The sequence below is a fragment of the Bradyrhizobium aeschynomenes genome, from assembly GCF_013178945.1.
GTDB lineage: Bacteria > Pseudomonadota > Alphaproteobacteria > Rhizobiales > Xanthobacteraceae > Bradyrhizobium > Bradyrhizobium aeschynomenes.
The window spans coordinates 1-55,951 of sequence record NZ_JABFDM010000019.1 but is presented as its reverse complement, the minus strand read 5'-3'; the positions used below and the strand labels follow the sequence as shown (position 1 = coordinate 55,951).

At 66.4% G+C, this 55,951-nt stretch carries 55 protein-coding genes (1 of these 55 cut by a window edge); 23 read left to right on the top strand and 32 right to left on the bottom strand.

Annotated features, from left to right (window positions below):
* A protein-coding gene (locus HL666_RS32545; protein WP_172110230.1) for a hypothetical protein crosses the window boundary here: on the bottom strand, positions 1-333 show its 5' portion. It extends 234 nt beyond the left edge of the window; only the first 333 of its 567 coding nucleotides appear in the window; its start codon is at positions 331-333; the stop codon falls past the left edge of the window.
* 506 nt (positions 334-839) lie between these two features.
* On the opposite strand from HL666_RS32545, the gene HL666_RS32540 reads away from it, so the two are divergent.
* The 5 genes from HL666_RS32540 (at position 840) to HL666_RS32520 (ending at position 3,410) form a co-directional block, all read left to right on the top strand.
* Positions 840-1,217, top strand: a complete 378-nt coding sequence (locus HL666_RS32540) for an AtpZ/AtpI family protein (protein WP_172110574.1) — start codon at positions 840-842, stop codon at positions 1,215-1,217.
* 88 nt (positions 1,218-1,305) lie between these two features.
* Positions 1,306-2,049 (top strand): F0F1 ATP synthase subunit A, encoded by a 744-nt coding sequence (locus HL666_RS32535; RefSeq protein ID WP_172110231.1) that lies wholly within the window; start codon positions 1,306-1,308, stop codon positions 2,047-2,049.
* Positions 2,050-2,087: 38 nt separating this feature from the next.
* Positions 2,088-2,315 carry a F0F1 ATP synthase subunit C gene (locus tag HL666_RS32530; protein ID WP_006615622.1) on the top strand — a complete coding sequence of 76 codons (228 nt, stop codon included), beginning with the start codon at positions 2,088-2,090 and terminating at the stop codon, positions 2,313-2,315.
* A gap of 28 nt (positions 2,316-2,343) precedes the next feature.
* Positions 2,344-2,919, top strand: coding sequence for a F0F1 ATP synthase subunit B family protein (locus HL666_RS32525; protein ID WP_172110232.1), 576 nt, complete (start codon positions 2,344-2,346; stop codon positions 2,917-2,919).
* Entirely contained in the window at positions 2,919-3,410 is a 492-nt protein-coding gene (locus HL666_RS32520; protein ID WP_172110233.1) for a F0F1 ATP synthase subunit B family protein, read from the top strand. The genes HL666_RS32525 and HL666_RS32520 overlap by 1 nt, the downstream gene beginning before the upstream one ends.
* Before the next feature lie 146 nt (positions 3,411-3,556).
* Here HL666_RS32520 and HL666_RS32515 read toward each other — a convergent pair whose 3' ends face one another.
* From HL666_RS32515 to HL666_RS32495, 5 genes are all read right to left on the bottom strand, one after another.
* Positions 3,557-4,168 carry a hypothetical protein gene (locus tag HL666_RS32515; protein WP_172110575.1) on the bottom strand — a complete coding sequence of 204 codons (612 nt, stop codon included), beginning with the start codon at positions 4,166-4,168 and terminating at the stop codon, positions 3,557-3,559.
* Between the two features lie 196 nt (positions 4,169-4,364).
* Positions 4,365-4,952, bottom strand: a complete 588-nt coding sequence (locus HL666_RS32510; protein WP_172185620.1) for a GNAT family N-acetyltransferase — start codon at positions 4,950-4,952, stop codon at positions 4,365-4,367.
* A 93-nt stretch (positions 4,953-5,045) separates the two neighbouring features.
* A complete protein-coding gene (locus tag HL666_RS32505; RefSeq protein WP_172110576.1) occupies positions 5,046-6,335 on the bottom strand; it encodes a M16 family metallopeptidase in 1,290 nt (429 codons plus the stop codon).
* Positions 6,335-7,750 (bottom strand): threonine synthase, encoded by a 1,416-nt coding sequence (thrC, locus tag HL666_RS32500; protein ID WP_172185618.1) that lies wholly within the window; start codon positions 7,748-7,750, stop codon positions 6,335-6,337. Before thrC ends, HL666_RS32505 begins: the two co-directional genes overlap by 1 nt.
* Positions 7,751-8,998: 1,248 nt before the next feature.
* Complete coding sequence (locus HL666_RS32495; RefSeq protein ID WP_210262416.1) at positions 8,999-9,331, bottom strand: hypothetical protein; 333 nt, start codon at positions 9,329-9,331, stop codon at positions 8,999-9,001.
* A 474-nt stretch (positions 9,332-9,805) separates the two neighbouring features.
* Here HL666_RS32495 and HL666_RS32490 point away from each other — a divergent pair, with 474 nt between their 5' ends.
* Positions 9,806-10,645, top strand: coding sequence for a PhzF family protein (locus tag HL666_RS32490; protein ID WP_172133812.1), 840 nt, complete (start codon positions 9,806-9,808; stop codon positions 10,643-10,645).
* Positions 10,646-10,655: 10 nt separating this feature from the next.
* Here HL666_RS32490 and HL666_RS32485 read toward each other — a convergent pair whose 3' ends face one another.
* From HL666_RS32485 to coxB, 11 genes are all read right to left on the bottom strand, one after another.
* Entirely contained in the window at positions 10,656-11,117 is a 462-nt protein-coding gene (locus HL666_RS32485; protein WP_246739099.1) for a carboxymuconolactone decarboxylase family protein, read from the bottom strand.
* The gene (locus tag HL666_RS32480) at positions 11,014-11,481 is read right to left on the bottom strand and encodes a MerR family transcriptional regulator (RefSeq protein WP_172185614.1); all 468 of its coding nucleotides are present in this window, start codon (positions 11,479-11,481) and stop codon (positions 11,014-11,016) included. The genes HL666_RS32485 and HL666_RS32480 overlap by 104 nt, the downstream gene beginning before the upstream one ends.
* 167 nt (positions 11,482-11,648) lie before the next feature.
* Positions 11,649-12,407, bottom strand: coding sequence for an SURF1 family protein (locus tag HL666_RS32475; protein WP_172185612.1), 759 nt, complete (start codon positions 12,405-12,407; stop codon positions 11,649-11,651).
* Complete coding sequence (locus tag HL666_RS32470) at positions 12,404-12,616, bottom strand: hypothetical protein (protein ID WP_172185579.1); 213 nt, start codon at positions 12,614-12,616, stop codon at positions 12,404-12,406. The genes HL666_RS32475 and HL666_RS32470 overlap by 4 nt, the downstream gene beginning before the upstream one ends.
* Before the next feature lie 37 nt (positions 12,617-12,653).
* Positions 12,654-13,043 (bottom strand): DUF983 domain-containing protein, encoded by a 390-nt coding sequence (locus tag HL666_RS32465; RefSeq protein ID WP_172110242.1) that lies wholly within the window; start codon positions 13,041-13,043, stop codon positions 12,654-12,656.
* A 159-nt stretch (positions 13,044-13,202) separates the two neighbouring features.
* On the bottom strand, positions 13,203-14,060 hold the full coding sequence (locus HL666_RS32460; protein ID WP_172133814.1) for a cytochrome c oxidase subunit 3: 858 nt from the start codon (positions 14,058-14,060) through the stop codon (positions 13,203-13,205).
* Positions 14,061-14,144: 84 nt separating this feature from the next.
* On the bottom strand, positions 14,145-14,816 hold the full coding sequence (locus HL666_RS32455) for a cytochrome c oxidase assembly protein (protein WP_172185610.1): 672 nt from the start codon (positions 14,814-14,816) through the stop codon (positions 14,145-14,147).
* A 7-nt stretch (positions 14,817-14,823) separates the two neighbouring features.
* The gene (locus tag HL666_RS32450) at positions 14,824-15,000 is read right to left on the bottom strand and encodes a cytochrome c oxidase system small membrane protein (protein WP_172133816.1); all 177 of its coding nucleotides are present in this window, start codon (positions 14,998-15,000) and stop codon (positions 14,824-14,826) included.
* Between the two features lie 7 nt (positions 15,001-15,007).
* The gene (locus tag HL666_RS32445; RefSeq protein ID WP_172185608.1) at positions 15,008-15,946 is read right to left on the bottom strand and encodes a heme o synthase; all 939 of its coding nucleotides are present in this window, start codon (positions 15,944-15,946) and stop codon (positions 15,008-15,010) included.
* A gap of 141 nt (positions 15,947-16,087) precedes the next feature.
* A complete protein-coding gene (ctaD, locus tag HL666_RS32440) occupies positions 16,088-17,701 on the bottom strand; it encodes a cytochrome c oxidase subunit I (RefSeq protein ID WP_172110247.1) in 1,614 nt (537 codons plus the stop codon).
* 67 nt (positions 17,702-17,768) lie between these two features.
* Positions 17,769-18,608, bottom strand: coding sequence for a cytochrome c oxidase subunit II (coxB, locus tag HL666_RS32435; protein ID WP_172110248.1), 840 nt, complete (start codon positions 18,606-18,608; stop codon positions 17,769-17,771).
* A 476-nt stretch (positions 18,609-19,084) separates the two neighbouring features.
* Between coxB and HL666_RS32430 the strand changes: the two genes are divergently transcribed.
* Entirely contained in the window at positions 19,085-19,714 is a 630-nt protein-coding gene (locus tag HL666_RS32430) for an invasion associated locus B family protein (RefSeq protein WP_172110249.1), read from the top strand.
* 79 nt (positions 19,715-19,793) lie between these two features.
* Here HL666_RS32430 and HL666_RS32425 read toward each other — a convergent pair whose 3' ends face one another.
* On the bottom strand, positions 19,794-20,294 hold the full coding sequence (locus tag HL666_RS32425; protein ID WP_172110250.1) for a GNAT family N-acetyltransferase: 501 nt from the start codon (positions 20,292-20,294) through the stop codon (positions 19,794-19,796).
* Positions 20,295-20,378: 84 nt separating this feature from the next.
* Between HL666_RS32425 and tldD the strand changes: the two genes are divergently transcribed.
* The 4 genes from tldD to HL666_RS32405 are packed head-to-tail and all read left to right on the top strand — an operon-like array spanning position 20,379 to position 23,463.
* Positions 20,379-21,803, top strand: a complete 1,425-nt coding sequence (gene tldD / locus HL666_RS32420; protein WP_172110251.1) for a metalloprotease TldD — start codon at positions 20,379-20,381, stop codon at positions 21,801-21,803.
* Positions 21,800-22,591, top strand: coding sequence for a signal peptidase I (lepB, locus tag HL666_RS32415; protein ID WP_172110252.1), 792 nt, complete (start codon positions 21,800-21,802; stop codon positions 22,589-22,591). The genes tldD and lepB overlap by 4 nt, the downstream gene beginning before the upstream one ends.
* 12 nt (positions 22,592-22,603) lie before the next feature.
* Positions 22,604-22,897, top strand: coding sequence for a hypothetical protein (locus HL666_RS32410; protein WP_376698644.1), 294 nt, complete (start codon positions 22,604-22,606; stop codon positions 22,895-22,897).
* Complete coding sequence (locus HL666_RS32405) at positions 22,894-23,463, top strand: nucleotidyltransferase family protein (RefSeq protein ID WP_172185606.1); 570 nt, start codon at positions 22,894-22,896, stop codon at positions 23,461-23,463. The genes HL666_RS32410 and HL666_RS32405 overlap by 4 nt, the downstream gene beginning before the upstream one ends.
* Positions 23,464-23,636: 173 nt before the next feature.
* On the opposite strand, the gene HL666_RS32400 is transcribed toward HL666_RS32405, so the two are convergent.
* The 5 genes from HL666_RS32400 to HL666_RS32380 form a co-directional block, all read right to left on the bottom strand.
* Positions 23,637-24,353 (bottom strand): cytochrome c biogenesis CcdA family protein, encoded by a 717-nt coding sequence (locus HL666_RS32400; protein ID WP_172185604.1) that lies wholly within the window; start codon positions 24,351-24,353, stop codon positions 23,637-23,639.
* 6 nt (positions 24,354-24,359) lie between these two features.
* On the bottom strand, positions 24,360-24,761 hold the full coding sequence (locus HL666_RS32395) for a thioredoxin family protein (RefSeq protein WP_172185602.1): 402 nt from the start codon (positions 24,759-24,761) through the stop codon (positions 24,360-24,362).
* A gap of 136 nt (positions 24,762-24,897) precedes the next feature.
* Complete coding sequence (locus HL666_RS32390) at positions 24,898-25,560, bottom strand: PAN domain-containing protein (RefSeq protein WP_172185656.1); 663 nt, start codon at positions 25,558-25,560, stop codon at positions 24,898-24,900.
* Positions 25,561-25,800: 240 nt separating this feature from the next.
* Positions 25,801-27,171, bottom strand: a complete 1,371-nt coding sequence (locus HL666_RS32385) for a glutamate--cysteine ligase (protein ID WP_172110257.1) — start codon at positions 27,169-27,171, stop codon at positions 25,801-25,803.
* 96 nt (positions 27,172-27,267) lie between these two features.
* A complete protein-coding gene (locus tag HL666_RS32380; RefSeq protein WP_172110258.1) occupies positions 27,268-27,756 on the bottom strand; it encodes a MarR family winged helix-turn-helix transcriptional regulator in 489 nt (162 codons plus the stop codon).
* 143 nt (positions 27,757-27,899) lie between these two features.
* Between HL666_RS32380 and gstA the strand changes: the two genes are divergently transcribed.
* Complete coding sequence (gene gstA / locus HL666_RS32375) at positions 27,900-28,514, top strand: glutathione transferase GstA (protein WP_172110259.1); 615 nt, start codon at positions 27,900-27,902, stop codon at positions 28,512-28,514.
* Between the two features lie 217 nt (positions 28,515-28,731).
* Here gstA and HL666_RS32370 read toward each other — a convergent pair whose 3' ends face one another.
* The 4 genes from HL666_RS32370 to HL666_RS32355 form a co-directional block, all read right to left on the bottom strand.
* The gene (locus HL666_RS32370) at positions 28,732-30,945 is read right to left on the bottom strand and encodes a 3-hydroxyacyl-CoA dehydrogenase NAD-binding domain-containing protein (RefSeq protein ID WP_172133823.1); all 2,214 of its coding nucleotides are present in this window, start codon (positions 30,943-30,945) and stop codon (positions 28,732-28,734) included.
* A 183-nt stretch (positions 30,946-31,128) separates the two neighbouring features.
* On the bottom strand, positions 31,129-32,337 hold the full coding sequence (locus tag HL666_RS32365; RefSeq protein WP_172185600.1) for an acetyl-CoA C-acetyltransferase: 1,209 nt from the start codon (positions 32,335-32,337) through the stop codon (positions 31,129-31,131).
* A gap of 83 nt (positions 32,338-32,420) precedes the next feature.
* On the bottom strand, positions 32,421-34,211 hold the full coding sequence (locus HL666_RS32360) for an acyl-CoA dehydrogenase C-terminal domain-containing protein (RefSeq protein WP_172185599.1): 1,791 nt from the start codon (positions 34,209-34,211) through the stop codon (positions 32,421-32,423).
* A 129-nt stretch (positions 34,212-34,340) separates the two neighbouring features.
* A complete protein-coding gene (locus tag HL666_RS32355; RefSeq protein ID WP_172110263.1) occupies positions 34,341-34,739 on the bottom strand; it encodes a nuclear transport factor 2 family protein in 399 nt (132 codons plus the stop codon).
* 137 nt (positions 34,740-34,876) lie between these two features.
* On the opposite strand from HL666_RS32355, the gene HL666_RS32350 reads away from it, so the two are divergent.
* From HL666_RS32350 to HL666_RS32330, 5 genes are all read left to right on the top strand, one after another.
* Positions 34,877-35,464: a PadR family transcriptional regulator gene (locus tag HL666_RS32350; RefSeq protein WP_172110264.1), complete on the top strand. Its 588-nt coding sequence runs from the start codon at positions 34,877-34,879 to the stop codon at positions 35,462-35,464.
* A 189-nt stretch (positions 35,465-35,653) separates the two neighbouring features.
* A complete protein-coding gene (locus HL666_RS32345) occupies positions 35,654-39,187 on the top strand; it encodes a tetratricopeptide repeat protein (protein ID WP_172185597.1) in 3,534 nt (1,177 codons plus the stop codon).
* Between the two features lie 193 nt (positions 39,188-39,380).
* Entirely contained in the window at positions 39,381-40,214 is an 834-nt protein-coding gene (locus HL666_RS32340) for a COG3904 family protein (RefSeq protein ID WP_311976806.1), read from the top strand.
* A gap of 156 nt (positions 40,215-40,370) precedes the next feature.
* Entirely contained in the window at positions 40,371-41,297 is a 927-nt protein-coding gene (locus HL666_RS32335) for a sulfite exporter TauE/SafE family protein (RefSeq protein ID WP_172110579.1), read from the top strand.
* Positions 41,294-42,079: a TIGR02186 family protein gene (locus HL666_RS32330; protein WP_172185595.1), complete on the top strand. Its 786-nt coding sequence runs from the start codon at positions 41,294-41,296 to the stop codon at positions 42,077-42,079. Before HL666_RS32335 ends, HL666_RS32330 begins: the two co-directional genes overlap by 4 nt.
* Here the strand turns inward: HL666_RS32330 and HL666_RS32325 are convergent.
* Entirely contained in the window at positions 42,076-42,996 is a 921-nt protein-coding gene (locus HL666_RS32325) for a DMT family transporter (RefSeq protein ID WP_172185593.1), read from the bottom strand. The two genes, HL666_RS32330 and HL666_RS32325, sit on opposite strands and share 4 nt — an antisense overlap.
* A 96-nt stretch (positions 42,997-43,092) precedes the next feature.
* Here HL666_RS32325 and HL666_RS32320 point away from each other — a divergent pair, with 96 nt between their 5' ends.
* On the top strand, positions 43,093-43,959 hold the full coding sequence (locus HL666_RS32320) for a LysR family transcriptional regulator (RefSeq protein ID WP_172185652.1): 867 nt from the start codon (positions 43,093-43,095) through the stop codon (positions 43,957-43,959).
* A 141-nt stretch (positions 43,960-44,100) separates the two neighbouring features.
* Here HL666_RS32320 and pdeM read toward each other — a convergent pair whose 3' ends face one another.
* The 4 genes from pdeM to HL666_RS32300 form a co-directional block, all read right to left on the bottom strand.
* Complete coding sequence (pdeM, locus tag HL666_RS32315) at positions 44,101-44,754, bottom strand: ligase-associated DNA damage response endonuclease PdeM (protein ID WP_172110581.1); 654 nt, start codon at positions 44,752-44,754, stop codon at positions 44,101-44,103.
* A 48-nt stretch (positions 44,755-44,802) separates the two neighbouring features.
* Positions 44,803-47,343 carry a ligase-associated DNA damage response DEXH box helicase gene (locus HL666_RS32310; RefSeq protein ID WP_172185591.1) on the bottom strand — a complete coding sequence of 847 codons (2,541 nt, stop codon included), beginning with the start codon at positions 47,341-47,343 and terminating at the stop codon, positions 44,803-44,805.
* A gap of 331 nt (positions 47,344-47,674) precedes the next feature.
* Complete coding sequence (locus HL666_RS32305; protein ID WP_172185589.1) at positions 47,675-48,904, bottom strand: ABC transporter substrate-binding protein; 1,230 nt, start codon at positions 48,902-48,904, stop codon at positions 47,675-47,677.
* Positions 48,905-49,021: 117 nt separating this feature from the next.
* A complete protein-coding gene (locus tag HL666_RS32300) occupies positions 49,022-49,948 on the bottom strand; it encodes a methyltransferase domain-containing protein (protein WP_172185587.1) in 927 nt (308 codons plus the stop codon).
* A gap of 113 nt (positions 49,949-50,061) precedes the next feature.
* Between HL666_RS32300 and HL666_RS32295 the strand changes: the two genes are divergently transcribed.
* The 5 genes from HL666_RS32295 to HL666_RS32275 all read left to right on the top strand — a co-directional run bounded on the left by HL666_RS32295 (position 50,062) and on the right by HL666_RS32275 (position 55,759).
* Positions 50,062-51,108: a ligase-associated DNA damage response exonuclease gene (locus HL666_RS32295; protein WP_172185585.1), complete on the top strand. Its 1,047-nt coding sequence runs from the start codon at positions 50,062-50,064 to the stop codon at positions 51,106-51,108.
* Positions 51,105-52,979 (top strand): ATP-dependent DNA ligase, encoded by a 1,875-nt coding sequence (locus tag HL666_RS32290; protein WP_172185583.1) that lies wholly within the window; start codon positions 51,105-51,107, stop codon positions 52,977-52,979. Before HL666_RS32295 ends, HL666_RS32290 begins: the two co-directional genes overlap by 4 nt.
* A gap of 275 nt (positions 52,980-53,254) precedes the next feature.
* Complete coding sequence (locus HL666_RS32285) at positions 53,255-53,563, top strand: DUF6460 domain-containing protein (protein ID WP_172110273.1); 309 nt, start codon at positions 53,255-53,257, stop codon at positions 53,561-53,563.
* Positions 53,564-53,576: 13 nt separating this feature from the next.
* Complete coding sequence (locus tag HL666_RS32280; RefSeq protein ID WP_172185581.1) at positions 53,577-54,311, top strand: MBL fold metallo-hydrolase; 735 nt, start codon at positions 53,577-53,579, stop codon at positions 54,309-54,311.
* A 143-nt stretch (positions 54,312-54,454) separates the two neighbouring features.
* Positions 54,455-55,759 (top strand): MATE family efflux transporter, encoded by a 1,305-nt coding sequence (locus HL666_RS32275; RefSeq protein ID WP_172185650.1) that lies wholly within the window; start codon positions 54,455-54,457, stop codon positions 55,757-55,759.
* Positions 55,760-55,951: the final 192 nt, after the last annotated feature.

Sequence of the window (55,951 nt, the reverse complement as noted above, 5' to 3'; positions counted from 1 at the left end):
CTCGTCGATCTTGCCGGTGACGCTGTGATCGCGCGAGGCGAGCTGGACCTTGAGCTTCTCATTCTCGTCCTGCAGGCGCCCGATCTCGGCATCCAGCGCGGCCCGCTCGTCGGGGATCGCATAGCAGGCCCAGCCGGAGCCGGCACTATTGCTGCAGGTCGAGACCGAACCGGTGCGGGTGTCGAGCCGGATCACACCGTCAGGCGTCGTCGTCATCGTGTAGCGGCCCTTGTCGGCATCGGACGCGGTGTCCTCCGCCAGGACCGGCCCGCCCAGGCAGCCAAAGGCGAGAAGCGCAATGAGGGGCGGCCCGTACGACTGCATGGGATTCATGGCTGGCTCAGCCTCCAAGGCGCCGCGAAGCGCATCCGAAAACCGCCGTCATGCACGCCTCCATTGTGTCGTCGCCATGACGTTCCGTCCGGTGCGATGACCTGCCACAGCGAACACCGGCATTCTCGACGTAGGAGCGACGCCGCCGGATTTCAACGCGACGGCCGCCCGATCACCGTCGGACCGCCGCCTAGCCGTCTTCCGCCGCGACGTCCCGGCGGGCGCATGGTGCCCGCTGGAACCGCTGGCGCGGGATCCATCCCGGCGCGGCGAGACAACAGATCGCAGCTGCACAGAACACTGTTGATGCGGCGCGGTGACACGCGTGACCGATCTGACGAAAAAGCCGAGAAAACGAGCAGAATCAGGCATCTAACAGTTCAACACGCAATCTTGACTTGGGGGGATGCGGTCAGTATGGTCCGCGCGGCTTTAAAGGGCGATGGGGCGCTATTTCCTGACACTCGCGGCAACGGATCGGGTCTCCACACATGGCGGACAAGCACATGGCGGATGGCACGAACGGGAGCAGCGGACACGGGGATCGCGACAAGTCGCCTGATGAGGCCGCGCTTTCCGCAAGGCTCGGAAGTCTCGACCAACGGTTGTCCGAATTTCGCGACGGCCGAAAGATCGGGGCTGATCAACCTGGAAACGGCGGCGGTGACACTGCAGCCCGGGCTTCGGCCATGGCGCGTGGCCTGCGACTGTCCTCCGAGTTGATCGCCGGTGTTCTCGTCGGTGCGTTGCTTGGCTGGGGCTTCGACCGCTTGCTGTCGACATCGCCCTTTGGATTCATCGTGTTTTTCTTGCTCGGCTTCGCAGCCGGCGTGTTGAACGTGGTGAGATCTGCAGGCATAGCTCCCGACAGGCCCCGCCAGTGAGATCTGCGCGAGAGACCCCGACTCTGAAGGCCCACGAGTGAATTGCAAAGCGCCGGCGTGGCCGGTGAACAACTGAGACGCCACGCGGATGATCGATCCGATCCATCAATTCCAGCTCAACAAGATCTTCACGATCGGCCACATCGGCAATCAGGAGATCGTCTTCACCAATTCGTCCGCGTACATGCTGCTCGCGGTCGTGCTGATCGCCGTGATGATGATGGCCGCCGGGCGCGCGCTCGTGCCGGGCCGGTTCCAGTCGGTCGTCGAGCTGTCCTACGAGTTCGTCGCAAACACCATCAGAACCAGCGCCGGCTCGCACGGCATGACGTTCTTCCCGCTGGTGTTCTCGCTGTTCATGTTCATCTTCGTCTCGAACATCGTCGGCATCATTCCCTACACCTTCACCGTCGCCAGCCACATCATCGTCACCTTCGCGTTGGCGCTGCTGGTGTTTCTGACGGTCATCATCTACGGCTTCTATAAGAACGGCCTGAAGTTCTTTAAGCTGTTCGTGCCGTCCGGCATTCCCGTGGTGATCCTGCCGCTGGTCGTCGTGATCGAAATCATCTCCTTCTTCTCCCGCCCGATCTCGCACAGCGTCCGTCTGTTCGCCAACATGCTGGCCGGCCACGTGACGCTGAAGGTGTTCGCGAGCTTCGTGACCATGCTCGGCGCGCTCGGTTTCGTCGGCAAGGTCGGCGCGTTGCTGCCGCTCGGTCTCACGGTCGCCCTGACCGGCCTCGAGCTGATGGTCGCGTTCCTTCAGGCCTACGTCTTCACGATCCTCACCTGCATCTATCTCAACGATGCTATCCATCCGGGCCACTGATCCGGCCCTCTCTACCAAACCCCTCAAAGGAGTTCGTCATGGATCCGGTCGCAGCGAAGTACATTGGCGCGGGCATTGCCTGCATCGGCATGGGTGGCGCGGGTGCCGGCATCGGCATCATCTTCGGCAACTACCTGTCGGCCGCTCTGCGCAATCCGTCGGCCGCCCAGGGCCAGTTCGGCAACCTGATTTTCGGCTTCGCGGTGACCGAAGCGCTCGGCATCTTCTCGCTGCTGATCGCCCTGCTCCTGCTGTACGCCGTCTAAGACGGCCTGAGCCGGACAGGAGAAGCCCGTGGCTGAAAGTCATGGCGAAGCCAAGGGCGGCGAGGCCAAGGGCACCGCAAGCGCCCATACGGAGGCCGATGGCGGGCATGGTTTCCCTCCCTTCTCGAAGGAAACCTTTCCCTCCCAGATCGTCTCTCTGGTGATCGCCTTCGTGGCGCTGTACGTGATCGTCTCGCGTGTGGCGCTGCCGAAGGTGGGGGCCGTCATCGATGCCCGCCAGAAGTCGATCGACGGCGATCTGGCCGAAGCGCAGCGGCTGAAGGACGAGTCCGAAGCCGCGATGAAGGCGTATGAAAGCGAGCTGGCAACGGCCCGTGCCCGCGCCCAGGCGATCGGCGCCGAGACCCGCGAGAAGCTCGCGGCCTCTTCGGATGCCGAGCGCAAGGCGCTGGAAGACAGCCTCGCAGCCAAGCTCGCGGCGGCTGAGACCTCCATCGCCACCACGCGTGCGACCGCAATGAGCAATGTCCGCGGCATCGCCGCTGACGCGGCCAGCGCGATCGTGCAGCAACTGACCGGAAAGGCCCCAGCGGCCAAGACGGTCGAGGCTGCGGTCGATGCATCGTTGAAGGGAACAGCCTGATGCATTTGCTTGCTGATCCGGAAACCTGGGTTGCGATTGCCTTCGTAATCCTGATGGGCCTGTTCGCCTATCTCGGTGTCCATCGCATGGTCCTGAAGGCGCTCGATAATCGCTCCGAGCGCATCAGGAGCGAGCTGGCGGAGGCCAAGCGGCTCAAGGAAGAGGCGGCCAAGGTGCTCGCCGATTACAAGACCCGCCGCGCCAGCGCTGAACGCGAGGCCGAGGAGATCGTCACCAGCGCCAAGGCGGAAGCCGAGCGCATCGCGGCGGAGGCCAAGGCCAAGATGGAAGACTTCGTCGCCCGTCGCACCAAGGCCGCCGAGAGCAAGATCGCCCTCGCCGAAGCCCAGGCCCTCGCAGACGTGCGGGCCGCCGCGGCGGAAGCCGCCGTCCAGGCCGCCGCGACCGTGCTGTCGAAGTCGGTCAAGGGCGCTCTCGGCGAGGATCTCGTCGCCAAGGGCATCGAGGAAGTCGGCCGCAAGCTGAACTGAGCCGCGGCCCATCACTCGTCCAACGTCATCAAAAGGCCGGGGCGATCCAATCGCCCCGGCCTTTTGCTTTTGCAGAGCTCGTCGCGGCGATTGGGCGGCACAGGCCGTCATCCAATGACTCTTGCCCACCTACCCAAGCCGCGGTCTCACCTCCGCTTCTTGCCGCGCTCGGGTGTGAGGGCCTGCGGATCGAAGCCGATGTAGAACACGTAATTGTCGGCGTTGGCGCCCGGCGGCGGCACCGGATAGACCATGTCCTCGGCGACGATCGTAAACGGCACGCTGCCATCTCCCGTCATCTGCACCGTGGTCCGATAGGCCTTGGTGGCGATCACCTTCTCGCCGATCCCGCCCTGCACCACCGCGATGCGCATCGGGATGTCGACGGTCGCCGGCGCACCTGCGGGCCCCGCGACGACGCGTCCCTGGATGCCGATCTTGCCGATGATCTCGGCACCGTTGAGGTTGCACTCGCGCGCCGTCTTGGTGATCGAAGCCTGGAACCGGACGTCATTACCGACCGCCTGCTTTCCGGGCGCGGCGACCGCATAGGTCGAAGCGCCCGAGCGGATGCTGACGGGCGGGCAGGTCAGGCCGTCGGTCGGATCGACCGGCGGGCCGCCACCGGCGGGCAGGTTCTGCTGTCCCTTGTCGTCGGAACCGCCACCGAACAGGCTCTTGAAGCGGTCGGTCAGGGATTGGGCACCAGCCGGCGCCGCCGCCGATGCGGCTCCCAAAGCCAGCAGCACGGCTGTCAACGTCCCAACCCGAATCATAGGCGTCTGTCGCATCTCGAAGTCCCCGGCATCTCGGCCGCCTGGCCGCACCAAGCTCCACCCCCGCAAGGACGGCAAAACCGGGACGACGGCGGCTGTACAAAGGCGTCTATACCCATTTCAGAGACCGGAACCAGCCCCGAACGGCCTCGCTCGTCGGCCTGCCTGATCACAAATGCTAACCCCGGAAATCCTCATGCAGCAGGCCGTAGAGATAATGGTCCTGCCAGACGCCGTTGATGCAGAGGTAGCGGCGCGCGAGCCCCTCGCGCGTGAAGCCGCACTTTTCCAGGACACGAATCGACGGCGTATTGGTCGGGATGCAGGCCGCCTCGACGCGGTGCAGATTGAGCTCGCCGAACAGCGTCGGCAGCAACAGCCTGAGTGCGGCCGTCATGTAGCCGCGATGGGCGTGCGGCTGACCCATCCAATAGCCGATCGTGCCGGCCTGAACGATGCCGCGGCGGACATTGGCGAGCGTGATGCCGCCGAGCATGACGCCATCCTGCTCGCGGAAGACGATGAACGGATAGGACCGGTCGGCCGAGATGTCCTCGGCATAACGGCGCAGCCTGCGCCGGAAGCCGGAGCGCGTCAGGTCGTCCGACGGCCAGATCGGCTCCCATGGGGTGAGATAGTCGCGGCTGACCTCGCGCAACTGCGCCCATTGCGCATAGTCCGCCATCTGCGGCGCGCGCAAATACAGGCCCAGCCCACGCGGGGCGAGCGCGGCCGGTCCGCTGGACGGCAAGCGAAACAGGGCCATCGGTGATGCTCCCCCCTGCTCTTCAGTCCGCTGGCTTGCGGCCGGCACACCTGACGGCGAACCAGGCAATGCCCCGGGCTTCCGGACTCGTGCTCAATGCAGCTGAGCCTTCGACTTCGGCCCGGTCAGACCTTCGGCGAAAGTCACCGCCGTGTCCAGACCCCTGCCGCTGCCGAGCGCGACCACCGCGGGCTTGCTGCGCGCGAGCAGCGCACGCGCCGCATCGCGGGTGCTCTCGACGCTGACGGCCTCGATCTTGGCGACCATCTCCTGCAGAGTCTGCGGCCGGCCGTAAGCCAGGATGTGACGCGCCAATTGCTCGGCGCGGGCGCTGCAGCTCTCCAGCGCCATCAGCAGCCCGGCCTTCATCTGCGCCTTGGCGCGGGCGACCTCGGCCTCGCTCAAAGTCTCCACCGCATTGCCGATGATGTCGACCACGACCTCCATCATCTCCGGCGCATCGGCCGGATCGGTGCCGGTGTAGAGGCCGAAGAAGCCGGTGTCGCTATAGGGTGCGTGGAACGTGTACACCGAGTAGCAGAGCCCCCTGTTCTCGCGCACCTCCTGGAACAGCCGGGACGACATGCCGCCGCCGAGGATGTTGGTGAACACCTGCAGCGAGAACAGCGACGGGTCGGCCTGCGGCACGCCCTCGAGCGCAAGCGTCAGATGCGCCTGCTCGAGGTCGCGATGCACCACCCGCGAGCCGCCCTTGCCGAATGCCGCCGGCAGCGGCTTCGGTGCCGGGCCGCCATTGAAGCTGGCAAAACGCTTCGTCACGTCCTCGACCACCCGCTGATGATCGACGGCGCCGGCGGCCGCGACCACCATGTCCGGCCCGCGATAATGCGTCGACAGATAGCCGTGCAGCTTGTCGCGGTCGAATGCCTCCAGCGTCTTGGCCGTGCCGAGCAAGGAGCGGCCCATCGGCTGGTCGGGGAAGCACAGCTCGTTGAGATGCTCGAACACGACGTCGTCGGGCGTGTCCTGCGCCGCGCCGATCTCCTGCACGATGACGTTCTTCTCGCGCTCCAGCTCCTCCGGCACGAAGGAGGGATTGGCGAGGATGTCGGAGAGCACGTCGAGCGCCAGCGGCACATCGGCCTTCAGCACGCGGGCATAATAAGCGGTGGTCTCGGTCGAAGTGCCGGCATTGAGATCGCCGCCGACCGCCTCGATCGACTCGACGATCTCGCGCGCGCTGCGCGTCGTCGTGCCCTTGAACGCCATGTGCTCGAGGAGATGCGAGATGCCGTGCTCGTCCGGCTTCTCGTCGCGGCCGCCGACCCCGGCCCAGACGCCGAGCGCCGCCGTCTCCAGATGCGGCATCGTGTCGGTGACCACCGTCAGTCCGGTCGGCAGCTTGGTGACTTCCACACCCATCATGCAATTCCCTGCTTGGCGGCCCGGCTGACCGAGCGGATGAACTTTTCCACCTCGGCCTGGTCGTTCCGCATGACCCTCGCGTCCTCGCGCTTGCTCATCAGCCCTTCGAGCCAGACCGGCAGATGCGGACGCTGTCCGCAGGCGGCCTCGACCGCGTCGGGGAATTTGGCGGGATGTGCGGTCGACAGCACGATGTTCGGCACCGAGGTGTCGGTGCCGTCGCGGTCGGCGACGGCGAGCGCCACCGCCGTATGCGGATCGACGAGATCGCCGGCCTCGCGGAAGGCAGCGCGAATGGCGGCCGCCGTCTCGGTCTCGTCGGCGCGGCCCGCATCGAACTCGGCGCGGATCGCCGCCAGCATCGCGTCCGGCAGCACGAAGCGGCCGGATTGCTTCAGGCTCTCCATCAGCCGCCGCACCACCGCCGCGTCGCGACCGCCGGCCTCGAACAACAGCCGCTCGAAATTCGACGATACCTGGATGTCCATCGACGGCGAAACCGTCGCATGCACCTCGCGCACCTCGTAGATGCCGGTCGCCAGCGTGCGGGCGAGGATGTCGTTGACGTTGGTGGCGACGCGCAGCGTCCGCACCGGCAAGCCCATGCGCTTGGCCACATAGCCCGCGAAGACGTCGCCGAAATTGCCGGTCGGCACGGTGAAGTCGACCGCGCGGTGCGGCGCGCCGACCGCGACCGCCGAGGTGAAGTAGTAGACGACCTGAGCGACGACGCGCGCCCAGTTGATGGAATTGACGCCGGACAGCGCCACGGAATCACGGAAGCCGTGATTGTTGAACAGGCCCTTCACGAGCGCCTGGCAGTCGTCGAAATGCCCTTCGATCGCCAGCGCATGGACGTTGGCCGCGCCCGATGTCGTCATCATCCGCCGCTGCACCTCGGAGATGCGGCCATGCGGGAACAGCACGATCAGATCGGCATTATCGCGGCCGGCAAAGGCGTCCACGGCCGCGCCGCCGGTATCGCCCGATGTCGCGACCACGATGGTGGTGCGCTCGCCGCGCTTGGCGAGCACATGGTCCATCAGCCGCGAGATCAGCTGCATGGCGACGTCCTTGAACGCCAAGGTCGGGCCGTGGAACAGCTCCAGCACGAACTGGTGCGGGGCGGTCTGGTCGAGCGGCACCACCGCGGGATGGCGGAAGGTGGCGTAGGCCTCGTTCGCCATCCGGCCGAGTTCGGCATCGGAGATTTCGCCGGCCACGAAAGGCTTGATGACCTCGACCGCGACCTCCCAATAGGGCCGGCCGAAGAACGAGGCGATGGTCGCGGGCGTGAGCTGCGGCCAGGTCTCGGGCACGTACAGGCCGCCGTCACGGGCGAGCCCGGTCAGCATCACATCGCAGAAGGTGAGCGCGGGGGCTTCCCCGCGGGTCGAAACATAGCGCGTCAAACCGCTCTCCTGACCTGCGTCACCAGGCCATAACCCGTTGATTGAACTCGAAATCGGAACCGCCCGGCGGCAACATGGTCCGGCACCATAATGGTTTTGGGCGGGGTGCGAAACCGGTTGTTGGGCCAGCAATGGTCATGACGGCGGGTTACGGCGGAGTTACGCGGGTGGGCATCAGCCCCGGGGGTAGGGCAACGCCAAGTCGCCGCCTCCCGCTCTCGTCTCTGTCTCCCGTCACCCATCACCCGTGTCGGTGCCCGAGCTCGCCTTCCCCACCGCTGTCATCGCCGGCTTGACCGGGCGACCGCCGCGGCGGCTGTGATCGACCGCGCCGCCGCGGCGTACTGGATCCCCGCCTTCGTGGGGATGACGGCGGTGGTGGTGGTCACCGGCCGGGCAGTTCGAACGAACGAACCTTGAAACATGGCGCATCTCTCCCCATCGTCATTCCGGGGCGCGCGGAGCGCGAGCCCGGAATCCATAGCCACGACCAGGAGTATGGATTCCGGGCTGGTGCCGCTGCGCGGCCCGCCCCGGAATGACGGCGGAGCGTAGAGCAGCCTCCTCGCGACGCCATAGGCGCCCGAGCTTTGCTGATAGTTCTCCCTCCATGAAGCAGAGGGCGCAGGGAAGACCGGGAGGCCGGCTGGCACCCGCGGCCCCCGTGCGAACAAGAATGCACGGGGCAGGAACCACAGGTTCAGCCAGAGCGACCCGGCCTTCCCTGCGCGATGGGTTACGTCTTATACGCGATCTCCTCGGTGCACCGGGCTTGTTGGCCACCGTAGCGCATGATGCTTGCGCATCAGCGCGTGATACCAGCGTCGGGGTATCAGGACCACGCGACTTCGCCGTCCGTGCCGGCCGCACTCGTCAGTTGCAGCCTGCCCGTCCATCGCATCCCACCTCACGTCCGTGACGACGCGTACGCCCCTCGCAACGAGGCGGGACGGAGAGAGACAACCATGATTTCGTAAAAAGCGCAATGAAAGACTTGCAGTCGGTCGATGCTGCAGGCCGCAGCGCGTTGAGCATGCTCACGAATTGAATTTTTCGGCGCAACCGGATTCTTGCTCTCCGACTCGCTCACGGGCCACGGCGGACCGCCCGTCGGACGACTCGGGCCCGTATCGCAATCGCCACGATGAGACCCAGTGTGTAGCCCGCATGAGCGCAGCGACATGCGGGCCATGCCCTGCGGTCGAGATGAACCCGCATATCGCTGCGCTCATGCGGGCTACGCGCTGATCAATCATCCGGACCCTGGTCCAGATAGAAAGTGTAACCGCGAGGCGGATTGAAGCGGCGATAGAACCAACCGACCTGCTCTAGTTTCGCGACCGTCACCGTTCCGGCTCGACCGGGCTTACGCCAGCGATCGTCGGCAAGAACACGACTCACAGCTCGATCTACGGCGACATCGGCAGTCGGCGCATCCAGAATACAGGTGGTGAAGAACCGGCACGAGGTCGGTTCTCCGGCGATGATGGTTACGAAGTCCTGGCCATTGAGCAAGATGCAGAAGCGCATGATGTCACCTGACGGTTCGACATGTCTGTCGGCGAAGCGTGCGATGGCCAACCCATCGTTATGGTCGCCCAATTCTTGGAAACCCCCAGTGAAAATCGTTGAGGGCGTTTGGTGGCATGAGGCTGTTTGCCGATACCCTGCCCTGTCGCTTTGAACCTCGCGAAGTCTCACGCGACGAAATGGAACCGCCGCGGGAGCTTTCCATGATCGCGTAGATAGCGGTCTAGCGCTGGATAAGATCGCACTCGACGTCATCACCGCGATCGTGGCTCTCGACGATGATGTGGACCGAACGAGTCGCGTCACAGTCCGCTGTCGTCTCTGCGAAGGGACCCAAAACCACCGAGTTCGTCGGGTGTTCGCAGGGGCGACACCGGGCGTGCAGCGACATATCACACCACATCGTCATCGCAAGGCAGCAAGTGACGACGGAAACGTAGCCGCGCGTCGACTAATCAGCTTGCGCCGTCTTCACTCGCGGGCGCTTAACGCCTAGCATTGCCACAGAGAACAAGCGAGACCCTCATGATCATCCAACGCATCGCGGCCTTCACCGACGGATCACGCGGCGGCAATCCGGCAGGTGTCGTCATCTGCGAGGCCCTGCCCGATCCAACAGCGATGCAGGCCATTGCCGCGGAGATCGGCTATTCCGAGACGGCGTTCGCGGCGCCCGACGGGGACACATGGCGGGTGCGCTATTTCGCGCCCGAGGCCGAGGTGGATTTCTGCGGGCATGCGACCATTGCGCTGGGCGCGGCGCTGGCCCGGCAGCAGGGCTCGGGCCGCTTTGCGTTGCGGCTCAATCATGCCGACATCACCGTCGAAGGGGGGCATTCAGCGACGGAATGGAGCGCGGCGTTCAGCTCGCCGCCGACACGGACGCGCGCGCTCTCGGCTGCGGCGGCCGAGGAAATCCTGGCGCTGTTCGGCCTGACGCATGACGATCTCGACGAACGGATTCCGCCCGTCATTGCCCATGCCGGGATGGATCATCCGGTGATCGCCCTGCGTGAGCGCAGCCGGCTTGCCGCCATCGCTTACGATTTCGGCCGCGGCCAGGAACTGGCGCAGCGCGAGCGGTTCTGCACTTTCGCGCTCGTGCACGCCGAGACGTCGGAGCTGTTTCACGCACGCAATCCGTTTCCCTTCGGCGGCGTCTACGAGGATCCGGCGACCGGCGCTGCGGCCGCCGCGCTGGCCGGCTATCTGCGCGAGCTGTCGTGGACCGCCGCTGTCCCGATCGTGATCCGCCAGGGCGAGGACATGGGTGTGCCGTGCAGCCTGCAGGTCGATCTCGATGGACCGCGTGGAGCGCCGGTCCGGGTGTCGGGCAGCGTGCGATCGATCCAGCCCGGCGCGTAGAGCCGGCCACTCAGACCGATGCGGCCTCATTCGCCTTCGCGTCGGCCTCGGCGAACACCGCCTTGGCTGCGAACAGGCCATTGAGCGCGGCGGGGAAGCCGGCATAGACCGCCATCTGCATGATCACCTCGGTGATCTCGTCGCGGCTGAGGCCGACATTGAGACCCGCATGAATGTGGACCTTCAACTGCGGGCTGGCATTGCCGAGCGCGGTCAGGGCCGCAATGGTCGCGATCTCGCGGCTGCGCAGATCGAGGCCGGGCCGCGAATAGATGTCGCCGAACGGAAACTCGATGATGTAGGTGGCGAAATCCGGCGCGATGTCGGCGAGCGCCGCGATCACATTATGGCCGGCCTCCCCGTCGATGCTATCGAGCGCGCGCCGGCCGCGCGACAGGCGATCCTGATCTTTGCTGGCGCTGGACTGCGTGCCGCTCGTCGTCGTGGATTGGCCGGGGGTTGATTGCGTCATCGTCGTTCGTCCTCTCGCTGCTGCCGGCATAGCCGGCGATCTTGCCGTCGAGAACGAGAAGGCAATCCTGCAACGTGGCGACGCGCGCCCGGACCGCTTCGCGATGCCGCTCCAGCAGCCGGCGTCGTTCCGGCTCGGTGGCAGCGCCGCCCGCGCGCAACTCCGCATAACGGAGCATGTCCCGGATCGGCATTCCCGTGGCCTTGAGGCGGCCGAGGAATTCGATCCAGGTCAGGATCGATGCGTCGTAGTCCCGCCGGCGGGCATGATCGCGATCGGCCCTGGGCAGCAGTCCGATCCGCTCGTAGTAGCGGATCGTATGGGCCGTCAACCCCGACTGCCTTGCCAGCTCGCCGATCTTCATGCGCGCTTGATCTCCATTCACGACGCCAGGCAGGCTAAGGGTTCGAGCGCGCTCTAAGTCAAGCGGCGTTTTGCCGGCCGCGTGGCCGCGTAGCCCACATGAGCGCAAGCGACATGCGGGGTCAGCACCGCTCCCGCATGTCGCTTGCGCTCATGCGGGCGCGGGGGTCATCGATTCGGCGCGCGCCGTCCCCTGGCCCAGACCGCGAAGGCTGCGATCAGCGCGGCGGCGAGCGAGAACCAGGTCAACGCGTATTGCATGTGTTCGTCGCGCAGATGCGGCGACAGCGGCCCGGGCTTTGGAATGCCGTTGGCCGGCACCGGCGATTCCAGATCGACGTAGAACGGCGCGACCTCGCCCCAGCCGAGCGCCTTGGCCATGGCAAGGTGGTCCCGGGTGAACCAGAGACGCTTGTCGTGGTTCTCCGCCGCGGTGAGCAGGCCGGCCGCTTCCGGGAAGCGCAGGTAGCCGGTCAGCGTCACCGGCTCGCCGGTGACGAGCTTGCCGACCTGGCGATCCTGGATGCTGCGCTCCTGCATGGTGTTGGCGACGAAGCCGGCGTCGATCACCACCGCCTCGCCCGAGGCGAGGCGCGCCGGCAGAAACGCCCAGGTGCCGGGGCCCGAGACGTCCTCGCGCACGGCCGAGCCTGCGCTGTAGACCATGGCATCGGGGAGCTTTGCGTAAGCAGCTGTGAAGCTGACGCGGCGGAATTCGTCGCGCTCGGGCGTCAGCGTACGCCATTCGCTTTGCGGCGGCAGTTGCACGGGGGCCGCGGCGACGCGATCGGTGAGCGCGGCGATCAGCGCATGCTTGGCGGCGCGGCGCTGCAGCTGCCAGACGCCGAGGCCGATGAACAGCGCGACCATCACCAGGGTGAAGGCGGCGAAGGCGCGGGAGGAGGTTTTGGGAAGAGCGGAGGTCATGTGCTGGTCTGGTTGGAGAACGATCGCGGGGCGAGCCTGGCCTCTCTCTTCCCGCTTGCAGCCGAGACATCGCGTTTGCCAATCAGGATTTTGTGCCCGCCAGTCTCCACGCCGTCATGGCCGGGCTTGTCCCGGCCATCCACGTCTTTCGGCGTGCTGAGCACGACGTGGATGCCCGGGACAAGCCCGGGCATGACGGAGTCACTCATTGGCAGGATCGTTCGGCTCGAAAGCGCAGGTCCCGTCTCATTGCGGCGTCTTGTCCACCAGACGTCCGGGGGCGGCCTTGTGGTGGAATTGCAGGGCGATCAGCAGCGACTTCATCGCGCGCAGCGGCAGCAACGTCGTGATCAGGATCAGCGGCCCCCACAGCGCGGCGTGGACCCAGAACGGCGGCTGGTACTTGACCTCGACGATCAGCGCCGCGCCGACCACGATGGCGCCGGCGAGCATCATGATGAAGATCGCCGGGCCGTCGCCGGTGTCGATGAAGGCGTAGTCGAGGTCGCAGGCCTCGCAGCGCTTGCGCAAATTGAGGAAGCCCTCGAACAGCTTGCCCTGGCCGCAGCGCGGGCAGCGGCAGGCGAGGCCGCGCAGGACGGTCTGGGTCAGGGTGACGGGCGGATGCGTGGTCATGGTGTCTTGCCCCTGGACCGCCGGGCGACGCCTCGAAGATACAACCGAAGACGACGACAGCGGATCACATCTGGATCAGCCGCCACGTGCCGCCCCATGAAAAAGGGCGGCCCGGCGGCCGCCCTTTCTTATCACGTTCGTCGGAGCCGGCGCGCGGCTTTAGTGCGCGCCGTGCGCCATGGACTCCGCGCCGTGGCCCCAGACGTAGATGCAGATGAACAGGAACAACCACACCACGTCGACGAAGTGCCAGTACCAGGCAGCGAACTCGAAGCCGAGATGCTGCTTCGGTGTGAAGTGGCCGGCATAGGCGCGCGCCAGGCAGACGATCAGGAAGATCGTGCCGACCAGGACGTGGAAGCCGTGGAAGCCGGTCGCCATGAAGAAGGTCGAGCCGTAGATGTGGCCGGCGAACGAGAACGTCGCGTGGCCGTATTCATAGGCCTGCACGCAGGTGAAGGTCGCACCGAGCAGGATGGTCAGGATCAGGCCGTATTTGAGACCCTTGCGGTCGCCCTCGAGCAGCGCGTGGTGCGCCCAGGTCACCGTCGTGCCCGAGGTCAGCAGGATCAGCGTGTTGAGCAGCGGCAGGTGCCAGGGATCGAAGGTCTCGATGCCCTTGGGCGGCCAGACGCCGCCGATCAGCGCGTCGCGGGTGGTCTGCACCTCGAAGTTCGGGAACAGCGCGACGTTGAAATAGGCCCAGAACCAGGCCACGAAGAACATCACCTCGGAGGCGATGAACAGGATCATGCCGTAGCGGTGATGCAGCTGCACCACGCGGGTGTGGTCGCCCTTGTACTGGGCTTCCTTGATGACGTCGCCCCACCAGCTCGCCATCGTGTAGAGCACGCCGATGGTGCCGATGCCGAACACGATCGGCGCGGCGCCAAACATCTTGTGCATCCAGCCGATCGCGCCGAACGCCATGATGAAGGCCGAGACCGAGCCGACGAACGGCCACGGGCTCGGATCAACGAGATGGTAGTCGTGATGCTTGGCGTGCGCCTCAGCCATGTCTAGTCTCTCCCCAGATCGATGCCGGTCGCGCCGGCACGGTATCGTTCAGCAATGGTCCCCAGCAATCGGACGTCGATGCGGTCACAGGCTGCCCCGCGGCTTGTCCGGCTCGCTCGCGGCAACCGGCTTCGGCGCCACGTCGCGGACGGGATAGAACGTGTAGGACAGCGTGATCGTCTTCAGACCGTCGTTCTCATGGTCGGCCGTGATCGCCGGATCGACATAGAACACGACCGGCATCTCGCGGGTCTCGCCCGGGGCCATGGTCTGCTCGGTGAAGCAGAAGCAGTTGATCTTCTGGAAATAGGCGCCCGAGGTCAGCGGCGTCACGTTGTAGGCGGCCTGCGCCATGGTGGTGCGCGCCGACTGGTTGGTGACCTTGTAGTAGACGGTGACGACCTCGCCGATCGCGACCTCGATCTCGGTCTGCTCCGGCTCGAACTTCCAGGGCAGCCCGCCGGCGACGTTGGCGTCGAAGCGGACGCCGATGCGGCGCGCCAGAGGCGCCGCCGACGGCGCCGAGGTTGCGACCTGCGTGGTGCCGTTGAAGCCGGTGGCGCGGCAGAACCAGTTGTAGAACGGAACGGCGGCATAGGAGGCGCCGACCATCAGCGCGACGACGGCGCCGCAGATGCCGCCGACCAGCGCGTCGCGGCCGATGCCGCGCCGCGGCGCGGACGGCGCCTGCGCTGTCGGGGTGGGGGTCTGGTCGTCGGTCGCCATCGCCTGTGTCTGCTTCACACCGTCCTGCATCGATCTCTTACATCGGCCGCTTCAGCACGACCGGCCCCTTGACCATGGTGACCGCGAAGAACAGCACCACGAGCACGCCGAGCGCCAGCGCGATCGCGATCGAGCGCCGGCGGCGGCTGCGCAGCTGCGCGTCGGTGAGGACGATGCCCTCGGGCTCATTCGGATCGGCCATTGCGGTTGCCATGCGTCCTTTACCAGATCAGCGGCGCGATCATGCGCGCGACGGCCTCCAGGCCGAGCGTCGCGAACAGCGCGAACAGATACAGGATCGAAAAGGCGAACAGCTTGCGGTTGGCGCGCAGCGACTGGCTGCGCTCGCGCTTGCGGAACACCTCGATGGCCAGCCACAGCATGCCGGCGCCGAGCGCCAGCGAGACGACGCCGTAGACGGCGTCGAAATAGCCGAGCGGCCAGGGAGCCAGCGCGATCCCGACCAGGACGATGGTATAGAGCAGGATCTGCAGCCGCGTCGCGTCGGGGCCGGCGACGACGGGCAGCATGGGCACGCCGGCGCGGGCGTAGTCGTCGCTGCGGAACAGCGCCAGCGCCCAGAAATGCGGCGGGGTCCAGAAGAAGATGATCAGGAACAGCCAGAGCGGCTCCGGCGCGATTCCGCCGGTGGCGGCGACCCAGGCGACGACCGGAGGCAGCGCGCCGGCGGCGCCGCCGATGACGATGTTCTGCGCGGTCCAGCGCTTCAGCCAGAGCGTGTAGATCACGACATAGAAGAAGATGGTGAAGGCGAGCAGCGCGCCGGCGAACCAGTTGACCAGGATGCCGAGCGTCAGCACCGAGAAGAACGACAGGGTGATGCCGAAGGCCAGCGCCTCCTGGCGGGTCACCCGTCCCCGCGGGATCGGCCGGTTGGCGGTGCGCGACATCAGCGAGTCGATATCGCCTTCCAACGCCATGTTCAGCGCGCCCGACGCGCCGGCGCCGACGGCGATGCACAGCAGCGAGGTGACGGCGAGCACGGGGTGGAAATGGCCGGGAGCGATCAGCAGGCCGATCAGCGCCGTGAAGATCACGAGCGACATCACCCGCGGCTTGAGCAGCGCGAGATAGTCGCCGACATCGGCCTCGGAAATCCGCGGGCCGACGGCAATGGCGTTCTGATCAATGACCGACACGACGTATCCAGACTTGAATTCAAAGGGTCCTGAAGCACGGCGCTTCGAGGCTTCGCTTGGCGGATCCGGACGGCGCACCGCGATGCACCGCCCGCAGATGTCGACGCGGCGCCGGAGCGGCGCCGCGTCGTTGATGAGGGATCACTGCACCTTCGGCAGCACCTCGAACTGGTGGAACGGCGGCGGCGACGAAAGCGTCCATTCCAGCGTCGTCGCGCCCGGTCCCCACGGATTGGCGGCCGCCTGCTGCTTGCGCATGAAGGCATCGACCACGCCGTAGATGAAGATCAGGACACCGAAGGCCGAGATGTACGAGCCGAACGAGGAGACCAGGTTCCAGCCGGCATAGGCATCGGGATAGTCGATGTAGCGGCGCGGCATGCCCGACAGGCCGAGGAAGTGCTGCGGGAAGAACACCAGGTTCACGCCGACGAAGGTGACCCAGAAGTGCGCCTTGGCGATCGCCTCCGAGTACATGTAGCCGAACATCTTCGGGAACCAGTAGTACCAGCCGGCGAAGATCGCGAACACGGCGCCGAGCGACAACACGTAGTGGAAGTGCGCGACGACGTAGTAGGTGTCCTGCAGCACGCGGTCGACGCCGGCATTCGCCAGCACGACGCCGGTGACGCCGCCGACCGTGAACAGGAAGATGAAGCCCACGGCCCACAGCATCGGTGCGCGGAACTCGATCGAGCCGCCCCACATCGTGGCGATCCAGGAGAAGATCTTCACGCCGGTCGGCACCGCGATCACCATGGTGGCGGCGACGAAATAGGCCTGCGTCGCCGACGACATGCCGACCGTGTACATGTGGTGCGCCCACACCACGAAGCCGATGCCGCCGATCGCGACCATGGCGTAGGCCATGCCGAGATAGCCGAACACGGGCTTGCGCGAGAAGGTCGACACGATCTGGCTGATCATGCCGAAGCCGGGCAGGATCAGGATGTACACTTCGGGGTGACCGAAGAACCAGAACAGATGCTGGAACAGCAGCGGGTCGCCGCCGCCCTCGGGCGCGAAGAAGGTGGTGCCGAAATTGCGGTCCGTCAGCATCATGGTGATGGCGCCGGCGAGCACAGGCAGCGACAGCAGCAGCAGGAACACCGTCACCAGGATCGACCACACGAACAGCGGCATCTTGTGCAGGGTCATGCCCGGCGCGCGCATGTTGAAGATCGTCGTGATGAAGTTGATCGAGCCGAGGATCGACGACGCACCGGCCAGATGCAGCGACAGGATCGCGAAATCCACCGCCGGCCCCGGATGGCCCGAGGTCGACAGCGGCACATACATCGTCCAGCCGGCGCCGACGCCGTTGGCGCCGGGCTCGCCCTCGACGAAGGTCGAGGTCAGGAGCAGCGCGAAGGAGGCCGGCAGCAGCCAGAACGAGATGTTGTTCATGCGCGGGAACGCCATGTCCGGCGCGCCGATCATCAGCGGCACCATCCAGTTGCCGAAGCCGCCGATCATCGCCGGCATGACCATGAAGAAGATCATGATCAGGCCGTGCGAGGTCACGAACACGTTGTAGGTGTGGTTCTCGTGGAAGAGCTGCACGCCCGGATACATCAGCTCGATGCGGATCGCGACCGACATCGCGAGGCCGATGATGCCGGCGCACACCGCGAAGATCAGGTACATCGTGCCGATGTCTTTGTGGTTGGTCGAATAGACCCAGCGCCGCCATCCGGTCGGATGGTCGTGCGCGTGATCGTCATGGCCGGTATGGGTCGCTACGTTCGTCGCCATTGTCCAATCCTCAGTGTCCCCGTGGACCGCCGAGGCGGCCCTCAATTCTCTCGCGTTGGTCCCCGCGCTACTGCTGCACGCCCGCAGCCGACGCGTAGGTGGTCGTGGGCGCGCTGGCGTACTTCTTCTTGGCGTCCTCGACCCAGGCGGTGAATTCCTGGTCGCTCACGACGCGCACCGCGATCGGCATGTAGGCGTGGTCCTTGCCGCAGAGCTCGGAGCACTGGCCGTAGTACATGCCAACCTTGGTCGCCTTGAACCAGGTCTCGTTGAGACGGCCGGGAATGGCGTCGATCTTGATGCCGAAGGACGGCACGGCGAAGGAGTGGATGACGTCGGCGCCGGTGGTCTGGACGCGAATCACCTTGTTCACCGGCACGACCATCTCGTTGTCGACGGCCAGCAAGCGCGGCTTCTTGTCCTGCGCCATCAGCGAGTCGAACTCGAACTTGCCGTTATCGGGATAGGCGTAGCTCCAATACCACTGCTTGCCGGTGGCCTTGATGGTGAGATCGGCCTTCGGAATGTCGAGCTCGAGGAACAGCAGGCGGAACGACGGCACCGCGATGACGACGAGGATCAGCACCGGGATCAGCGTCCACGCCACTTCGAGCAGCGTGTTGTGCGTGGTGCGCGACGGCACCGGATTGGCGCGCGCATTGAACTTGACCACCACGGCGACCAGCAGCGCCAGCACGAACAGGGTGATGATGGTGATGATCGCCAGCAGCAGCCCGTGGAACCAGGTGATGTTCTCCATCACCGGCGTCGCGGCTTCCTGCAGCTTGTATTCCCATGGCGCCGGCTGCCCCATTTCAGCAAACGCCGATCCACCCGACACCAGCGTCACGCCCGCTACGGCCAACCCCAGCAAGCAGGCGCTCAATTGGCCTTTCGACATCTTCATGCCGTCGCGCTCCCTTCAGAACTTTCCCCCTCAGCACGCCGCGAGATTGACGCCGCGCACCGTTCGATCCGCTCTCCTGACAAATGGCCTTCGGGCGGACGCTTAGAAAAGCACCTGGGCCAGTTCACTGGAATGACGAAATCTTTCTTCTCAAACCATAATTCTTGACCTATCGCAATGCAGTCTTAAGCCGGATATCGCGTGCGGCGCTCTCCGTCGCGGCGCATCGACTTTTCCGAGAAATTGCCGCATGCCGTGGTTTCGCGGACAACGGGCGCTTGACAGGCGTGCGGCGCGATGTAGGCAACGGAATATGGCGGTTTGCGAGGCTGATTCGGCGAGGCGCAGCGGCAGTGCACCTGTGACCCGGCCTTATTTCGCGTCGTTTCGTGCCTTACGCTTGTGACGCTGTCCTCATGACGCCATCATTGCCGTATCATGGCGTCGGATGCGCAGATCACCCACAGGAAATTGTCATGGCACCGACCCGGACCAGGGTTTCAACGGACAGGACAGCTGACATGTCGACCCCAACTGCGAATGACTCGCGCGGTTTGTGCCGATTCAGCGCGGTGCGTGCGCGACTCACGACGAGCGTGGCTGTCATCCGCAGCGTCGCGGCTGCCGTCGCAGTGACGCTGACGGCTGCGATCGGCCTGCCGCAGTCGGCGCTGGCGCAGGGCGCCGTGCGCTCGGTGCATGGCGATTGGCAGATCCGCTGCGATACGCCGCCTGGCGCGCAGGCCGAGCAGTGCGCGCTGATTCAGAGCGTGGTCGCCGAGGACCGCTCCAATGCCGGCCTGACCGTGATCATGCTCAAGACCGCCGACCAGAAGAGTCGGCTGATGCGCGTGGTGGCGCCGCTCGGCGTGCTGCTGCCGTCCGGCCTCGGTCTCAAGCTCGACAACCAGGATGTCGGCCGCGCCGGCTTCGTGCGCTGCCTGCCGAATGGCTGCGTCGCCGAGGTGGTGCTCGAGGACAAGCTGCTCGGCCAGCTCAAGACGGCAAAGACCGCGACCTTCATCATCTTCGAGACCCCGGAGGAAGGCATCGGCTTCCCGCTGAGCCTGAACGGCCTCGCCGACGGATTCGACAAGCTACCCTGACGTCGCAGAGAATTGACAACCGCACCGCGCACGTTGACGTGATCGGCGGTGATCGTGCTGCGTCCCAGACGCTTGCCGCTCAGCCCCGCGCATCCAGCGCCAGCGCCATCACCAGCAGCGTCTTGTCAAAGCCGTCATCGCCGGCCTCGCGCGGCTGCACGGCCTTCAGGAGAAAGCCGGCCTTCTGGTACAGCCTGATCGCATTGGTGTTGCCGCGATAGACCGTGAGCTCGGCGCGCGAGAAGCCGGCGGCCCGTGCGGCCTCCAGCGCCGCGGTCATCAGGCGGCCGCCGATGCCCTGGTGCCGAAACTGCGGCAAAAGGCCCATGCCGAGCACCCCGATCCGGGCATCGATCGGCCCCGATTTCGGCGTCACATCACACCAGCCGACCACCTCACCGGCCGAGAGAGCGACGAATTGCGGATACCCTTCGTGAATGTTGTTCAGAATGAAGGCGCGCGTCGAGTCCAGCGGCGGCGCCTGGACGAAGGACAGGTACCGCCGTTCACGCGCGACGTAATCGAGCGTGCGGTGGAAGCTCTCGATGTGAGCGGCCGTAATGGGAACGATCTCAACCATGTCAGTTCGGTAATCATCCTGCCCCTCGCGCCCCGGCGTCAAAACAACTATCTTGGAATGACCGCTCCGACAACGGATTGACCCATGACCGCTCCCACCACGTCCCTGCTCGAACGCGCCAATCTGGATCGCGATGCGGTCCGAAGCGAGGTCGCGCGTGGCCTTTCCGGCGCCGATGACGGCGAATTGTTCTTCGAGTACAGCCAGACCGAGGCGCTGACCTTCGACAATGGCCGGCTGAAGCAGGCGACCTATGACACCAGCCAGGGATTCGGCCTGCGCGCGGTGAAGGACGATGCGGTGGGCTATGCGCATTCCTCCGACGTCTCGCTGCCGGCATTGATGCGCGCAGCCGATGCCGTCAGCGCCGTGCGCGGCGGCTATTCCGGGACGTTCGCGAGCGCGCCGCCGCACACCAACGTGCGGCTCTATGGCGACGACAATCCGCTCGACGCCCCCGGCTTCGAAAGCAAGGTCAAGCTGCTCGGCGAGATCGACGCCTATCTGCGCGACAAGGATCCGCGCGTGCGCCAGGTGACGGTGTCGCTCGGCGCGACGTGGCAGGTCGTGGAGATCCTGCGGCCCGACGGCGAGAGCTATCGCGACATCCGCCCGCTGGTACGGGTCAACGTCTCCGTGGTCGCCGGCCAGGGCGATCGCCAGGAGAGCGGCAGCAAGGGCTATGGCGGCCGCGAGGCCTATGCGCGCTTCATCGAGACCAAGGCATGGCGCGAGGCGGCCGACGGCGCGTTGCGCGAGGCGCTGGTCAATCTCGAATCCGTCCCCGCGCCCGCCGGCGAGATGGACGTGGTGTTAGGGGCCGGCTGGCCCGGCGTGATGCTGCACGAGGCCGTCGGCCACGGGCTCGAGGGCGACTTCAACCGCAAGAAGACCTCGGCCTTCGCCGGGCTGATGGGCAAGCCGGTGGCCGCCAAGGGTGTCACCGTGGTCGACGACGGCACCATGGCCTCGCGCCGCGGCTCGCTGTCGATCGACGACGAGGGCACGCCGACCAGCCGCACCGTGCTGATCGAGGACGGCATTCTCGTCGGCTACATGCAGGACCGCCAGAACGCGCGGCTGATGAACATGGCGCCGACCGGCAACGGGCGCCGCCAGGGCTATGCGCATGTGCCGATGCCGCGCATGACCAACACCTACATGCTGGCCGGCGAGCGCGATCCGGCCGAGATCATCGCCTCGGTCAAGAACGGCATCTATGCCGTCAATTTCGGCGGCGGCCAGGTCGACATCACCTCGGGCAAGTACGTCTTCCAGTGCACCGAGGCCTACAAGATCGAGAACGGCAAGGTCGGCGCGCCGGTCAAGGGCGCGATGCTGATCGGCAACGGCCCGACCGACCTCAACCGCATCAGCATGATCGGCAACGACCTCGCGCTCGACACTGGCATCGGCACCTGCGGCAAGAACGGCCAGGGCGTGCCGGTCGGCGTGGGACAGCCGACGCTTCGCATGGATCGCATCACGGTGGGAGGCACGGGCCGATGAGCCTCGACAAGATGTCCACGGGCAAGGTCAGCACCAAGGCTCCGCGCAAGGAAACGACGTGGGGCGGGCAGATCGCCCAGCTCGCCGCCGTCGTCGCGGTCGTCTTCCTCGCCAAGGGTGCGATCGCCGAGCCGTTCTACGTCCCCTCGGGCTCGATGGAGCCGACGCTCCTGATCGGCGATGCGTTGCTGGCGTCGAAATTCCCCTATGGCTACGGCACCTCGTCGCTGCCGATGCAGATCACCTTGCCGGAGACGGGACGCCTGTTCGGCGAGACGCCGAAGCGCGGCGACGTCGTCGTATTCCGCTGGCCGGGCGACACCTCGCAGGCCTGGGTCAAGCGCGTGGTCGGCCTGCCCGGCGATCGCATCCAGATGCGCCAGGGCCAGCTCTACATCAACGGCGAGGCCGCTGCGCTCAAGCCGGACGGCATCGGCGATGCGGAGGACGACAGCGGCCGCAACGAGCCGGCCTATCGCTACGTCGAGACGCTGCCGAACGGCGTGTCGCACCTGATCTTCAAGATGCGCGACAATGGCCGCCTGGACAACACGCCGGAAGTGACCGTGCCGCCCGGCAAGCTGTTCGTGCTCGGCGACAACCGGGACAATTCCGCGGACAGCCGCGTCTCGTTGCGCGACGGCGGCGTCGGGATGCTCCCGATCGACAATCTGGTCGGCCGCGCCGACGCGGTGGTCGGCTCATGGGATCTCGGCTTCAAGAACCAGCCGGTCTGGGCGTGGCTGTCTGGCTTCCGGCTCGATCGCTTCTTCACCGCGGTCCGCTGAGCGGACCGCGGCGTGACCTTCGACGATGTCAGGGCACTTGCGCTGGCATGGCCGGAGGTCGAGGACGGAACGTCCTACGGGACGCCGGCGCTGAAGGTGCGCAAGAAGCTGCTGACGCGGCTGAAGGAAGACGGCGACAGCCTCGCGCCGATGTCGAGCCGCTGTTGCAGCGGCAGTGGCCGGCGCTGGCGTCGAGGAAGGCGCGCGCGGCGGTCGATGCCGGCTGAGCGTCTGGCGTTGTTCCCAGAGCCGTACGCGTCGGAGGCGCGTGATCGGGCCGACATTCCCTGCTATCGACGGCCATGACCGAGGATGACTTCGTCACGTCAGCGCTACGCAATCCCGTCAATGCGGCGATCATGGATGTGCTGCGTGCGACTGCGTTGCCGGATGCGTGGCTCGTCTCGGGATGCCTCGTGCAGACGGTCTGGAACGTGCGGACGGGACGTGCGGTCGACCACGGCATTCTGGACTACGATGTGTTCTATTTCGATCCCGACACATCATGGGAGGCGGAGGACGCGGTGATCCGCCGGATGGCCGCCTGTCTCAACGGCATCGATGCCAAGGTCGAAGTCCGCAACCAGGCGCGCGTCCATCTCTGGTATCCGGCCAAGCATGGCCGGCCCTACCCGCCCCTTGCCCGTTCAACCGACGGCATCGACCGCTTTCTCACGGCCAACACGCAGGTCGGGATTCGTCCTGTCGACGGCGGATATGAGGTCTATGCGCCGAGGGGCTTCGACGACATCGATCGGATGATCGTGCGGCCGAACTACACGGCCAATTTCACGGCGGCGAACTACGCAGCGAAGGCGGCACGTTGGAAGGCGCTGTGGCCTGAGATCACGGTCATCGCCGCCGAGGAATGATCCGGCGGGGTCGCAACAGCTCGATCCACGCGTCATTCCGGGGCGCGCGCAGCGCGAGCCCGGAATCCATTTCTCGTCAGTGCGCGCGGCCCGATGGATTCCGGGCTCGTGCCGCTGCGCGGCCCGCCCCGGAATGACAGCGAGTGTGCGGCGCTGCCGGCGTATCCCACTTGCTAGATCGACGTCGTCAGCTCCGTCAGCCACGCCGGCGAGTTCTCGACCAGCCACGCCTCGAGCTGCTTGTCGGCGCCGCTGAGAATCGCAACAGCCACGATCAAAAACGCCGCGCCCATCAGCATCTTGCCGAGCTTGCCTGCCGACAGCAGCCGCGCCCGCAGGCGCATCATGGTGGTGCGCGACAGCAGTCCGAGCACGACCAGCGGCAGGCCGGCGCCGAGCCCGAACGCCAGCATCGTCAGCGTCACGCGGACGAGGTCCCGCCCTTGCGACGCCAGCAGCGACGCCGCTCCGAGAGTCGGCCCGACGCAGGGCGACCAGACCGCACCCAGCAGCAGCCCGATCACGAACTGGCCGCCTGCGCCTGAGGCCGCGAAGCCCTGGGAATGCCGGTCGGCCCAGCGCTGCACCGGGCCGCCGGCGACCGCGAGCTGCGCCTGCCAGGACGGCACCAGCAGGACGAAGCCGATCACCAACATGATCACCGCCGCGACGAGGCGGAACGCACCGGCATCGAGGCCGAGGCCATTGCCTGCAAGCGCGATGAACAGGCCGATGCCGGTAAACGATAATGCGAGACCTGCCGCGAGCGCTAGTGCGCCGCGTGGATGTGCCGCCGCAGCAGCGCCGAGCACGATCGGCACCAGCGGCAGCACGCAGGGCGACAGGACCGAGAGCAGGCCGGCCACGAAGGCCAGCGCCAGCGCGATCATGGCGCGTTACAGGCTCTTGTCGAGCAGCGCCGCGATCGATGCTTCCTTGGTGTCACCGACGGAGCGGCCGGCCTCGGTCGCGCCCTTGAAGACGATCAGGGTCGACTGCATCTGCGCGCCGAACCCCTTCACGACCGGCTTCTGGTCGTCGAAATCGACGCGGAAGATCTTGAGATCCTTGAATTTCGGCGCGGCCGCGAGCTTGTCGATGATCGGCTTCTGCGCCTTGCAGGTCGGACACCAGCCGGCATGGATCTCGATCAGGATCGGCTGGCCGGCGGTCTGCGCCGCCTTGAACGCCGCATCCGAATAGGGCGTGGCATCGACGGCAAATGCCGTCCCGAGCCCTGCGACGGCGAAAGTGGCCGCAACGACTGCGGTGGCGAAGAACCTGCGCGAAAACGTCATGGCAAACCCCGATCTCGGTGTTGCGACAGGCAGCCGGCGGCGAGAGCCGCGATGCCGTCGATCAATTCGAGCCGGAGAGATGAAATGTTACGCGACCGCAGCCAAAAATTCTTCTGGCGCCTCGGACGGCAAGGCGTCAGCGGACGACACCCGACGTGAAACCCGCCCGCCGGCGCGGCGGCTTGATTTCCTTCTTCAGGAAGCAGTGCGCCTCCTTGCCGGCGTAGCCGGGCCGCGCAAACGTCCAGGCGCGGCATTTGTTGTCACCGGTGCAAGCGGCCTTGCAGATGTCTTCGGCGTCGGAAGCCTTTTCTTCCTTCTTGTCGACCGCCTTGTCGCCGCTGCTCTTGTCGCCCTTGTCGGCAGCCTTCTCGGCCTTGTCGCCACTCTTCAGATCCGTGGTCTTGATGTCGAAGCTGCGATAGTCGCCGCCGGGACGATCGATCGAGGTTTCGACGGCGTCGTTGCGGATCTCGACGACGCCAGCGCCGCGCACGCCGGACACGCAGCAATTGTCGGGCACCCGCGCCGGCACGCTGTTCTTCAACCAGCACACCGCGCCCGCTTCCATCACGGTCGGATAGTTGAAGCTCCAGGCGCGGCAGCGGCGGTCGTGCTCGCACAGCAGCGCACAATCGGCCGGGTCGCCCGAGGCGATCGGCGCGCTCATGTAGTCGCCACCCGGGCGATCGGAATAGGTCTGGGCATGGGCGGGCGGCAGGCGCAGAGCCGCGAGCAGGCACGCCAATGCCCACAGCCAAGCCCCGATGAAGCGCCCCGCGCGCCGCCGCTGAAACATCAGACCCATTGTAAACGTTCGAGTTTTCTTCAGTGTTCTTGAGCGGTCATTTGATCGCCACGAACCTGTATGGCGGATGAACGGTTCGGACCAGCCGACATGACTGGAGGCAAAGCGGCGGCACGCAGGCGCCAAACCGGCCCCGCAGACATGAATCGCAACAAAAAACAGGAGCCGCCGGCTCCTTCACATGGAACAGGCGATGCGCCGAACCTGCGACGAGCGCAGGCTCAGCCGCGGTCAGAACGCATATTCGTCATAGGCCGGCTCGACCGAGCCGTGCCAGGCGCCGTTGAACTTCTCCAGCATCTCCTCTGCCGGCGAGCGGCCGCAATCGACGATGTGGTCGAGCGGCTCGAGATAGCGGCTCTCGTCCCGGCCGGTCTGGTCGACGCGATTGCGCCGGCGCAGGCCGTGATGGGCGAGGGTCAGGCATTCCTTGGCGACCTCGAACACGTAGCGATTACGGATACGCGCCTTGAAGCCGAGGCGCGGAACGTCGTCGCGCAGGCTCTGCCGCTCGAACGCGGTCCAGTTCTTGACCAGCTCCCAGGCGGCGTCGAGGCTGGCATCGTCATAGAGCAGGCCGACCCAGAACGCCGGCAGTGCCGGCAGCCGGCCCCACGGCACGCCATCGGCGCCGCGCATTTCGAGATAGCGCTTCAGCCGTACCTCCGGGAAGATCGTCGAGAGATGATTGGCCCAGTCCGACAGTGTCGGCCGCTCACCCGGCATGGCCGGATTCTTGCCCTCGAAGAAGGCGCGGAACGAGGTGCCGGAGACGTCGATATAGCTCTCCTCGCGCTTGACGAAGTACATGGGCACGTCGAGCGCGTAGTCGACCCAGCGCTCGAAACCCATGCCGTCCTCGAACGCCCAGGGGATCATGCCCGCGCGCTGGTTGTCGGTGTCGCGCCAGATCTCGGAGCGAAACGAGAGGAAGCCGTTCGGCTTGCCTTCGGTGAACGGCGAATTGGCGAACAAGGCGGTCGCGATCGGCTGCAGCGCCACCGACACCCTGAGCTTCTTGACCATGTCGGCTTCGGAGGAGAAGTCGAGATTGGTCTGCACCGTGCAGGTCCGGTACATCATGTCCAACCCGTAGCGGCCGACCTTCGGCATGTAGTTGGTCATGATCTTGTAGCGGCCCTTGGGCATCACCGGGATTTCGGCGCGCGTCCAGGACGGTGTCATGCCGAGCCCGAGGAAGCCGATGCCGAGCGGGGCCGCGATCTCCCGTACCTGCGCCAGGTGCGCCATCAGCTCGGAATGCGTCTGGTGAACGGTCTCGACCGGCGCACCGGACAATTCGAACTGGCCGCCGGGCTCGAGCGAGATCGCGCCGCCGCCGGTCACGTCATAGAGCCCGATGATGTTGCCGCGCTCCATGATCGGTTCCCAGCCGAGCAGGAGCTTCATGCCCTCGAGCAGCGCCCCGATGCCGCGCGCACCCTCGTAAGGCACGGGGCGATGGCCCTCGAGCGTGAACGGCGTCTTCTCGTGCTCGGTGCCGATGCGGAACGCAGACGGCGGCTTCACGCCGGCCTCGAGCCACGCCACGAGTTCGTCGCGCGACTGCAGCGGGGTCATATCGATCTGGTCACGCGCCATGGGAGTCTCGGTTCAGAAGCGCTTCGAGGGTCGCGCGTGGTGACAGGAAGGGCCGCGGACCCCTGGGGACCGCGGATGTGAATGAGATCGGATGGCTCATCGGGGTGACGCGCCTTCTGCGGCAGAGAGTTGCGCGGCCTGACCGCAGGAGCAGCCCAACCGGTCGAGCAGCGTGCACAGCTTGGCGGCGTCGGCATCCGACAGCTTGGAACCGACGTGCTTCTCGATCGCGGCCGAATAGGCCGACCACATCCGCTTCTGCAGATCGCGGCCAGCCTCGGTGATCTCAACGAACTGGCCGCGCTTGTCCATCTTGCACTCGCGCCTGACCACCAGACCTTCGTCGACCAGACGGTCGATCAGGCGCGAGGTCGAATATTGCGGAATCAGCATCTGCCGCTCGAGCTCCACCGGGCGCAACTCGCCCGAGGGGGCGCGGGACAGCTCGAGGAGCGCATCATACCAGGCGAGTGGCGGGAAACCGGCCTTCTTCAGCTCCTGCTCGACACAGTCGAGCACCCGGCTCTGGACCCGCATCAGGCGGATCCAGGCGGCGGTCGCCTCGGTCGATGGTTTGCGTTTCATGGGCCGGCTCGTATCCTCTGGGTCCCGTTCTAGCGCATTCGATGCAGCTGCATCAATCTTGACGATTGGATGCAAATGCATTTAGGGGCGGCGTGTCACGTCCGGTTCCACCAAAAACAACGGTCTCACGGAGGGAATACAAGATGAAGCTTTATTATTCACCCGGCGCCTGCTCGCTCTCGCCCCATATCGCCCTGCTCGAGGCCGGCCTGCCCTACGACCTCGTGAAGGTCGATCTGCGCGCCAAGACCCTGGAAAATGGCGACGATTATCTCAAGATCAATCCGAAGGGCCAGGTGCCGGCTTTGGGGCTGCCGAGCGGCGAAATCGTGACCGAGGGACCGGTCATCGTCCAGATGATCGCCGACCAGGCGAGGGACAAGGGCCTGGCGCCGGCCCGCGACAGCGGCGAGCGCTACAAGCTCCTGGAGTGGCTGAACTTCATCACCTCGGAGCTGCACAAGAATTTCGGTCCGATGTTCTCGCCGGTGCTAGCCGACGACGCCAAGGCGTTCTTCAAGGACCGGGTGATGGGCAAGTTCAAATATATCGACAGCCAGCTCGCCGGCCGCGACTACCTGATGGGCAGCCAGTTCACCGTCGCCGACGGCTACCTGTTCACGATCCTGACCTGGGCGGAGCGGATGAAGTTCGATCTGTCGGGGATGCCGAACCTGGTGGCCTACAAGACCCGCGTCGCCGCGCGTCCGAAGGTGCAGGAGGCGCTGACGAAGGAAGGGCTGATGAAGGCGGGGTGAGCAAAAGCTCGCCGACTTTCGAGACGGCGAGGTTCGCAGCCTCAAACAACAGTGTCATCCCCGCGAACGCGGGGATCCATAACCACAGGGAGCGGTCGTGACGCGAGATGCTCGTGACAGCTAGCCTCGCCCCAAACATCTGCTGCGGCGTATGGGTCCCGGGTCGGCGCCCGGCAACGCTATCGCGTTGCCGGGCTTGCCCGGGACGACAGCAGGGCTAAGCCGCCGCCTTCTTCGGCGGGAAGCGGCCGTAGAAGGTTTCGCCCTTGGCGGCCATCTCCTCCAGCAGCTTCGGCGGGGCGAAGCGGGAGCCGTATTTCGCCGTGTATTTGTGGCACAGCTCGACGAACTTTTTCGTCCCCATGAAGTCGATGTAGGACAGCGTGCCGCCGGTGAACGGGGCGAAGCCGAAGCCGAGGATCGAGCCGACATCGGCCTCGCGCACGTCGGTGATGACGTGGTCCTCGACGGTGCGCGCGGCTTCCACCGCTTGCACCACCAGGAAGCGCTGTTTCAGCTCCTCGACATCGAGCGTATCGGGATCGAGATGCTTCGGCTGCAGCTTGGCGAGATCGGGCCACAGGCTCTTCTGGCCCTTGCCCTTCTCGGGATAGTCGTAGAAGCCCTTGGCGTTCTTGCGGCCGAAGCGGCCCTGCTTCTCGACCAGCTCGACCATCAGCTTCTTGTGGTCCTGGTTGATGGCGTTGGCGCCGAGATCATGCTCGGTCGCCTTCATGATCTTGAGGCCGAGATCGAGCGCGACTTCGTCCGACAGTGACAGCGGGCCGACCGGCATGCCGGCCATCTTGGCGGCGTTCTCGATCATCGCCGGCGGCACGCCTTCGAGGAACATCTCGTTGCCCTCGGCGATGTAGCGCATCACGCAACGGTTGGCGAAGAAGCCGCGGGAGTCGTTGACCACGATCGGCGTCTTGCCGATGGTGCGGACATAGTCCAGCGCCGTCGCCAGCGCGACGTCGCCGGTGGCCTTGCCCATGATGATCTCGACCAGCATCATCTTCTCGACCGGCGAGAAGAAGTGGATGCCGATGAAGCGGCCCTGGTCCTTGAACTCCTCGGCCAGCGAGGTGATCGGCAGGGTCGAGGTGTTGGAGGCGAAGATCGCGCCGTCCTTCAGATGCTGCTGCGCCTTGGCATAGGTCTCGGCCTTGACCTTGCGGTCCTCGAACACGGCCTCGATCACGAGGTCGCAATCCTTGAGGACGGCGTAGTCGGCCGTCGCGGTGATGCGGCCCATGATCGCCTCGGCCTCGCCCGGCTTGGCGCGGCCCTTCTTGACCAGGCCGTCGATCACGCTCTGCGCATGCGCGCGGCCCTTGTCGGCGCTCTCCTGGTCGCGGTCGATCAGCACCACCTCGAGGCCGCCACGCGCCGAGACGTAGCCGACGGAAGCGCCCATGAAGCCGGCGCCGATGACGGCGATCTTCTTGATCTTGGTCGCCGGCACGTCGGCCGGGCGGCGCGCGCCCTTGTTCAATTCCTGCATCGACAGGAACAGGCTGCGGATCATCGCGGCCGCTTCCTTCGAGCGCAGGATCTTGGTGAAGTAGCGCGATTCGACGCGCAGCGCGGCGTCGATCGGCAACTGCAGGCCCTCATACACGCAGCTCATGATGGCGCGGGCGGCCGGATAGTTGTCGTAGGTCTCGCGGCGATAGATGGCGTTGCCCGCCGGGAACATCATCATGCCGTTCTTGGAGAACACCGGGCCGCCGGGCAGCTTGAAGCCCTTCTCGTCCCACGGCTGCACGGCCTTGCCGCCGCCCTTGATCCAGTCCTTCGCGGCCTTGATGAGGTCCGCGGCCGGCACGATCGCATCGACCAGCTTGAGCGCCTTGGCCTTGTCGAGCGTGAGCGCCTCGCCCTTCAGGAGCAGGTTCATCGCGTCCTGCGGCTGCACGATGCGCGGCACGCGCTGGGTGCCGCCGGCGCCGGGAAACAGGCCGACCTTGATCTCGGGCAGGCCGAGCCGCGTCTTCGGGTTCTCGGCCGCGACACGGTAGTGGCACGACAGGGTGATCTCGAAGCCGCCGCCGAGCGCGAGACCGTTGATCGCGGCGACCCACGGCTTGCCCGAGGTCTCCATCGACCGATTGATCTGCGAGAAGCGCCGGCTGGTGTCGAACAGCATCTGGTTGGCGGCTTCCTCGCCCTTGCTCTTCAGCACATCCGCATAAATGCGGTTCATGCCCTCGAGCATCGACAGATCGGCGCCGGCGCAGAACGCCTCCTTGGCCGAGGTGATGACGACACCCTTGATCGCGGCGTCAGCGGTGGTCTCCTTGACGAGCGCCTCGAGCTCGTTGGTCGAGGTCTCGTCGAGCACGTTCATCGAACGGCCGGGAATGTCCCAGGTGATCAGCGCAATGCCATCGGCATCGGTTTCGAGTTTGAAGTTCTTGAAGGCCATGTGGTGCTCCCTCGTGCCTGCAGCCGGTCGGCGCGGCGAAATTCTGCGATCTGTGGTTCTGCCGTCATTCCGGGGCAAGGCCGAAGGCCTTGAACCCGGAATCTCGACATTGGCTTGCTCTTTCCCTCACCTCGAGATTCCGGGTTCGATGCTGCGCATCGCCCCGGAATGACGGAGTGCCGATCACACCCGCTCGATGATGGTCGCGGTGCCCATGCCGCCGCCGATGCACAGCGTGACCAAAGCGGTGGCCTTGCCGGTGCGCTCGAGCTCGTCGAGCACGGTGCCCAGAATCATCGCACCGGTCGCGCCGAGCGGATGGCCGAGCGCGATGGCGCCACCATTGACGTTGATCTTGTCCTTGTCGATCTCGAACGCCTGCATGTAGCGCAGCACGACGGAGGCGAAGGCCTCGTTGAGCTCGAACAGGTCGATGTCCGACTTCTTCATGCCCGAACGCTCGAACAGCTTCTCGGTGACGTCGACCGGGCCAGTCAGCATCATCGCCGGCTCCGAGCCGATATTCGCGAACGCACGAATCTTCGCGCGCGGCTTCATGCCGTACTTCGCGCCCGCCTCCTTGCTGCCGAGCAGCACAGCACCGGCGCCGTCGACGATGCCCGAGGAGTTGCCGGCGTGGTGCACGTAGTTGACGCGCTCGATTTCGGGGTGCGACTGGATCGCCACCGCGTCGAAGCCGCCCATCTGCGCCATCTGCACGAAGGACGGCTGGAGCTGTGCCAGCGACTGCATCGTCGTCGAGGGACGCATGTGCTCGTCCTTGGCGAGGATGGTCAGGCCGTTGATGTCCTTGACCGGCACGACAGACTTGTCGAAGCGGCCTTCCTCCCACGACTTCGCCGCACGCTGCTGGCTCTGCACCGCATAGGCGTCGACGTCGTCGCGCGAGAATCCATATTTGGTCGCGATCAGGTCGGCGGAGACGCCCTGCGGCATGAAGTAGGACGGCACCGCCATCGACGGGTCCATCGGCCAGGCGCCGCCGGAGGCGCCGATGCCGACGCGGCTCATCGACTCGGCGCCGCCGCCGATGACGAGTTCATGCTGGCCGCTCATGATCTGCGCGGCCGCGAAGTTCACGGCGTCGAGGCCGGAGGCGCAGAAGCGGCTGATCTGCACGCCCGGCACGGCCTCGCCGAGGCCGGCGTTGAGCGCGGCGAAGCGCGCGATGTCCGAGCCGGCCTCGCCGACGGGATCGACGACGCCGAGCACGACGTCATCTACGGCGTCCTCAGGAATGTTGTTGCGCTCCTTGAGCGCCTTTAGCGGCACGGTGGCGAGCGCGAGCGCGGTCACCTCGTGCAGGGCGCCGTCGGACTTGCCGCGGCCGCGGGGAGTACGCACGTGGTCGTAGATAAAGGCCTCAGGCATCACGCCCTCCTCATCTGGTCCAATTTGTTGTTGTCAGCATGGGACGAAGGCCGGCACGTGGTGCGTACAGGCCTTCTCCGAATTCAAAACGCTTCCGCCGGCAGCTCCATCACGGTCGCGCAGCCGGCCTGCAGGCGGGCGAGATGCGCCGCCGTCTCCGGCAGCACGCGCTCCATGAAGAAGCGGCCGGTCACCAGCTTGGTGGTGAGATAGGTCGAGCTGTCACCGGCCGCGATCTTGTCCTGCGCCACCTTGGCCATCTTCGCCCACATGTAGCCGAAGGTGACCAGCGCGAAGAGATGCATGTAGTCGGTCGCGGCGGCACCGGCATTGTCCGGCTTGGTCATCGCGTTCTGCATCAGCCAGGTCGTGGCCTGCTGCAGATGGCCGAGCGCCATCGACAGCGGCGTGATGAACGGCTTCATCGCGTCGTTGCCGCCGTGCTCCTTGGCGAACGAGCCAACCTCGGCGAAGAACGCCATCACCGCGCGGCCGCCGTCGCGCGGCAGCTTGCGGCCGACGAGATCCAGCGCCTGGATGCCGTTGGCGCCCTCGTAAATCATCGCGATGCGGGCATCGCGCACGAACTGCTCCATGCCCCACTCGGCGATGTAGCCATGGCCGCCATACATCTGCTGCGCCTGAACGGCGTTGGCGAAGCCCATGTCGGTCATGTAGCCCTTCATCACCGGGGTCATCAGGCCCATGTGGTCGTCGGCGGCCTGACGATCCTTCGGATCCTGCGAGCGGTGCGCGACGTCGCTCTTCAGCGAGGTCCACACCACCATCGCGCGCGCGGCCTCGTTGAAGGCGCGGATCGACAGCAAGGTGCGGCGCACGTCGGGGTGCACGATGATCGGATCGGCTGCCTTGTCCGGCGCCTTCGCACCGGTCAGCGAGCGTCCCTGGATGCGCTCGCGCGCATAGGCGACCGCGTTCTGATAGGCGACCTCGGACTGCGCGAGGCCCTGCACGGCGACGCCGAGCCGGGCCTCGTTCATCATCACGAACATGCCCTGCATGCCCTTGTTCTCTTCGCCGATCAGCCATCCCGTGGCGTTGTCGTAGTTCATCACACAGGTCGAATTGCCGTGGATGCCCATCTTGTGCTCGATCGAGCCGCAGCTGACGCCGTTGCGCGCGCCGACGCTGCCATCCGCATTGACCATGAACTTCGGCACCACGAACAGGGACACGCCCTTGATGCCGGCCGGCGCGCCCTCGATACGGGCGAGCACGAGGTGGATGATGTTGTCGGCGAGGTCGTGCTCGCCGGCGGAGATGAAGATCTTGGTGCCGGAGATCTTGAAGCTGCCGTCGTCCTGGCGCACCGCCTTGGTGCGCAGCAGACCGAGATCGGTGCCGCAATGCGGCTCGGTCAGGTTCATGGTGCCGGTCCATTCGCCGGCGACCATCTTCGGCACATAGGTCTTCTTCTGCTCCTCGTTGCCGTGCACGATCAGCGCTGCGGTCGCACCCATGGTGAGGCCGCCATACATGGAGAAGGCCATGTTGGCGGAGCACTGGAATTCATTGACGGTCTGGCTGAGTGTCACCGGCAGGCCCTGCCCGCCATATTCGGTCGGCGCCGACAGGCCGAGCCAGCCGCCCTCCTTGATCTGCTTGTAGGCCTCCTTGAAGCCCTTCGGCGTGGTCACGCTGCCGTCGTCATGGCGCTTGCAGCCTTCGAGGTCGCCCACGCGATTCAGCGGGTGCAGCACCTCCTCGGCGAGCTTGGCGGCTTCGCCGAGAATCGCCTCGCGGACATCGGCCGAGGCATCGGAGAAGCCCGGCAGATTGTCGTAGCGGTCGATCTGGAACACGTCGTTGAGCAGGAAGGTGACATCTTCCACGGGGGCTTTGTAGATCGGCATCGGCGTCTCCGGCAGGAAGGCTGAAGTTTCAGACGGGGAATTCCACGGACGCGGCAGGCAATGCAGGCCGCGGACTTTAGCGATTTCTCGCAACTTGCGTCAGCCGTTTCATTGCGGCTGTCGGTCACGTCACGACGGCTTGGTCATGGCCGCCAGTTGCTCGCCCATCAGGCGGTGCAGCAAATTGATCGCCTTGAGCGGGCGCACCATGACCTTGAAGTGCGTGATCAGACCGGCGTCGTCGAAGGTGATGATGTCGACACCGTTGAGCTTGATGCCTTCGATCTCGTTCTCGAATTCGAGCACGGCGCCCGTGGCGTTACGCCACTCCCCGACATACTTGAATCCGGGACCGCCCAACACTTTCTCAGCACTCGCGAGATATTTGAAGGTGATGTCGCGGCCACGCTGCGGCGTGTGCACGACGGGACTTTCGAACACGGCATCGGGATGCAGCAGCTCCCGCAAAGCGCCGAGATCGTGAGACCTCATATAGCCGTACCATCCGTCGAGGCCGGTCATTGTCATTGGGCGTCTCCTCGGGGCGGAACAGGCCAGCACCACAACCACCCCATATGCACATTGACGCATATGCGCCGATGTGCATAATGTCAAGCGTGGAGCGGGGCAGACAACGATCAGAAAAACGGGAGCAGTTTCCGGCCATGGCCCTCGGCGACGCCATCCTCGCCTGCCTCACTGAACATCCGATGACGGGCTACGAGCTCGCCAAGACGTTCGACTCCTCGATCGGCTTCTTCTGGAAGACGGACCACCAGCAGATCTACCGGGAGCTGTCGCGGCTGCGTGACCGCGGCTACATCCAGGGCCGCGAGGTGGTGCAGACCGGCAAGCCGAACAAGCTCGTCTACACGCTCACGCCAGAAGGCCGCGCGGCATTCCGGAGCTGGGCCGCCCGGCCGAGCACGCCGGCCTCGACCAAGGACGATCTTCTCGTTCGGCTCTATGCACTGGGCGCCGCCGACATCGCGCCGATCCGCGCCGACCTGATGGCGCGGCTCGAACATCACCGCGATCGCGCCGAGCGCTACGACCGCATCCTCAAGAAGCACTATGCCGACGGCAGCGTCGCGCCGGCCGACATGGGCAAGCTGCTCAATCTGCGCCTCGGGCTGCGCCACGAGCGGATGGTCGCGGAATGGTGCGAGGAGGCGATCACTGCCTTGTCGGCCATCTCCGGCACCGGCAGCGTGCGACCGCTCGATGCCTCGTCGCGGGAAAATGCCGGCTGATGCACGCCGTTCGCCAGGCGCAAAACTTCTGACCGCGCCGGCGGTAAACTTAACCCGTTATTTACCGTAAAAGTCAAAAGTCGGGATCAGTAGCAGGCGAACTGCGCGGATTCCGATCATGCTCGCTTCGGGACGCGTGGGGAGGCTGGAGGCGCTTGGTGGAGCGCTGGAAGCGGAACCGGACGAGACATGAATTCGCGCGTACCGTGGAGTAATGAAGGCATCGACCCGTCCGTCCGCGAGAGGGCCGAGGCCGCGGCGCAACGCGCCGGAATGACGCTGAACGACTGGATCAATTCCACGCTCGGCGCGTCCGCCCCGCCGGATTTCCGCGGCACCCCCGCGCCGCGCACTGCGCCGCCGGTCAACCGCGATGCGCGCGAGGTCGCCGACATTCATCAGCGGCTCGATTCCATCGCCCGCCAGATCGAGCACATGTCGCGGCCCGGAGCGCGCAAGGACGCGCCGCGCGACGAGCAGGGCGTAGCCCGCCAGCTCAATGACGCCATCTCCCGGCTCGACGCCCGCCTGTCGCAGATCTCGACGCCGCTGCCCAAGTCGGCTCCCGAGGAACGCTATCGCGGTCCCGAGGGCATCGAGCGCGCCGCTGCGCAGCTCTACCGTCCCGCCGCTCTCAGCGCCGGCTCCTTCGACGTCGCCGTTGCAGAGATCAGCGCCCGGCAGAGCGAGCTCGACAATGCCCGCGCGTTGCCGCCGCATCAGGCGCCGCCGACGGCGCCCGGCATGGCGCCGGCCGCAGCGCCATTGATGACGCCACCCGGCGCGCCGCAGACCCCGCCGCCGGCTCCCGGCCCGGATTTCTCGCAACTCGAGCGGCAGCTCCTCAAGATCACCAGCCAGATCGAGTCGCTGCATCGTCCCGACGACGGAATCGAGCAGTCGATCGCGGGCTTCCGCACCGAGCTTGCCGAGATCCGCCTCACCATCACGGAGGCGATGCCGCGGCGCGCGATCGAATCGATCGAGAACGAGATCCGCTCGCTGTCCCGGCGCATCGACGAGAACCGCCAGAGCGGCGTCGACGGCCAGGTGCTGGCAGGCATCGAACGGGCGCTGACAGACATCCGCGAGGTGGTCGGCTCGCTGAAGCCTGCCGAGCACCTCGCCGTCTATGACGAAGCCATTCGAAATCTCGGCGCCAAGCTGGATCTGATCCTGCGAACCAATGACGACCCCGGCACGGTTCAGCAGCTCGAAAATGCCATCACGGCGTTGCGGGCGATCGTGGCCAATGTCGCCTCCAACGATGCCCTGGAACGGCTATCGGACGATCTGCGGCAATTGTCGTCCAAGGTCGACCAGATCACGCAGGCGCGTGACACCCACGACTCGTTCCAGGATTCCTTCGCAGCCCTCGAACAGCGCATCGCCGCGCTGACCTCGACCCTGGAAAACCGCGAGCCGCCGGCGCCCGCGCCCGACAACACCGCCCAGATCGAGGACGCGCTGCGCGGCCTGTCCGACCGGATCGACCGCCTCCAGGTCGGCAATGACGGTTCGTCTGCCATCACCCATCTCGAGCAGCGGATCAGCTATCTGCTCGAGCGGCTGGAAGCCGCCAACGATCCGCGCGGCGGCAACATGTCCCGCGTCGAGGACGGGCTGCAGGATATCCTGCGCTACCTCGAGCGGCAGCAGGCGACGTTCGCCGCGCTGTCCGAGAGCCGGTCGCAGCGCGAGTCGTCGCATGACACCGGCCTGGTCGACATGGTCAAGCGCGAGCTGTCCGACATCCGCTTCAGCCAGACCGAAACCGACCGCAACACCCAGGACTCGCTCGAGGCGGTCCACAACACGCTCGGCCACGTCGTCGACCGCCTCGCCATGATCGAGGGCGATCTGCGCAACGTGCGCGCGACGACGAGCCAGCCGGCCGTGCTGCCGCCCCTCGCCCCGCCGATCGAGCCGCCGATGCCGGCTGCCGCACGTGCGCCGGCGCCGCAGGCTGCGCACGCCTATGCCGAACCGGTCAGGACGGAACCTTCGTATCGGCCCGAGCTGCCGAACCCGGCCGCGGCGCACATCGCGCCACCGATCGCCCCTCAGGCCTCGGCCCAGCCCGTTGACCAGCCGGCATACGCGGCTGCCCCGCGCGACTTCCACGCCGCGGCTGCGCCCGCCGCCACGATGCCGCCGCCGGTCCCGCCCAAGGCCATTGCCGACATTCTGGAGCCGCATGCCGCGCAGGCGGCGGCGCGTCCGGCCGCGATCGTCCCGGAGCTGCCGCCGGATCATCCGCTGGAGCCCGGCACGCGCCCGCCCGGCCGGAGTGCATCGCCCGCAGAACGGATCGCAGCCTCGGAGGATGCGCTGAGCGAGCTGCCGGCCGGCAAGCGCGAGCCCGTCTCGACATCGAGCTTCATTGCGGCCGCCCGGCGCGCCGCACAGGCCGCCGCCGCCGCACAACCTGTCGACGCCAAAAAGGCGAAGAAGGAGAAGCCCAAGGAGAAGGCCAAGGAGCCGCCGAAGGAGATCGTCAAGGACGCTCCCAAGGAACCGGCCAAGGCCAAGACCAAGGAGAAGCCGACCATCGCCCTGACCGCCGAAGGCGATGAGGAGGTCTCGACCATCGGCTCGAAGATCCGTTCGCTGCTGGTCGGCGCCAGCGTCGTCGTGATCGTGCTCGGCACCTTCAAATTCGCGATGTCGCTGCTCGACACCGGCAGCACGCCGCCGCCCGTCTCATCGATGGAAACCCAGGGCGAGACGCCGCGTGCGCAGATGCCGTCGGCGGCGCCCAGCATGTCGCCGCGACCGACGACGCCGGACCAGTCCGTGCCGTCGCTGACCTCGCCCACCCCGATCGATCGCCAGTCCTATAACAGGGCGATGCCGACGGAGGCGGAGACGATCGCGATGCTCGCGATCCCGCAGGATATCGAGAAGCCGGCGACCGTTCCGGCAGCGACCACGACCGACATCACCGGCACGATTCCGACCGCCGCCAACGGCCAGCGGCTCGGCCTCGTCCAGGTGCCGGCCTCCGAGAAGCTTCCCGACGCGGTCGGCGGACTCACTCTGCGCAGCGCCGCCTTGAGGGGCGATCCGACCGCGGCCTATGAGGTCGGCGTCCGCTTCGCGGAAGGCAAGGGCATCGCGCCGAACTACGAGGAAGCAGCGAAATGGTATGACCGCGCGGCGCAGGCCGGGCTCATTCCGGCCGTGTTCCGTCTCGGCACCTTCTACGAGAAGGGCCTCGGCGTGAAGAAGGACGCCGATATCGCGCGCCGCTACTACGTGGTGGCCGCCGAGCGCGGCAACGCCAAGGCGATGCACAATCTGGCCGTGCTCGACGCCGACGGCGGCGGCAAGGGCGCGAACTACAAGAGCGCCTCGCAATGGTTCCGCAAGGCGGCCGAGCGCGGCGTCGCCGACAGCCAGTTCAACCTCGGGATCCTCTACGCGCGCGGCATCGGCGTCGAGCAGAACCTCGCCGAGTCCTACAAATGGTTCACGCTGGCCGCTGCGCAGGGCGATGTGGATGCCGGACGCAAGCGCGACGACGTCGCCAAGCGGCTCGACGCGCAGTCGCTCGCCGCAGCCAAGCTCGCGATCCAGACCTTCACGGTCGAGCCGCAGCCGGACGACGCCGTGAACGTGCCGGCTCCGGCGGGCGGCTGGGACGGCAATCAGGCGATCGCCAAGGCCGCCGCGGCGAAGGCAGCGCTGGCCAAGCGGGCGGCCTCGGCGGCACCGCGCTGATCCAAACTTTCGTTCAGCCCCGACAAGGGGGGCGACAGCAAGGGCGTCACGATCGTGGCGCCCTTTTGCACGAGCCCACAATCATTGGCGCAGAATCCCGGACGACGCGCGCCCGCACGCCATAGTGTGGCACCGTTGAACGTTATAGATATCTTGCCGGTGTCGTTCGGATGCCGCGGAGGAGTGCAGTCGGGTGTCGGGCGCGAACGAGCAGCATGAAGGCATGGGCTTCCGGCACTCGCCGACCGGACCGCGGGTGGCGCCCCGGCCCCAGCCGGGCTTCACCCCTGCCCCGCCGCCTCCGCAAGTCCAGCGAGGAGCTGGCGCGCAGCGGCCGGGATTTCGATGGGGCCGGCTGGGATCGGCCGTCTTCTTCACGATTCTGCTGCTGAGCGCGGGCATCCGGGCCTATCGCGACCTGTCGGCACCCGACGCCTGGTCGTTCTGGATGGACCAGTACGTCTCGCCAAGCCTGTCCTCCACGCTGGTGGCAAATGCTGAGGCTGGCGGCGGCCGCGCTGTGCTCGCGGTCAGCGGCCGCATCGGGCCGGCCGCAGCGATCTGGCTGCGCGAGCGGATCAAGGAGTCGCAGCTGAAACCCGGCGACGTGGTTCTGTTGTCCTCCCCCGGCGGCAATCTCGAGCAGGGCGTGCTGATGGGCGAGATCATCCGGGCGCACGGTCTGTCCACCGCCGTCGGCGTGGCCGACAAGGGCGGCCGGGTTCGGGCCGGCTTCTGCGCCAGCGCCTGCGTGTTCGCCTTCGCGGGAGGCCAGACCCGCTACGGCCTCGACGGATCGGCGCTCGGCGTGCACCGGTTCACCTCGGAGGCCCAAGGCCGAGCTCTGGGCCAAGATGCCGTTGCCGACACCCAGCGTGTCACCGGAGCAATCCTCGGCTACATGACGCGCATGGGCGTTTCGTCGCAGGTCATCGAAGCCATGTCGCAGACCCGCGACATCCGCTGGCTCGATCCGGGCGAGGCCGAGACGATGAAGCTGGTCACGACCCCGGTCAAAGCTCTCTGATTGGGCAGCACGGGCCGCACGCCCCGCTCGGCACGGTCGATGTGAGTTCGCGCGGGAATCCTTGGTCCCTTCGGCGCCGTTTTCGGTTATGCAGGACCAAGCAACCTGCTTCGCATGCGCGGGATGCTCCGGTTGAACGCTCGCAGGGCCGCGCGGATGCAGATCTACCTTCCCATCGCCGACATCCCGGTCAACATCTTCCTGCTGCTGGCGATGGGCGCGGCCGTCGGCTTCGTCTCCGGCATGTTCGGCATCGGCGGCGGCTTCCTGATGACCCCGCTCCTGATCTTCGTGGGCATCACGCCGGCGGTGGCCGTCGCCTCGGTGTCCAGCCACATCGCCGCGTCCTCGTTCTCCGGCGCGCTGTCCTATTGGCGGCGGCGGGCGATCGATCCCTCGCTGGCGCTGGTGCTGATGATCGGCGGCACGCTGGGCACCGCGCTCGGCGTCGCCACCTTCACGTTGCTGCGCTCGCTCGGCCAGCTCGATCTGATGATCGCGCTGTCCTATGTCGTCCTGCTGACGAGCGTCGGCGGCGTGATGTTCTGGGAAGGCTTGCGCGCGATCATGCGCGCACGCCAGGGCGCGGCCGCCACGGTACGCCGTCCGGGCAGCCATGTCTGGATCCATGGCCTGCCGCTGAAGATGCGCTTCAAGCGCTCCAAGATCTACGTCTCGGTCATCCCGGTGATCGGCATCGGCATCCTCATCGGCTTTCTCGGCGCCGTGATGGGCATCGGCGGCGGCTTCATCCTGGTGCCGCTGCTGATCTATCTGCTGCGCGTGCCGACCTCGACCGTGATCGGCACCTCGATGGTGCTGACGCTTGCCACCATGATGATCGCGACCATGCTGCACGCCATGAGCAACCATCTGGTCGATGCCGTGCTGGCGCTGATCCTGATGGTCGGCGGCGTCACCGGCGCGCAGTTCGGCGCCCGCGCCGGGCAGATGATCCGTGGCGAGCAGTTGCGGCTGCTGCTCGGCCTGCTGATCCTCGCGGTCGGCATCCGCTTCGCGATCGAGCTCGTGATTCGGCCCGAGGACCTGTTCACGATCCGCGAGACGGGAGGCAGTCAATGACCCCCTGCCGCCTCGCTGCCCTCACCCTGACGCTGCTGCTCGCCGGCGCGGCCTCGGCGCATGCGGAGCGTCTGATCGTCTCGGTGTCCAATCACCGCGTCACGGTGACGCCGAATTATTCCGGCGAGGAGCTGGTGCTGTTCGGCTCGGTCGAGAAGGACGCACAGACGCCGGCGAGCCGGACCGCCGCCGCTTATGATCTCGTCGTCACCGTGCGCGGGCCGCGCGCCGACATGGTGACGCGGCGCAAGGAGCGCAAATTCGGGATCTGGATCAACACCGACTCGCGCCAGTTCCTGAAAGTGCCGGGCTATCTCGCATTGTTCGCCAACCGGCCGTTCGACGCCATGGCCGCGTCCGAGGTGCAGCGCCGCCAGCAGCTCGGGCTCAACAACGTGCTGCTGACTCAGCGCGTCGGCCCCGACTATGCCGACGTGGTGCCGAACGACGCGTTCCGCAGCGCCTTCGTGCGACTGCAGTCGCAGCATGGCCTGTATCGCGAGGACACGTCCGCGGTGACGTTCCTGACGCCCACGCTGTTCCGCACCGGCATTCCCCTGCCCGCGGCGGTGCCGATCGGCACCTATGAGGTCGAGATCAAGCTGCTCGCGGATGGTACGCTCGTCACCAAGACGGAGACCGCGTTCGAAATCGTCAAGGTCGGCTTCGAGCAGTTCGTCGCGACGTCGGCGCGGCAGAACGGCTTCGTCTACGGCCTCGTCACGGCCGCGATGGCGCTGATGACCGGATGGATGGCCTCGATCGTGTTCCGAAGGGACTAGGCCGCCGGTGCCCGTGCGGGCGCCCGCGTGACCAGATAGATGCCGATCGCGACCGGGATGACGCCGAGCAGATCCTGCAGCGCGACGTGCTCGCCGAGCACCAGGAAGGCGAAGATCATCGCCAGCGGCGGCATCACGAAATGATAGGCGCTGGCCGCGGTCGCGCCACACACCTTCAGGAGATGGAACCAGAGCACGTAAGCGAGGATCGAGCCGCCGAGCACCAGGTAGGCAAAGGCGCCGATGAGCTGCGCATTCAGCACGATCTCGTCGTGAATGCTCAAGCTGCCGAGTGCGACCGGCCACAGCACGAGGCCGGCCGAGAGGTTCTGGATGCCGTTGCCGACCCACAGGCTGCCCTTCGGCGCGAGCTGCTTGAACAGGATGGTGCCGGTGACGATCGAGGCCAGCGCCGCCAGCGTGTAGAGGATGCCTTCGAGCTGGTCGGTGCCGACCGACATGCGGTGCCACACGATCATCGCGACGCCGAGGGTGCCGAGCGCGAGCCCTGCGACCTTGCGAAAGGTGAGCGGCTCGCCCAGCAGCAGCGCGGCGAACACCGCCGTGAACACCGGATTCGCCGACACGATCAGGCCGCCGAGCCCGGCCGACACCGTCTGCAGGCCGGTGTAGCCGAGGCCAAGATAGAGCGCGTTGTTGGCGATGCCGATGATCGCGAACACCGCGGCATCGCGCCAGCTCATCCGCAGCTCGCCGCGGATCATCGGGATCACAAGGATCAGTACACCGGCCAGCGAGAACCGCGCCGCGAGCAGCAGCAGCGGCGGACAATAGGTCACGCCGATCTTGCCGGCGACGAAGGCGAAGCTCCACAACAGGCAGAACAGGCCAATTTCGAGCGGCAGCAGGCTGGACTTCATCGGACTCACGGCAGCCGGAGATGAAACGGACGACATCGGCGGTCTCCTTCACCGCCGACGTAGGGCTGTTCTTCCCCATCTGGAAATTAAATGATAGACTGAGAGTCAGTGGAATTTCGAATGGCGGTTCCGATGCTCGATCTGGACCTCTTGCGCAGCTTCGTCTCGGTGGTCGAGGCCGGCGGCTTCACCCGCGCCGGCGAGCGCGTCCACCGCACGCAATCGACCGTGAGCCAGCAGATCCGGCGCCTCGAGGAGGATCTCGGACAGACGCTGCTCAACCGCGACGGCCGCGAGGTCACCCCGACGGAAGCCGGCGAGCGGCTGTTGTCCTATGCCCGGCGCCTGCTGGCGCTTGCGGAAGAAGCGCGCGACGTCGTGGCCCGGCCGGGTCCGGCCGGCGCGGTGAAGCTCGGAATCCCCGAGGATTTTGCCGCCTACAGGCTCGCCAAGCTGCTCGCCGCATTCTCGCGCGCTCATCCCGATCTGCGGCTCGACGTGCGCGCCGACCAGAGTCTCAACCTGAAGCGCGACATCGAGCGCGGCGATCTCGACCTCGCGCTGCTCAAGCGCGGGGTCGACGATGCACCCGCGGCGATCGCGGCCTGGCCCGAGCAGGTCCATTGGGTGACCAGCAGGAGCCATCCGATCGACCTCGACGCCCGCTCGCTGCCGCTGATCGGCTTTCCGCTCGGCTGCCTCTATCGCACCCGCGCGATCCACGCGCTGGAAGCCGCGGGCCGCGCCTGGCACATGGCCTACACGTCGTCGAGCCTCGCCGCGGTCCAGGCTGCGATTGCGGCCGGGATGGGCCTGAGCATTCTCTCCGAGATGTCGGTGCAGTCGGAGCATCGCGTGCTGACGGCGCGCGAGGGCTTTGCGCCGATCGACCGCACCGAGGTCGCTCTGGTGGCATCGCCCGATGCGAGCCCGGCGACGTTGCGGCTGGCGGATCGGCTGGCGGAGTTCTGCGAGAAGGTGCAGGCGAAGGCGGCGTAGTTATCGCCACGCGGGCAGCGTGTTCCCTCTCCCCGCAAGCGGGGGAGAGGGCGCAGCGGTGCCTACGGCAGGCATCAACGCTTCAAAAACTGAATGATCGACTTTGACCATTCCGCCTAACTCACAGCACTATGCGTCCAACTAATAACACCTCGCCGCAGCGATGCTGTGCAGCCTCGTATCGCCCAGCACATGCGCGGTGAACGCGCGCTTCGGGAACAGCTTGGCGAACGCCGCGTCGCGCACGCTGAGGCCGCCGGCGTAGGCGCCGAACGCCGGCATCACCGCGCACGCGCCGTCGGAGACGAAGCAGCGGCGCTCCAGCGTGCGCGCGCGGGTCGCCACGCGGGCCTTGGGATGCAGATGGCCGGCGATCTCGCCGGGCGCGCCGGTCGGCTCATGGCGGAAGGTGACGGCGCCGAGCGTGATTTCATCGGCGAGCTCGCCGCCGACGCCGCGCGGCGCCGGATCGTGGTTGCCGGTGATCCAGATCCAGTCGCGGCCGACCTGCAGGTTGGCGATGCAGGCGCGGTCGTCGCCGGTCAGGCGGGTATGCGCGTCGCGATCATGAAAACTGTCGCCGAGCGCGATCACGGTGCGGGGATCGTAGTGCGCGATCACGGCTTCGAGCCGGCGCAGGGTCGCGACCGTGTCGAACGGCGGCAGCAGGGTGCCGCGCGACGCGTAACTCGAACCTTTTTCCAGATGCAGATCGGAGACGACGAGCAGGCGCTGCTCGTCCCAGACGAGCGCACCGGAAAGATCGACGCGCAGCGCGGTGCCGGCGACGTCCATCATGCCCGATACGCAGACAGCCCCCCGCAAATCCGCCTCGCTTCTCGCCTACCCCATCGCCTCCTTCACGAGTTCCTCGGCGGCTTCCGCCAGGAGCTCGTCGGCGGCCTCGCCATAGACGGATTCGCGGCCGATTTCCAGCATCACCGGCACCGCCAGAGGCGAGACGCGATCGAGCGGGCGATGGGTGATTCGGCCCTCGATGCGCGCCAGCATATCACCCAGACGCCTCAGATCGAGCAGGCCGGTGGCGGCGTCGGCGCGGGCGGCGCGCAACAGCATGTGATCGGGCTGATGCCGGCGCAGCACGTCGTAGACGAGATCGGTCGAGAACAGCACCTGCCGCCGCGTCTTCTCTTCCGTCGTCGAGCGCCGCGCGATCAGGCCGGAGATGATCGCGCAGGAGCGGAACGTGCGCTTCATCAGCGCGGACTCGTCGAGCCAGGCCTCGAGATCGTCGCCCAGCATGTCCGGATCGAACAGCGCCGCGAGGTCGAGCCGGCCCTGCGCGGTCATCAGCGACATGTCGCCGAGCCCCCAGACCGCCAGCGCATATTCGTTGGCGACGAATCCGAGCGGCCGGGCACGCGCCCGCTCCAGCCGCCGCGTCAGCAGCATGCCGAGCGTCTGATGCGCGAGCCGGCCCTCGAACGGATAGCAGACGAGATAGTGCTTGTTGGAGCGCGGGAAGGTTTCCACCAGCAGCTCACGCTGCGCCGGAATGCGCGAGACGTCCTTCTGCAAGGCCAGCCAATCGCGCACCTGGTCGGGGAGTTGCGACCAGGCGCTGTTATCGTCGAGCAGGCCGCGCACGCGCTCGGCGAGATAGGTCGAGAGTGGAAACTTGCCGCCCATGTAGGATGGGACCTTGGGATCGGCATCGTTGGCGCGCGACACATAGACCTGATCCTCGGCCAGCGCCTCGTAGCGCACGATCTCGCCGCCGAACACGAAGGTGTCGCCTTGCGTCAGGCCCTCGATGAAGTACTCCTCGATCTCACCCAGCAGCCGGCCGCCGCGCGCGATCGCGCCTGTGGTGCCCCCCTTGGCCCCGGCGCGCGAGCGCACCAGCCGCACCTTGAGCATCGCCTCCTCGACGATGGTGCCGACATTCAGCCGATAGCTCTGCCGCACCTTCGGATTGGCGACACGCCAGCGCCCTTTCGCATCCTGCTTGATGCGGGCGAAGCGCTCATAGGTCTTCAGCGCGTAGCCGCCGGACGCGACGAAATCGACGACATCGTCGAAATCGGCGCGTGACAGCGTCGCATAGGGCGCAGCCGCGATCACTTCAGCATAGAGCTCGTCGCTCGCGAACGGCTCGCCGCAGGCGCAGCCGAGCACATGCTGCGCCAGCACATCCAGCGCGCCGGTGCGCAAGGGCGGCGTGTCCTGCGCATTGTCGGCGACGGCGTCGATCGCGACCGAGCATTCCAGCACCTCGAAGCGATTGGCCGGCACCAGCACCGCGCGCGAGGCCTCGTCGAGCCGGTGATTGGCGCGGCCGATGCGCTGCATCAGCCGCGAGCAGCCCTTGGGCGCGCCGACATTGATGACGAGATCGACGTCACCCCAATCCACGCCGAGATCGAGCGAGGAGGTACAGACCACGCCGCGCAATTTGCCCGCGGCCATCGCGTCCTCGACCTTGCGCCGCTGGGCGACGTCGAGCGAGCCGTGGTGAAGCGCGATGGCGAGATTGTCGTCGTTGATGCGCCAGAACTCCTGGAACAGCATCTCGGCTTGGCTGCGGGTGTTGACGAAGACGAGCGTGGTCTTGTTGGCCTTGATCAGCTCATACATCTCGGCCATCGCGTGACGCGCGGTGTGGCCGGCCCAGGGCAGGCGTTCGCGCGTGTCGAGCATCTCGACGACCGGCTGCGCGGCGCCGCCGGCGACGACGACATCCGCGGCCGCCTCGGCATCAACTGGCTGCGGCACCAGGAAGCGCGCGAGCTGATCGGGCTCGGCCACCGTCGCCGACAGCCCGATCATGCGCATCTCGGGCGCGAGCCGCCACAGCCGCGCCAGCCCGAGCGACAACAGATCGCCACGCTTGGAGGTGACGAGCGCATGCAGCTCGTCGAGCACGACGCGCTTCAGCGAGGAAAACAGAAACGGCGCATCGTCGGAGGCCAGCAGCAGCGCGAGCTGCTCGGGCGTCGTCAGCAGGATGTCCGGCGGGTAGCGGCGCTGGCGCTGCTTGCGTGTCGCCGGCGTGTCGCCGGTGCGGGTCTCGACCTTGATCGGCAACCCCATCTCGGAGATCGGCGCGTCGAGATTGCGGGCAATGTCGACGGCGAGCGCCTTCAACGGCGAGATGTAGAGCGTGTGCAGGCCGGCGGGACGGGCGACGGATCGCGCTGTTGGTTTGTCACCCAGCTCGACCAAGGTGGGCAGGAACCCCGCCAGCGTCTTGCCGGCGCCGGTTGGAGCAATCAGCAGCGCCGAGCGCTGCGCACGCGCCTTGTCCAGCAGCGCCAGCTGATGGGCACGCGGCGCCCAGCCGCGCGCGGCGAACCATCGGGTGACATGGTCCGGCAGCGCGGCGCGGTCGTCGGGTGGGGCTGATGAGACGCGAGGTGGCACCGAGGGAAGGTAGGCAGTCGCTCGCGGTTCGTCGAGGGGCCAGGCCTTGCCATGGAGCGGGCAAGCATGGCGCGCAGAGGCAGCGGCGCGCGCCGGTCAAGCCTGCCAAGCCGTCGTCCAACTTGCGTAGTGGCGATGCGGCTGTCTCCGCCGGCCTTCCAGGGGTGCGCAGCGCGAGCCCGGAATCCATGTCACGACAGAATGTGCGGCTCGATGGATTCCAGGCTCGCCCTGCGGGCGCCCCGGAATGACACCGATTTCGAACCGCCAGGCGCGAACCTCTCGACGGCGGACGCGCGGGCCTTCCACCGTCGCGGAAGACGCCCGCCGACTACTCCGTCACCGGCTTGGCCGAGATATCCCAGTCCTTGCCGTTGAAGATCGAGATGTAGAGCGTCTTCATCGGCGTGTAGTCGTCCGGCGTGTAGCTGAAATTCACGCCGTCGAGGAAATAGGGGGAGTGGAAGCCGGCGAGCGTGGTGGCATGCTTGAGCACGTTCTCGCGCGTCAGCGTGTCGCCGCAGCGGCGCAGGATCTCCGCCATCGACGCCGCCTGGCCATAGCCGGCATAGGCGATGCTGTTGTCCGGATCGACATTCGGCAGGTACTTGGCGCGCAGGGCCTCGAACGCCTTGACGTCGGGATCGTCCTTCCAGCGCGGCACGCCGGCGTCCTTGGAGTAGCGGATGGCCACGATGTCCTTGGCGTTGTCGAAGCCGGCAGCCGACAGGATCGAGCGGCCGGTCGAGCCCGCCGACAGCAATTGCAGCGGCTTCCAGCCGAGCTCGGCGGCCTTGCGGATCGACTGCGAGCTCGCCTTGCCGGTGGAGATGTTATAGAAGACGTCGGCGCCCGACTTCGACAGGTTGATCAGCTGCGAGTCCACCGTCGGCTCGGTGAGATCATAGGTCTGCTCCATGATCACCTGCGCCTTGCCGCCGGCGTCGGCCAGCGTCTTCTTGAAGGGACCGAGGAAGTCGCGGCCGAAATCGTCGTTCTGATAGAGGATGCCGATCTTGGCCTCGGGCTTCACGCTCAGCACGTGCTTGGCGAGAATGCGTGCCTCCGTCGGATAGAGTGGCAAGCCGGCCATGGTCCATTTGTAGTTCTTCGGATCGTTCCACTTCGAGGCGCCGGTGTTGAGCAGCAACTGCGGCACGCCCTTGGAGTTGAGGTATTTGTGCACGGCGGTCTGCGGCGCGGTGCCGAGCGAGCCGTACAGCGCCAGCACCTCGTCCTGCTCCACCAAGCGCCGTGTCGCCTCGACGCATTTCGGCGCGCTATAGGCGTCGTCCATCGTCATGAACTTGATCTTGCGCCCGTTGATGCCGCCCTGCTCGTTCAGCATCTGGAAATAGGCCTCGCCGACGCGGCCGAGCACGCCATACAGCGAGCCGGGGCCGGAATGCGGAATGGTCTGGCCGAGCTTGATCTCGGTGTCGCTGGCGCCGGCGTCGTACTTCTTCTCGGCCGCCCAGACATAAGGCGAGGCGATGGTCGACGCACCCAAGGTCGCAAGCGCGGTGGCGCAGAAATCGCGCCGGGTCAGATTCTTCTTCATTTGTTGTCTCTCCCTAGACTGGCCTATCTTTCTGGGATCGGGAGAGCCACGCAAGAGCCAAGTTGCGACCAACCGGCGCAGTGCAATGCGATGCGCCGCCGGTCCTAGCGTGTAGACTCAAGATTTGCCGGCAACGACGGCCAGCCCACGCACGGGCACCTGATCTTCGGTGCGCGGCGATGCCGGATCGAGATGCATCGGCTGCAAACGCGCCCCCGCGATGATACCGCGCAGATATTCCGCAGCATGGGCATAGCGCAGGCCCTTGCCCATGATCACGCCAGCGCCATCATGCGTCTCGACGGTAAAGGCCAGCAGTCCGCCGGGTCTGAGCACACGTTCGATCTCGCGCAGCACCGGCGCGAGGTCGCCGACATAGACCATCGCATCGGCGGCGAGGACGAGATCCGCGGACGCGTCCGGCCGGCGCTGCAAGCCCGCCGTCATGTCGTCGACCTCGAGCTCGGCATAGAGACCGGTCGCGCGCGCCTCCGCGATCATGCCGGCGGACAGGTCGATGCCGACGAAGCCGTCGACGTTCTTGGCGAAGGCGGCGGCGCCGAGGCCCGTGCCGCAGCCGAGATCGATGGCGCGCTTGAAATGGGCCGGCTTCCTCTCGGCGGCGCGCACCGCGAGCACGGCCTTGAACAGGATGCTGGGCGCCCGGTAGTTGAGCCGCTCGATCAGCTCGGCTTCGAAGCGCGGCGCGTATTGATCGAACAGCGACTGCACATAAGCCTTCGGCATGTCGGCAAGTGGCGAGGCGCCGAGTTGCATCAGCCGCACGCCGGCACCGTGGCGGTCATCCGGATCGGCGGCAACGGCGTTCTGCAGGGCCGAGATCGCCTTGTCGGTTTCACCGAGTGCAATCCGCATCTTGCCCAGCTCGAACCAGGCCGAGGCGAAATTCGGCGCGACCTCGAGCGCCTGCTCCATCACCTCGGCAGCGGCGACCAGATCGCCCTTCAATTCGAGGTCGCGGGCGAACTCGTAGCGACGGTCGGCGATCAGATCGCCGGAGGACAGGAACAGGCGGTGAGGCATCTGGGAACCATGGTCTGGGCGGCGCTGTCATTCCAGGAGATGGATGCGCGGGTCAAGCCCGCGCATGACGGGCGGAGTGTGGGACCGGCTGAAATTTCCAACCCGAGACCTATATGACCACCATGCGCCCGCAAGACATCCTCCTGCCCGTTCCCGCCGGCCTGTGCTGCAAGGCCGGCGGCTTTCACATCGATCCCGTGCGCCCCGTCGAACGGGCGCTGATCACGCACGGCCATTCCGACCACGCACGCGCCGGCCACGGCGCGGTGCTGGCGACGCAGGAGACGCTCGACATCATGCGGCTGCGCTATGGCGAGAACTTCGCCGGTGCGACGCAGGCGATCCGCTATGGCGAGGCGGTCCGGCTCGGCGATGTCGCGGTCAGCTTTCATCCCGCGGGGCACGTGCTGGGCTCGGCGCAGATCAAGGTGTCCTGCGGCGGCACCTGCATCGTCGCCTCCGGCGACTACAAGGATGCACGAGATCCGACCTGCGCGCCGTTCGAGCTGGTGCAGTGCGACGTCTTCATCACCGAGGCGACGTTCGGTCTTCCCGTGTTCCGCCACGGTGAGGCAGCGAACGAGGTGAGCAAGCTGCTGGCCTCGGTGGCGCTGTTTCCCGAGCGCGCGCATCTCGTCGGTGCGTATTCCCTTGGCAAGGCGCAGCGCGTGATCGCGCTGATCCGCGAGGCCGGCTATGACGCACCGATCTACCTGCATGGCGCGATGGAGAAGATTACGCGCTACTACCAGGACAAGGGCGTCGCGCTCGGTGAGCTCAGGCCGGTCAAGGGCGTCAAAAAGGCGGAGCTCGCGGGCACCATCACCTTGGCGCCGCCGAGCGCCACCTCCGATCTGTGGACGCGGCGTTTTCCAGATCCGGTCACCGCCTTCGCCTCGGGCTGGATGCGGGTGCGCGCCCGCGCCCGGCAGCGCGGCGTCGAGCTGCCGCTGGTGATCTCGGACCATGCCGACTGGGATGGGCTGACTGCGACCATCGCGGCCACCGGCGCCGGCGAGGTCTGGGTGACGCACGGCCAGGAGGATGCGCTGGTGCATTGGTGCCGGAGCAAAGGGCTGGCGGCACGGCCGCTCGATCTCGTCGGCTATGGCGACGAAGAGGAGAGCGAAGCGGTGGCCACGGAGGACGCCGAGGCATGAACCGCTTCGCCGAACTGCTCGACCGCCTCGCCTACGAGCCCGGCCGCAACAACAAGCTGCGCCTGCTGACCTCGTATTTCCGCGAGGTCGAGGACCCCGACCGCGGCTACGCGCTGGCCGCGCTGACCGGCGCGCTCTCGTTCAAGCACGCCAAGCCGGCGCTGATCCGCGACCTGATCGCCGCACGCACCGACCCGGTGCTGTTCGCATTGTCGTATGACTATGTCGGCGATCTCTCCGAGACCGTCGCACTGATGTGGCCGAAGAGTGGCGCGCATCAGCAGCAACTCGTTTCCGGGTACCCCCCTCCCCAGCCCTCCCCCACAAGGGGGGAGGGAGCCGAGTGGCGTGCGGAGGTTGCAGCTCGGGCAACATCGGACAATGGCTCAGCCACTGACCTCGTCCTTCCGAGCACCGCTCTCTCCGTTCCCTCCCCCCTTGTGGGGGAGGGTCAGGGAGGGGGGTCCCCCACGGGTGGTCCCTCGAACCAGCCCCCGCCCGGCCACAACAACCCGCCGCCGCCGACGCTCACCGAGGTCGTTACCACGCTGCGTACGCTCGGCAAGACCGAGATGCCGAGACAGCTCGCGCAGTGGCTGGACGAGCTCGACGAGACCGGGCGCTGGGCGCTGCTGAAGCTCGTCACCGGCGCGCTTCGAATCGGCATCTCGGCGCGCCTTGCCAAGACGGCGGCGGCAGCGCTCGGCGACAAGGACCCTCACGAGGTCGAACTGATCTGGCCGGGCCTCGCGCCGCCCTATCTCGATCTGTTTGCCTGGTTGGAAGGCCGCGGCGACAAGCCCGTCAATCGTGATCCCGCGCCGTTCCGGCCGGTGATGCTGGCGCATGCCGTCGAGGACGATGACTTCGCCGGCATGACCGCGACCGATTACATCGCGGAGTGGAAATGGGACGGCATCCGGGTGCAGGCAGTCAGCGGCCGCGAGGCTGATGGCCGCATGGTCACACGGCTGTATTCGCGCAGCGGCGAGGACATCACCGCGAGCTTCCCTGATCTGTTGCCGTCGCTGCATCTGCCGGGCGCGCTCGACGGCGAACTGCTGGTCGTGCGTGATCAGCGCGTGCAGAGCTTCAACGTGCTGCAGCAGCGGCTGAACCGCAAGACGGTGTCGCCGAAGCTGATGAAGGACTACCCGATCCACCTGCGCGCCTACGACCTGCTCGGCGACGAGGAGAATGATCTGCGCGAGCTGCCATTCGAAGCGCGGCGCGCGAAACTGGAAGCGTTCATCAGGCGCCTCGATGATCCACGCGTCGATCTGTCACCGACGGTCGCATTCTCCACCTGGGACGAACTGACGGCTGCGCGCGCCGATCCCGCATCGGCCGGCGCCGGGGACGATGCCGAGGCGGTCGAGGGCGTGATGCTGAAACGGCGCGACGCGGTCTATCTGCCGGGCCGGCCGAAGGGGCAGTGGTGGAAGTGGAAGCGCGATCCGCACATCATTGACGCCGTGCTGATGTATGCGCAGCGCGGCCACGGCAAGCGCTCGTCCTATTACTCCGACTACACGTTCGGTGTGTGGACGTCAGGCGATGGCGGCGATCAGCTCGTTCCGGTCGGCAAGGCCTATTTCGGCTTCACCGACGAGGAGCTGCTGCAGATCGACCGCTTCGTCCGCCGCAACACCACGGAGAAGTTCGGCCCCGTCCGTCACGTCGTGCACGAGCCCGAACAGGGCCTGGTGCTGGAGGTCGCATTCGAGGGTCTGCAGAAATCGCCGCGGCACAAATCCGGCGTCGCGATGCGCTTCCCCCGCATCAACCGCCTGCGCTGGGACAAGCCGCCGCGCGACGCCGACCGGCTGGAAACGCTGGAGCGCATGCTGAAGAGCGAGACGGCGAGGTAAGAATGCTCTCGGTTTTCGACACAACGGGCGTGACAGTTTGTGGCTCGTCATGCCCGGGCTTGACCCGGGCATCCATCCCCCTCGAAAGACGGATGGCCGGGTCAAGCCCGGCCATGACGAAAATGGAGAGCGCGTGCACCAGCAAAAGTGGGCGCGTGCGCGGAACATTAAATGGCAGTAACCAGCTTGCGCCGCTGGCGCGGGTTCCCCACCTGCCCTGCCGTGCTTTATAATGTGCCCTCGCGAATCCGACGAACCCGCCTGGAGACGATGACATGTCGAACGACATCAGGGACTATCCGGCCCGCGGCCGCAGCTCGGATGGCCTGTATCGCTTTCTCGGCGGCTCGCCGGTCGCCGTCGCGTTCCGGCTGGTGCTGCTGTCCATCCTGGTCGGTGTCGTGCTGTCGGCGATCGGCTTCGACCCGCTGAACATCCTGCACAGCATCCGGCTGCTGTTCATCCGGCTCTACGAGCTCGGCTTCGACGCCTTCAACTGGCTGTGGCGCTACTTCCTGCTCGGCGCCGTGATCGTGATTCCGATCTGGTTCCTGTCGCGGCTGTTTGCCCCGCGCGGCAGATGAAGGAGCACAGCCGATGCAGCTCCGCTTCGTCGGCTGCGGTGACGCGTTCGGCTCGGGCGGCAGGTCCAACACCTGCTTCCATCTAACGGGCGCGCGCACCAACCTGCTGATCGACTGCGGTACCTCGTCGCTGCTCGCGCTGAAGCGGCTCGGCATCGCCTGCAACGATGTCGCGCTGATCCTGATCACGCATTTCCACGGCGATCATTTCGCAGGCCTTCCCTTCCTGCTGCTCGACGCGCAATTCTCGCGGCGGACGCAGCCGCTGGTGATCGCAGGCCCCGCCGGCATCGCGACGCGGCTGACGCAGGTGATGGAGGCGATGTTCGAGCATTCCTCCAGCACGCCGCGCAAGTTCGAACTGTCGGTGGTCGAGCTCGCGCCCGAGCAGCCGGTGCGCTTCGGCGACGTCGGCGTGACGCCGTTTCCGGTCGTGCACGGCAATTCCGGCGGGCCGTTTCTCGGCTACCGCATCGAAGCCGAGGGCAAGGTGGTGGCCTACACCGCCGACACCGAATGGACGGACAGCCTGATCCCGCTCGGCCGCGAGGCCGACCTGCTCGTCGCCGAAGCCTATACGTTCGACAAGCCCGTGAAGAACCATCTCAGCCTCGCGGCGCTGGAGGCCCATCTCGACGAGATCAGGCCGAAGCGGCTGGTGCTCACCCATATGAGCGACGACATGCTGCGGCGGCTGCCGAACCTGCCGCATGAGACAGCGCATGACGGTATGACGATTGATCTCTAGCATCATATCAGCGGTGCCGGCTATGGTAGGCCCGGACCGGGGCTGAGACCGCCGCAGCAGCGCGGCGGGTGACACGGGCCAGGCGAGCGAGCATTCCATTGCATTCACCGGGACCCAAGGGGGCGGCCGTCACGACTGCCCAGGTGTTCGACATCGCAGGTCCCGCGATGATCGCCAACCTGACCACGCCGCTGATCGGCATCGTCTCGACCACGGCGATCGGCCGGCTCGGCGAAGCCGCCATGCTCGGCGGCGTGGCGATGGCCTCGGTGATCTTCGACTGCCTGTTCTGGCTGTTCGCCTTCCTGCGGGCGAGCACGCTCGCCTTCACCGCGCAGTCGCTCGGCGCCGGGGAGGCCGACGAGATCCGGATGGTGCTGATCCGCGGGCTTGCGCTCGCTGCACTGATCGGAGTCGCGTTGATCGCCCTGCAGCTGCCGCTGGCTGGCATCATCTTCGAGATCATGGGCGGCAGCGATGCCGTCCTCGGCGCCGCGCGAACCTATTTCACCGTGCGAATCTGGTCGGCGCCGCTCGCGCTCGCCAACTACGTGCTGCTCGGCTGGCTCGTCGGGCTGGCGCGCGCCAAGCTGGCGCTCGCGGTCCAGGTCGCGATCAACCTGATCAACATGGCGGCGACCATTCTGCTGGTGCAGGTGCTGGAAACCGGCATTGCCGGCGCTGCGATCGCCGCGCTGATTGCGGAGGCCGTCGGCGTGGTGATCGGCCTGGTTCTGGCGCACCGGCTGGTCTCGACGACGTGCGGTCTCTCGCCGCCCGCGTTGTTCGACCGCGTCAAGCTGATGCACATGATGGCGGTGAATCGCGACATCATGATCCGCACCGCCGCGATGATCGCAGCCTTCCTGTTCTTCACCTCGCAGGGCGCGCGTGCCGGCGACACCACGCTCGCCGCCAACGCAGTGCTGAACAATTTCCTGCTGGTGGCGGCGTTCTTTCTCGATGGGCTTGCCAACGCCGCGGAGCAGCTCTGTGGCTACGCCTTTGGCGCGCGCAACAGGGGCGCCTTCGCCGGCGCGACGAGGCTGGTGCTGGTCTGGGGCTTCGGCTTCGCGCTCGTTGTCGCCGTGATCTTCGCGCTGTTCGGGCCTGACCTGATCGATGTGATGACGGCAAGCCCCGGCGTTCGCAGCGCCGCGCGCGACTATCTGCCGTTCGTGGTCGCCTCGCCGCTGCTGTCGGTGTTCGCCTTCGCATTCGACGGCGTCTATATCGGCGCCACCTGGGCGCGCGACATGCGCAATCTGATGATCGCTGCGCTGATCGTGTTCCTCGCGATCTGGTTCACCCTGCGCGGCTACGGCAACACCGGATTATGGATTGCCCTGCTCGGCTTCTACGCCGCCCGCGGCGGCTTCCAGGCCGCACGCTATCCGGCGCTGCTGAGGGCATCGTTTGAGAAGAGCCCTGCTCGTCCGACAATTTAAACTGTCATCATCCGCGCAAGCGGATGATCCAGTACGCCGTGCCGTCTCGATTCAACAACAGCCGCCGCGGCGTACTGGATCCCCGCCTGCGCGGGGATGACAGTGGAGAATGACGCAGCAGCTGAACTAGGATCTGTACTCATAAATGGATTCCGTTAGCTGACGAACGGTGATTCACTCCCCTTAGGTGAT

What these genes read in the sequence shown, in the direction of transcription:
- gstA (WP_172110259.1), top strand. Translation starts at nt 27,900, where the DNA reads ATGAAGCTTTATTATTCACCCGGCGCCTGCTCGCTCTCGCCCCATATC.
- HL666_RS32510 (WP_172185620.1), bottom strand. Translation starts at nt 4,952, where the DNA reads ATGGCCCTGTTTCGCTTGCCGTCCAGCGGACCGGCCGCGCTCGCCCCG.
- pdeM (WP_172110581.1), bottom strand. Translation starts at nt 44,754, where the DNA reads ATGGACGTCGCCGGCACCGCGCTGCGCGTCGATCTTTCCGGTGCGCTC.
- coxB (WP_172110248.1), bottom strand. Translation starts at nt 18,608, where the DNA reads ATGAAGATGTCGAAAGGCCAATTGAGCGCCTGCTTGCTGGGGTTGGCC.
- HL666_RS32320 (WP_172185652.1), top strand. Translation starts at nt 43,093, where the DNA reads ATGCTCGATCTGGACCTCTTGCGCAGCTTCGTCTCGGTGGTCGAGGCC.
- HL666_RS32355 (WP_172110263.1), bottom strand. Translation starts at nt 34,739, where the DNA reads ATGACAATGACCGGCCTCGACGGATGGTACGGCTATATGAGGTCTCAC.
- HL666_RS32520 (WP_172110233.1), top strand. Translation starts at nt 2,919, where the DNA reads ATGCATTTGCTTGCTGATCCGGAAACCTGGGTTGCGATTGCCTTCGTA.
- HL666_RS32485 (WP_246739099.1), bottom strand. Translation starts at nt 11,117, where the DNA reads ATGACGCAATCAACCCCCGGCCAATCCACGACGACGAGCGGCACGCAG.
- HL666_RS32490 (WP_172133812.1), top strand. Translation starts at nt 9,806, where the DNA reads ATGATCATCCAACGCATCGCGGCCTTCACCGACGGATCACGCGGCGGC.
- HL666_RS32280 (WP_172185581.1), top strand. Translation starts at nt 53,577, where the DNA reads ATGCAGCTCCGCTTCGTCGGCTGCGGTGACGCGTTCGGCTCGGGCGGC.
- HL666_RS32370 (WP_172133823.1), bottom strand. Translation starts at nt 30,945, where the DNA reads ATGGCCTTCAAGAACTTCAAACTCGAAACCGATGCCGATGGCATTGCG.
- HL666_RS32365 (WP_172185600.1), bottom strand. Translation starts at nt 32,337, where the DNA reads ATGCCTGAGGCCTTTATCTACGACCACGTGCGTACTCCCCGCGGCCGC.
- HL666_RS32505 (WP_172110576.1), bottom strand. Translation starts at nt 6,335, where the DNA reads ATGGGTGTGGAAGTCACCAAGCTGCCGACCGGACTGACGGTGGTCACC.
- HL666_RS32400 (WP_172185604.1), bottom strand. Translation starts at nt 24,353, where the DNA reads ATGATCGCGCTGGCGCTGGCCTTCGTGGCCGGCCTGCTCTCGGTCCTG.
- HL666_RS32290 (WP_172185583.1), top strand. Translation starts at nt 51,105, where the DNA reads ATGAACCGCTTCGCCGAACTGCTCGACCGCCTCGCCTACGAGCCCGGC.
- HL666_RS32295 (WP_172185585.1), top strand. Translation starts at nt 50,062, where the DNA reads ATGACCACCATGCGCCCGCAAGACATCCTCCTGCCCGTTCCCGCCGGC.
- HL666_RS32325 (WP_172185593.1), bottom strand. Translation starts at nt 42,996, where the DNA reads ATGTCGTCCGTTTCATCTCCGGCTGCCGTGAGTCCGATGAAGTCCAGC.
- HL666_RS32430 (WP_172110249.1), top strand. Translation starts at nt 19,085, where the DNA reads ATGGCACCGACCCGGACCAGGGTTTCAACGGACAGGACAGCTGACATG.
- HL666_RS32480 (WP_172185614.1), bottom strand. Translation starts at nt 11,481, where the DNA reads ATGAAGATCGGCGAGCTGGCAAGGCAGTCGGGGTTGACGGCCCATACG.
- HL666_RS32385 (WP_172110257.1), bottom strand. Translation starts at nt 27,171, where the DNA reads ATGGCGCGTGACCAGATCGATATGACCCCGCTGCAGTCGCGCGACGAA.
- ctaD (WP_172110247.1), bottom strand. Translation starts at nt 17,701, where the DNA reads ATGGCGACGAACGTAGCGACCCATACCGGCCATGACGATCACGCGCAC.
- HL666_RS32335 (WP_172110579.1), top strand. Translation starts at nt 40,371, where the DNA reads ATGCAGATCTACCTTCCCATCGCCGACATCCCGGTCAACATCTTCCTG.
- HL666_RS32535 (WP_172110231.1), top strand. Translation starts at nt 1,306, where the DNA reads ATGATCGATCCGATCCATCAATTCCAGCTCAACAAGATCTTCACGATC.
- HL666_RS32345 (WP_172185597.1), top strand. Translation starts at nt 35,654, where the DNA reads ATGAATTCGCGCGTACCGTGGAGTAATGAAGGCATCGACCCGTCCGTC.
- HL666_RS32455 (WP_172185610.1), bottom strand. Translation starts at nt 14,816, where the DNA reads ATGCAGGACGGTGTGAAGCAGACACAGGCGATGGCGACCGACGACCAG.
- HL666_RS32380 (WP_172110258.1), bottom strand. Translation starts at nt 27,756, where the DNA reads ATGAAACGCAAACCATCGACCGAGGCGACCGCCGCCTGGATCCGCCTG.
- HL666_RS32450 (WP_172133816.1), bottom strand. Translation starts at nt 15,000, where the DNA reads ATGGCAACCGCAATGGCCGATCCGAATGAGCCCGAGGGCATCGTCCTC.
- HL666_RS32475 (WP_172185612.1), bottom strand. Translation starts at nt 12,407, where the DNA reads ATGACCTCCGCTCTTCCCAAAACCTCCTCCCGCGCCTTCGCCGCCTTC.
- tldD (WP_172110251.1), top strand. Translation starts at nt 20,379, where the DNA reads ATGACCGCTCCCACCACGTCCCTGCTCGAACGCGCCAATCTGGATCGC.
- HL666_RS32285 (WP_172110273.1), top strand. Translation starts at nt 53,255, where the DNA reads ATGTCGAACGACATCAGGGACTATCCGGCCCGCGGCCGCAGCTCGGAT.
- HL666_RS32360 (WP_172185599.1), bottom strand. Translation starts at nt 34,211, where the DNA reads ATGCCGATCTACAAAGCCCCCGTGGAAGATGTCACCTTCCTGCTCAAC.
- HL666_RS32470 (WP_172185579.1), bottom strand. Translation starts at nt 12,616, where the DNA reads ATGAGTGACTCCGTCATGCCCGGGCTTGTCCCGGGCATCCACGTCGTG.
- HL666_RS32460 (WP_172133814.1), bottom strand. Translation starts at nt 14,060, where the DNA reads ATGGCTGAGGCGCACGCCAAGCATCACGACTACCATCTCGTTGATCCG.
- lepB (WP_172110252.1), top strand. Translation starts at nt 21,800, where the DNA reads ATGAGCCTCGACAAGATGTCCACGGGCAAGGTCAGCACCAAGGCTCCG.
- HL666_RS32300 (WP_172185587.1), bottom strand. Translation starts at nt 49,948, where the DNA reads ATGCCTCACCGCCTGTTCCTGTCCTCCGGCGATCTGATCGCCGACCGT.
- HL666_RS32530 (WP_006615622.1), top strand. Translation starts at nt 2,088, where the DNA reads ATGGATCCGGTCGCAGCGAAGTACATTGGCGCGGGCATTGCCTGCATC.
- HL666_RS32330 (WP_172185595.1), top strand. Translation starts at nt 41,294, where the DNA reads ATGACCCCCTGCCGCCTCGCTGCCCTCACCCTGACGCTGCTGCTCGCC.
- HL666_RS32405 (WP_172185606.1), top strand. Translation starts at nt 22,894, where the DNA reads ATGACCGAGGATGACTTCGTCACGTCAGCGCTACGCAATCCCGTCAAT.
- HL666_RS32540 (WP_172110574.1), top strand. Translation starts at nt 840, where the DNA reads ATGGCGGATGGCACGAACGGGAGCAGCGGACACGGGGATCGCGACAAG.
- HL666_RS32425 (WP_172110250.1), bottom strand. Translation starts at nt 20,294, where the DNA reads ATGGTTGAGATCGTTCCCATTACGGCCGCTCACATCGAGAGCTTCCAC.
- HL666_RS32465 (WP_172110242.1), bottom strand. Translation starts at nt 13,043, where the DNA reads ATGACCACGCATCCGCCCGTCACCCTGACCCAGACCGTCCTGCGCGGC.
- HL666_RS32350 (WP_172110264.1), top strand. Translation starts at nt 34,877, where the DNA reads ATGGCCCTCGGCGACGCCATCCTCGCCTGCCTCACTGAACATCCGATG.
- HL666_RS32305 (WP_172185589.1), bottom strand. Translation starts at nt 48,904, where the DNA reads ATGAAGAAGAATCTGACCCGGCGCGATTTCTGCGCCACCGCGCTTGCG.
- HL666_RS32395 (WP_172185602.1), bottom strand. Translation starts at nt 24,761, where the DNA reads ATGACGTTTTCGCGCAGGTTCTTCGCCACCGCAGTCGTTGCGGCCACT.
- HL666_RS32390 (WP_172185656.1), bottom strand. Translation starts at nt 25,560, where the DNA reads ATGTTTCAGCGGCGGCGCGCGGGGCGCTTCATCGGGGCTTGGCTGTGG.